Source organism: Pseudomonas sp. B22(2017), assembly GCF_002113105.1.
GTDB classification, from domain to species: domain Bacteria; phylum Pseudomonadota; class Gammaproteobacteria; order Pseudomonadales; family Pseudomonadaceae; genus Aquipseudomonas; species Aquipseudomonas asiatica.
In genome coordinates, this window is record NZ_NEJN01000012.1 from 1 (window position 1) to 57,671 (window position 57,671).

General features: G+C 62.2%; 44 protein-coding genes and 2 pseudogenes (1 of these 46 running past the window's edge). 31 read left to right on the forward strand and 15 right to left on the reverse strand.

Translation table 11 applies throughout. From position 1 onward, the window contains the following. Nucleotides 1-234 precede the first annotated feature (234 nt). The 4 genes from dgcB (at nucleotide 235) to CAG18_RS20875 (ending at nucleotide 5,636) form a co-directional block, all read left to right on the forward strand. Complete coding sequence (gene dgcB / locus CAG18_RS20860) at nucleotides 235-2,187, forward strand: dimethylglycine demethylation protein DgcB (protein ID WP_013970509.1); 1,953 nt, start codon at nucleotides 235-237, stop codon at nucleotides 2,185-2,187. Next, nucleotides 2,187-3,419: an electron transfer flavoprotein subunit alpha/FixB family protein gene (locus tag CAG18_RS20865; protein WP_039613190.1), complete on the forward strand. Its 1,233-nt coding sequence runs from the start codon at nucleotides 2,187-2,189 to the stop codon at nucleotides 3,417-3,419. The genes dgcB and CAG18_RS20865 overlap by 1 nt, the downstream gene beginning before the upstream one ends. Nucleotides 3,420-3,429: 10 nt before the next feature. Continuing rightward, nucleotides 3,430-4,200, forward strand: a complete 771-nt coding sequence (locus CAG18_RS20870) for an electron transfer flavoprotein subunit beta (protein WP_003257512.1) — start codon at nucleotides 3,430-3,432, stop codon at nucleotides 4,198-4,200. A 767-nt stretch (nucleotides 4,201-4,967) separates the two neighbouring features. Next, nucleotides 4,968-5,636 (forward strand): RHS repeat-associated core domain-containing protein, encoded by a 669-nt coding sequence (locus CAG18_RS20875; RefSeq protein ID WP_232873974.1) that lies wholly within the window; start codon nucleotides 4,968-4,970, stop codon nucleotides 5,634-5,636. Between the two features lie 33 nt (nucleotides 5,637-5,669). Here CAG18_RS20875 and gbcA read toward each other — a convergent pair whose 3' ends face one another. After that, nucleotides 5,670-6,962 (reverse strand): glycine-betaine demethylase subunit GbcA, encoded by a 1,293-nt coding sequence (gene gbcA / locus CAG18_RS20880; RefSeq protein ID WP_085721456.1) that lies wholly within the window; start codon nucleotides 6,960-6,962, stop codon nucleotides 5,670-5,672. Between the two features lie 294 nt (nucleotides 6,963-7,256). On the opposite strand from gbcA, the gene gbcB reads away from it, so the two are divergent. The 6 genes and pseudogenes from gbcB to CAG18_RS27565 all read left to right on the forward strand — a co-directional run bounded on the left by gbcB (nucleotide 7,257) and on the right by CAG18_RS27565 (nucleotide 12,172). After that, a complete protein-coding gene (gbcB, locus tag CAG18_RS20885; protein WP_015268654.1) occupies nucleotides 7,257-8,357 on the forward strand; it encodes a glycine-betaine demethylase subunit GbcB in 1,101 nt (366 codons plus the stop codon). A 148-nt stretch (nucleotides 8,358-8,505) separates the two neighbouring features. Further along, nucleotides 8,506-9,225: an RHS repeat-associated core domain-containing protein gene (locus CAG18_RS27555; RefSeq protein WP_082810507.1), complete on the forward strand. Its 720-nt coding sequence runs from the start codon at nucleotides 8,506-8,508 to the stop codon at nucleotides 9,223-9,225. Between the two features lie 301 nt (nucleotides 9,226-9,526). Beyond that, nucleotides 9,527-9,757, forward strand: a complete 231-nt coding sequence (locus CAG18_RS20895) for a hypothetical protein (RefSeq protein ID WP_085721457.1) — start codon at nucleotides 9,527-9,529, stop codon at nucleotides 9,755-9,757. Beyond that, nucleotides 9,754-10,056, forward strand: a complete 303-nt coding sequence (locus tag CAG18_RS20900; RefSeq protein ID WP_003257516.1) for a cell division protein ZapA — start codon at nucleotides 9,754-9,756, stop codon at nucleotides 10,054-10,056. Before CAG18_RS20895 ends, CAG18_RS20900 begins: the two co-directional genes overlap by 4 nt. A gap of 223 nt (nucleotides 10,057-10,279) precedes the next feature. Next, nucleotides 10,280-11,308, forward strand: a pseudogene (locus CAG18_RS27560) (cache domain-containing protein); the annotation flags it as partial. A gap of 135 nt (nucleotides 11,309-11,443) precedes the next feature. Then, nucleotides 11,444-12,172: a methyl-accepting chemotaxis protein gene (locus CAG18_RS27565; protein WP_371807318.1), complete on the forward strand. Its 729-nt coding sequence runs from the start codon at nucleotides 11,444-11,446 to the stop codon at nucleotides 12,170-12,172. A gap of 303 nt (nucleotides 12,173-12,475) precedes the next feature. On the opposite strand, the gene CAG18_RS20910 is transcribed toward CAG18_RS27565, so the two are convergent. Beyond that, entirely contained in the window at nucleotides 12,476-13,516 is a 1,041-nt protein-coding gene (locus tag CAG18_RS20910) for a low specificity L-threonine aldolase (RefSeq protein WP_015268657.1), read from the reverse strand. Between the two features lie 338 nt (nucleotides 13,517-13,854). Here CAG18_RS20910 and CAG18_RS20920 point away from each other — a divergent pair, with 338 nt between their 5' ends. The 6 genes from CAG18_RS20920 (at nucleotide 13,855) to purU (ending at nucleotide 21,420) form a co-directional block, all read left to right on the forward strand. Next, complete coding sequence (locus tag CAG18_RS20920) at nucleotides 13,855-15,108, forward strand: serine hydroxymethyltransferase (protein ID WP_013970518.1); 1,254 nt, start codon at nucleotides 13,855-13,857, stop codon at nucleotides 15,106-15,108. Between the two features lie 15 nt (nucleotides 15,109-15,123). Next, nucleotides 15,124-16,374 carry a sarcosine oxidase subunit beta family protein gene (locus CAG18_RS20925; protein WP_003255680.1) on the forward strand — a complete coding sequence of 417 codons (1,251 nt, stop codon included), beginning with the start codon at nucleotides 15,124-15,126 and terminating at the stop codon, nucleotides 16,372-16,374. A 14-nt stretch (nucleotides 16,375-16,388) separates the two neighbouring features. Beyond that, nucleotides 16,389-16,724 (forward strand): sarcosine oxidase subunit delta, encoded by a 336-nt coding sequence (locus tag CAG18_RS20930; RefSeq protein WP_013970519.1) that lies wholly within the window; start codon nucleotides 16,389-16,391, stop codon nucleotides 16,722-16,724. Next, on the forward strand, nucleotides 16,721-19,738 hold the full coding sequence (locus tag CAG18_RS20935) for a sarcosine oxidase subunit alpha (protein WP_085721459.1): 3,018 nt from the start codon (nucleotides 16,721-16,723) through the stop codon (nucleotides 19,736-19,738). The genes CAG18_RS20930 and CAG18_RS20935 overlap by 4 nt, the downstream gene beginning before the upstream one ends. A gap of 179 nt (nucleotides 19,739-19,917) precedes the next feature. Next, on the forward strand, nucleotides 19,918-20,550 hold the full coding sequence (locus CAG18_RS20940; protein WP_015268660.1) for a sarcosine oxidase subunit gamma: 633 nt from the start codon (nucleotides 19,918-19,920) through the stop codon (nucleotides 20,548-20,550). A 12-nt stretch (nucleotides 20,551-20,562) separates the two neighbouring features. Further along, a complete protein-coding gene (gene purU / locus CAG18_RS20945) occupies nucleotides 20,563-21,420 on the forward strand; it encodes a formyltetrahydrofolate deformylase (protein WP_085721460.1) in 858 nt (285 codons plus the stop codon). A 6-nt stretch (nucleotides 21,421-21,426) separates the two neighbouring features. Here the strand turns inward: purU and CAG18_RS20950 are convergent, their stop codons facing one another. Then, a complete protein-coding gene (locus tag CAG18_RS20950; protein ID WP_085721461.1) occupies nucleotides 21,427-21,765 on the reverse strand; it encodes a hypothetical protein in 339 nt (112 codons plus the stop codon). A 270-nt stretch (nucleotides 21,766-22,035) separates the two neighbouring features. On the opposite strand from CAG18_RS20950, the gene fdhA reads away from it, so the two are divergent. Then, a complete protein-coding gene (gene fdhA, locus CAG18_RS20955) occupies nucleotides 22,036-23,235 on the forward strand; it encodes a formaldehyde dehydrogenase, glutathione-independent (protein WP_015268662.1) in 1,200 nt (399 codons plus the stop codon). 230 nt (nucleotides 23,236-23,465) lie between these two features. Here the strand turns inward: fdhA and CAG18_RS26780 are convergent. Together CAG18_RS26780 and CAG18_RS20960 are read right to left on the reverse strand one after the other, a co-directional pair. Then, nucleotides 23,466-23,591, reverse strand: a pseudogene (locus tag CAG18_RS26780) (DUF3077 domain-containing protein); the annotation flags it as partial. Nucleotides 23,592-23,767: 176 nt separating this feature from the next. After that, nucleotides 23,768-24,751, reverse strand: a complete 984-nt coding sequence (locus CAG18_RS20960; RefSeq protein ID WP_085721462.1) for an RHS repeat-associated core domain-containing protein — start codon at nucleotides 24,749-24,751, stop codon at nucleotides 23,768-23,770. A gap of 262 nt (nucleotides 24,752-25,013) precedes the next feature. Between CAG18_RS20960 and CAG18_RS20965 the strand changes: the two genes are divergently transcribed. Beyond that, complete coding sequence (locus CAG18_RS20965) at nucleotides 25,014-25,994, forward strand: RHS repeat-associated core domain-containing protein (RefSeq protein WP_085721463.1); 981 nt, start codon at nucleotides 25,014-25,016, stop codon at nucleotides 25,992-25,994. A gap of 977 nt (nucleotides 25,995-26,971) precedes the next feature. Here the strand turns inward: CAG18_RS20965 and CAG18_RS27360 are convergent. Then, entirely contained in the window at nucleotides 26,972-27,403 is a 432-nt protein-coding gene (locus CAG18_RS27360) for a hypothetical protein (protein ID WP_235891282.1), read from the reverse strand. Nucleotides 27,404-27,575: 172 nt separating this feature from the next. On the opposite strand from CAG18_RS27360, the gene CAG18_RS20975 reads away from it, so the two are divergent. After that, nucleotides 27,576-28,157, forward strand: a complete 582-nt coding sequence (locus tag CAG18_RS20975) for a DUF2780 domain-containing protein (protein WP_013970525.1) — start codon at nucleotides 27,576-27,578, stop codon at nucleotides 28,155-28,157. Between the two features lie 214 nt (nucleotides 28,158-28,371). On the opposite strand, the gene CAG18_RS20980 is transcribed toward CAG18_RS20975, so the two are convergent. Together CAG18_RS20980 and CAG18_RS20985 are read right to left on the reverse strand one after the other, a co-directional pair. Next, the gene (locus CAG18_RS20980) at nucleotides 28,372-29,721 is read right to left on the reverse strand and encodes an APC family permease (protein WP_085721464.1); all 1,350 of its coding nucleotides are present in this window, start codon (nucleotides 29,719-29,721) and stop codon (nucleotides 28,372-28,374) included. 245 nt (nucleotides 29,722-29,966) lie between these two features. Next, nucleotides 29,967-30,854, reverse strand: coding sequence for an acyltransferase (locus CAG18_RS20985; protein WP_039613201.1), 888 nt, complete (start codon nucleotides 30,852-30,854; stop codon nucleotides 29,967-29,969). Between the two features lie 182 nt (nucleotides 30,855-31,036). On the opposite strand from CAG18_RS20985, the gene CAG18_RS20990 reads away from it, so the two are divergent. From CAG18_RS20990 to creD, 4 genes are all read left to right on the forward strand, one after another. Further along, nucleotides 31,037-31,537 (forward strand): ATP-dependent zinc protease, encoded by a 501-nt coding sequence (locus CAG18_RS20990; protein WP_015268670.1) that lies wholly within the window; start codon nucleotides 31,037-31,039, stop codon nucleotides 31,535-31,537. Between the two features lie 240 nt (nucleotides 31,538-31,777). Continuing rightward, nucleotides 31,778-32,458 carry a two-component system response regulator CreB gene (gene creB / locus CAG18_RS20995; RefSeq protein WP_085721465.1) on the forward strand — a complete coding sequence of 227 codons (681 nt, stop codon included), beginning with the start codon at nucleotides 31,778-31,780 and terminating at the stop codon, nucleotides 32,456-32,458. Continuing rightward, nucleotides 32,458-33,894, forward strand: coding sequence for a two-component system sensor histidine kinase CreC (gene creC / locus CAG18_RS21000; RefSeq protein ID WP_085721466.1), 1,437 nt, complete (start codon nucleotides 32,458-32,460; stop codon nucleotides 33,892-33,894). The genes creB and creC overlap by 1 nt, the downstream gene beginning before the upstream one ends. Before the next feature lie 190 nt (nucleotides 33,895-34,084). Beyond that, nucleotides 34,085-35,413, forward strand: a complete 1,329-nt coding sequence (creD, locus tag CAG18_RS21005; protein WP_085721467.1) for a cell envelope integrity protein CreD — start codon at nucleotides 34,085-34,087, stop codon at nucleotides 35,411-35,413. A gap of 131 nt (nucleotides 35,414-35,544) precedes the next feature. Here creD and CAG18_RS21010 read toward each other — a convergent pair whose 3' ends face one another. The 5 genes from CAG18_RS21010 to aceE all read right to left on the reverse strand — a co-directional run bounded on the left by CAG18_RS21010 (nucleotide 35,545) and on the right by aceE (nucleotide 44,281). Continuing rightward, nucleotides 35,545-36,168: a glutathione S-transferase gene (locus CAG18_RS21010; protein ID WP_061550870.1), complete on the reverse strand. Its 624-nt coding sequence runs from the start codon at nucleotides 36,166-36,168 to the stop codon at nucleotides 35,545-35,547. 3 nt (nucleotides 36,169-36,171) lie between these two features. After that, entirely contained in the window at nucleotides 36,172-36,840 is a 669-nt protein-coding gene (gene msrA / locus CAG18_RS21015) for a peptide-methionine (S)-S-oxide reductase MsrA (protein ID WP_003257532.1), read from the reverse strand. A gap of 168 nt (nucleotides 36,841-37,008) precedes the next feature. After that, nucleotides 37,009-39,699: a bifunctional diguanylate cyclase/phosphodiesterase gene (locus CAG18_RS21020; protein WP_085721468.1), complete on the reverse strand. Its 2,691-nt coding sequence runs from the start codon at nucleotides 39,697-39,699 to the stop codon at nucleotides 37,009-37,011. A 282-nt stretch (nucleotides 39,700-39,981) separates the two neighbouring features. Continuing rightward, nucleotides 39,982-41,622, reverse strand: a complete 1,641-nt coding sequence (gene aceF / locus CAG18_RS21025) for a dihydrolipoyllysine-residue acetyltransferase (protein ID WP_085721469.1) — start codon at nucleotides 41,620-41,622, stop codon at nucleotides 39,982-39,984. Between the two features lie 13 nt (nucleotides 41,623-41,635). After that, nucleotides 41,636-44,281, reverse strand: a complete 2,646-nt coding sequence (gene aceE, locus CAG18_RS21030) for a pyruvate dehydrogenase (acetyl-transferring), homodimeric type (RefSeq protein WP_003258640.1) — start codon at nucleotides 44,279-44,281, stop codon at nucleotides 41,636-41,638. A gap of 383 nt (nucleotides 44,282-44,664) precedes the next feature. Here aceE and glnE point away from each other — a divergent pair, with 383 nt between their 5' ends. The 8 genes from glnE to CAG18_RS21070 all read left to right on the forward strand — a co-directional run bounded on the left by glnE (nucleotide 44,665) and on the right by CAG18_RS21070 (nucleotide 54,783). After that, nucleotides 44,665-47,598, forward strand: coding sequence for a bifunctional [glutamate--ammonia ligase]-adenylyl-L-tyrosine phosphorylase/[glutamate--ammonia-ligase] adenylyltransferase (gene glnE, locus CAG18_RS21035; RefSeq protein ID WP_085721470.1), 2,934 nt, complete (start codon nucleotides 44,665-44,667; stop codon nucleotides 47,596-47,598). A 224-nt stretch (nucleotides 47,599-47,822) separates the two neighbouring features. Continuing rightward, the gene (waaF, locus tag CAG18_RS21040) at nucleotides 47,823-48,872 is read left to right on the forward strand and encodes a lipopolysaccharide heptosyltransferase II (RefSeq protein WP_013970536.1); all 1,050 of its coding nucleotides are present in this window, start codon (nucleotides 47,823-47,825) and stop codon (nucleotides 48,870-48,872) included. Continuing rightward, complete coding sequence (gene waaC, locus CAG18_RS21045) at nucleotides 48,873-49,931, forward strand: lipopolysaccharide heptosyltransferase I (protein WP_015268679.1); 1,059 nt, start codon at nucleotides 48,873-48,875, stop codon at nucleotides 49,929-49,931. Next, nucleotides 49,931-51,055, forward strand: a complete 1,125-nt coding sequence (locus CAG18_RS21050; protein ID WP_085721471.1) for a glycosyltransferase family 4 protein — start codon at nucleotides 49,931-49,933, stop codon at nucleotides 51,053-51,055. The genes waaC and CAG18_RS21050 overlap by 1 nt, the downstream gene beginning before the upstream one ends. Continuing rightward, a complete protein-coding gene (gene rfaP / locus CAG18_RS21055) occupies nucleotides 51,052-51,858 on the forward strand; it encodes a lipopolysaccharide core heptose(I) kinase RfaP (RefSeq protein ID WP_013970539.1) in 807 nt (268 codons plus the stop codon). The genes CAG18_RS21050 and rfaP overlap by 4 nt, the downstream gene beginning before the upstream one ends. Next, the gene (locus tag CAG18_RS21060) at nucleotides 51,858-52,592 is read left to right on the forward strand and encodes a lipopolysaccharide kinase InaA family protein (protein ID WP_015268681.1); all 735 of its coding nucleotides are present in this window, start codon (nucleotides 51,858-51,860) and stop codon (nucleotides 52,590-52,592) included. The genes rfaP and CAG18_RS21060 overlap by 1 nt, the downstream gene beginning before the upstream one ends. Further along, entirely contained in the window at nucleotides 52,589-53,341 is a 753-nt protein-coding gene (locus CAG18_RS21065) for a lipopolysaccharide kinase InaA family protein (RefSeq protein WP_015268682.1), read from the forward strand. The genes CAG18_RS21060 and CAG18_RS21065 overlap by 4 nt, the downstream gene beginning before the upstream one ends. Beyond that, complete coding sequence (locus CAG18_RS21070) at nucleotides 53,341-54,783, forward strand: lipopolysaccharide kinase InaA family protein (protein ID WP_085721472.1); 1,443 nt, start codon at nucleotides 53,341-53,343, stop codon at nucleotides 54,781-54,783. The genes CAG18_RS21065 and CAG18_RS21070 overlap by 1 nt, the downstream gene beginning before the upstream one ends. Here the strand turns inward: CAG18_RS21070 and CAG18_RS21075 are convergent. Both CAG18_RS21075 and CAG18_RS21080 read right to left on the reverse strand, forming a co-directional pair. Continuing rightward, entirely contained in the window at nucleotides 54,744-57,563 is a 2,820-nt protein-coding gene (locus CAG18_RS21075; RefSeq protein ID WP_085721473.1) for a dermonecrotic toxin domain-containing protein, read from the reverse strand. The genes CAG18_RS21070 and CAG18_RS21075 overlap by 40 nt on opposite strands. A 66-nt stretch (nucleotides 57,564-57,629) precedes the next feature. Beyond that, nucleotides 57,630-57,671, reverse strand: the 3' portion of a protein-coding gene (locus CAG18_RS21080; protein WP_085721474.1) for a hypothetical protein. It continues 144 nt past the right edge of the window; only the last 42 of its 186 coding nucleotides appear in the window; its start codon lies off the right edge, out of view; the stop codon is at nucleotides 57,630-57,632.

Here is a 57,671-nt window from a genome sequence, read left to right on the forward strand (position 1 = left end):
CAGCGCAACGTGCATGCGGCGATCTACGACGCCTTGCGCCTGTGCAAGGACTTCTGATCGAGAAAAATCGTCGCCACCGGGCGCGGTCCCTGTGGGAGCGGGTTCACCCGCGAAAGCGTCAGCACAAGCAACAGAGTTGTCTGATCTGACGCATTCGCGGGTAAACCCGCTCCCACAAGGGGCCAATCCCACCTTCAGAGTGGCGCAAGAATCCAGCTGTTGTGGGAGCCTCCCATGTTGAACACCCTTCTACCAATCCTGCTGTTCGCTGCCCTTGGCCTGGCAGTGCTCGGCGCCCTGCGCCGGGTGCGCATGTGGCGGCGTGGCCGGCCGTCCAAGGTCAACCTGATCGGCGGCCTGCTGGCCATGCCGCGCCGCTACCTGGTGGACCTGCACCATGTGGTCGAGCGCGACAAGTACATGTCCAAGACCCACGTGGCCACCGCTGGCGGCTTCGTGCTGTCGGCCGTGCTGGCGATCCTGGTGCACGGCTTCGGCCTGCAGAGCAAGATTCTCGGCTACGCGTTGCTGGTGGCCACGGTGATCATGTTCAGCGGCGCCATCTTCGTCTTCAAGCGCCGCCTCAACCCGCCTTCGCGCCTGTCCAAGGGCCCGTGGATGCGCCTGCCGAAGAGCCTGCTGGCGTTTGCCGTGAGCTTCTTCATCGCCACCTTGCCGGTCGCCGGCATCCTGCCGGCCAACACCGGTGGCTGGGTGATGGTGGGCATTCTCGGCCTGGGCGTGCTGTGGGGCGTGTCGGAGCTGTTCTTCGGCATGACCTGGGGCGGCCCGATGAAACACGCCTTCGCCGGTGCCCTGCACCTGGCCTGGCACCGCCGCGCCGAACGCTTCGGCGGCGGCCGTTCCACCGGCCTCAAGCCGCTGGACCTGGAAGACCCGAACGCGCCGCTGGGCGTGGAAAAGCCGGTGGACTTCACCTGGAACCAGCTGCTGGGCTTCGACGCCTGCGTGCAGTGCGGTAAATGCGAAGCCATGTGCCCGGCCTTTGCCGCCGGCCAGCCGCTGAACCCGAAAAAGCTCATCCAGGACATGGTCATCGGCCTGGCCGGTGGCACCGACGCGCAGTTCGCCGGCAGCCCATACCCGGGCAAACCGATCGGTGAGCATGGCGGCCACCCGCACCAGCCGATCGTCAATGGCCTGGTCGACGCCGAAACGCTGTGGTCGTGCACCACCTGCCGTGCCTGCGTTGAGGAATGCCCGATGATGATCGAGCACGTCGATGCCATCGTCGACATGCGCCGTCACCTCACCCTGGAAAAAGGCGCCACCCCGAACAAGGGCGCCGAAGTGCTGGACAACCTGATCGCTACCGACAACCCGGGCGGCTTCGCCCCTGGCGGGCGCATGAACTGGGCTGCCGACCTCAACCTGCAACTGCTGTCGGAGGTGAAAACCACCGAGGTGCTGTTCTGGGTCGGTGACGGCGCCTTCGACATGCGCAACCAGCGCACCCTGCGCTCGTTCGTCAAAGTGCTCAAGGCGTCGGGCGTGGACTTTGCCGTGCTCGGCCTGGAAGAGCGCGACAGCGGCGACGTGGCGCGTCGTCTGGGCGATGAAGCGACCTTCCAGCAACTGGCCAAACGCAATATCCAGACCCTGGCCAAGTACAAGTTCCAGCGCATCGTCACCTGCGACCCGCACAGCTTCCACGTGCTGAAGAACGAGTACGGCGCCCTGGGCGGCGACTACCAGGTGCAGCACCACAGCACCTACATCGCCGAACTGATTGCGGCCAACAAGCTCAACCTCGGCCAGCACAAGGGTGGCAGCGTCACTTACCACGACCCGTGCTACCTGGGTCGTTACAACGGTGAGTACGAAGCTCCGCGTGCCGTGCTCAAGGCCCTGGGTATCGAAGTGCGCGAGATGCAGCGCTCGGGCTTCCGTTCCCGTTGCTGCGGCGGTGGTGGCGGTGCGCCGATCACCGACATCCCTGGCAAGCAGCGTATCCCGGACATGCGCATGGACGACATCCGCGAGACCGAGGCCGAGCTGGTAGCTGTGGGTTGCCCACAGTGCACCGCCATGCTCGAAGGTGTGGTCGAACCGCGCCCGCAGATCAAGGACCTGGCCGAACTGGTGGCCGACGTGCTGATCGAAGAGGACGCGCCCTCTGCCCCAAAGCCGCAAACGGCCAAACGTGAACCTGCGGAGGTGCACTGATGAGCGACATTATCCGCCGCGACCCACGCGCCGAGTGGATCGCCCGTAACCGTCTGCACCCGCTGCATGCAGCGATGCAGACGCAGCAGACCAGCTGGATGGGGCCCAACGGCCTCATCCGCAAGAACCCCCACGCGATTGCCGCAGGCTTCATCGGCCCGGCCGGCATCAAGCGCATCGACCGCAGCGGCGCCCAGCAGGGCACCGCCGTGGGCGGGCGACGCACGGCGGCGGCCGAAGTCAAGCTGCCGCTGCACCAGGTGCCGGCGCCGGCGTTCTACATCGCCGTGGTGCCGGACATGGTCGGTGGCCGCCTGAGCAGCCACGACCGCGACCTGCTCGGCCTGGCCCACAGCCTGGCCGGCAGCGACGGTGCGGTGCTGGCAGTGGTGTTTGGCGAGCACAAGGAAAGCAACTTTTCCACAGCCGGGGTCGACCGCCTGCTGGTCATCGAAGGTGAGGCTTTCGAAGGTTATGCACCGGAGCAACTGGTACAAGGCCTGCGGGCTGTGGATAACCAGTTCACCCCGCGCCACTGGCTGCTGCCGGACAGCCGCACCGGTGGTGGCGAACTGGGCCGACGCCTGGGCGCGGCACTGGGCGAGCGCCCGGCAACGCGGGTATGGCAGGTCAAGGACGGCCAGTGCATCGGCCGTGCCGGTGCCGGCCAGCAAGACCTGCAGCGCGCCGTACCACGCTTGATCCTGGCGGCGGCCGAGTGCGCCGAGCCGGTCAGCGAAACCCGGCACGAAGCGCTGCCGGTGGAGTTGTCCACAAGCGTGGCGCGCAGCCTGTCGCGCATCGAAGACCTCGGCTCGGTGGCCGTGGACCCGGCCACCATTGCCATGGCTGAAGCCGAGTTCATCGTCTCGGGCGGCAACGGGGTCAAGGACTGGGACCTGTATCACAAGGCCACCGCGGCCCTTGGCGCCACCGAAGGCGCCTCGCGGGTGGCGGTCGACGACGGCTTCATGCCGCGCAACCGCCAGGTGGGTGCCACCGGTACCTGGGTTACCGCGCGGGTCTACGTGGCTGTGGGTATCTCGGGCGCGATCCAGCACCTGCAGGGCATCGGCGCCTGCGACAAGGTGGTGGCGATCAACATGGACCCGGGCTGCGACATGATCAAACGGGCCGACCTGTCGGTAATTGGCGACAGTTCGGCGATTCTCCAGGCACTGATCGAGGCTGTGGACAACTACCGCAGCGGCGGCCAGCGCGACGCGGCATAAGGGCACGAGCATGAGTACGAAAGTGATCAGCCTGGTTTCCATCGGTGCCCACCCCAGCTCCGGCCGCGCTCGCCGCGCCGAGCAGGATGCGCGCGCCGTGGAGCTGGGTTTGCAGCTGGCTGGGGATAACTTGCAGGTGGTGCATGCCGGCGACCCACGGGAAGAGGCGCTGCGCGCCTACCTGGGGATGGGCCTGGACCATCTGGATGTGCTGGAGCAGCCGGCCGGTGCCGACGTGCTGGGCGTGCTCGGGGATTACCTGCGCGATGCCGGGGCACAGCTGGTGCTGACCGGTAGCCAGGCCGAGACCGGCGAAGGGTCGGGCATGTTGCCGTTCCTGCTGGCCGAAAAGCTCGGCTGGCCGCTGATTGTGGGGTTGGCTGAAGTGGAGTCGATCGACAACGGCACCGCCCAGGTATTGCAGGCGCTGCCGCGCGGTCAGCGGCGTCGGCTGAAGGTGCGCCTGCCGTTGCTGGCGACTGTGGATAACGCTGCGCCCAAGCCGCGCCAGAGCGCTTTCGGGCCGGCGCGTCGGGGTGTGTTGGCGGCACGCAACGTGGCTATCGTCGAAGACGAACTGCTGGCCGAAGCCGAACTGCAGCCAGCCCGCCCACGGCCCAAGCGGCTTAAGGTGATCAAGGCCAAGAGCGGTGCCGACCGGATGAAGGCGGCGACGGCCAAGGCCAGTGGCGGCGGTGGCAAGGTGTTGAAGGACGTTTCTCCACAGGAAGGCGCCGAGGCCATCCTCAAGCTGCTGGTGGAAGAGGGCGTGCTGCGCTAGAGCCTCACGCGGTCCCGGTGTAGGAGCGGCCTTGCGTCGCGATGGGCTGCAGCAGCCCCAGCAATCTTGACCCGTAGTCGAGATCCTGGGGCCGCGCTGCGGCCCATCGCGACACAAGGCCGCTCCTACATTCAATACTCAGGATCCACCCGAGCGCTTTTGCCCACCGAATCTGTTCGCCAAGGTGTGGATAAAGTGTTGGCGCATGGCCGCAGCCCTTGTATGACGTGACCTCCAAGCTTTTGATCAAAAAACGATCAGTATTATCCCTGCCTTCGCATGCAAAGCACGGCAGCACCCTGCTGATTTTGCCCACAATCGCTGTTAGCCGGTCTGTGGATAATCTGTTCGGCATCACCTGTAAGCGGCGTAGTCAAAGGCTTTGGCAGATCTGTTCAAAAATTGAACAATCCCGCCCGGATGCTACGCGATGCCTGAAAATCAAGCCCTTGGGTCACTTATCAACAGGGCGATAGCAAAAAGCTCATTGGTTGCCCACAAAGTCTGTTGGTGTTTCTGTGGACAAGATGTATGAACTCCGCTGTAGCCCAGTTAATACGCGACCTTGGCTGATATGGTCAAATAATGATCAAGGTCCTACCTGACATTTTTGCCAGTACGCAAATGTTCAACCAACCATTACCGTATCCACAGGTCTTCGTATTTGTGAATAACTTATGGCGACATACCTGCTAAATGCCGATCGGCAGCACTCTGTACTGGGTACGTATCCCGGCGGCCCCCGTGCTTATGCGCCTTATGGAGTCATGAGCGCCGCCTGCGCACCAGGGCTGGCATTTTGTGGAGAGTATCGGGACCCAGTGACTGGGAATTACCCACTAGGAAATGGCCATCGTACCTACACACCCTCGCTCATGCGTTTCCAGTCACCCGACACGCAAAGCCCGTTCGGCGAGGGCGGGCTCAATGCTTATTTGTACTGCCTTGGTGACCCGGTCAACCACCGCGATCCCACAGGGCAGAAGGCAGAGGATTATGTACTGCCAGTGCTGAGTATCCTTACCAACGTGCTAGGTCTGTTTATCAGCGGGCTACGATTCAGAGCTTTCGTCAAGCAGGTGGGTGCTAGTCGAAGAATTGCCGTGGAAAGCCTTTCACCGTCGATTATGCCGCCAACAAGACAGGATTGGGCTTTGTCCAGCGTGAGTGCGGTCGCTGGCGTTGCGGGGTTGACCATTGGTGTTGTGAGAACGGCCGATCCTGAAAACAACTGGCAGACATGGGCCTTGGCTACGCTGACCGTTGTGTCGCTCGCAACGACGGGCTATGAGGCATGGGGGCTGGCTCAGGAGAAGCCATGGAAACCGGATACGCCTGTCGCTGTGAGGCGGCGAGAATCTCCGCCTACCGCAGATGATGTGAACACTTCAGCGGCCGAGATCAGAGGCATGACCCCATCCCAGAAATACGGATAGCGACATCTGTCGCTATCCGCTTATCCCGGGCAGTTACTGCGCCTGCACTTCTTTCAGGTAAGGCGCAGGTTCCGCGCCCAGATTGTTCAGCAAGCGCTGGCTATACCAGTCAATGAAGTTGACCACGCCAAACTCGTAGGTCTTCGAGTAAGGCCCAGGCTGATACGCAGTGGAGTTGATCCCACGCTGGTTCTCTTCAGCCAAACGACGGTCCTGATCGTTGGTTGCGTCCCAGACCTTGCGCATCTGCTCAGGGTCGTAGTCCACGCCTTCCACGGCATCCTTGTGCACCAGCCACTTGGTGGTGACCATGGTTTCCTGGGCGCTGATCGGCCACACGGTGAACACGATCATGTGGTCGCCCATGCAGTGGTTCCAGGAGTGTGGCAGGTGCAGGATGCGCATCGAGCCCAGGTCGGGGTTCTTGATGCGGCCCATCAGCTTCTTGCATGCCTGCTTGCCATCCATGGTCATCGACACGGTCCCCTTGAGCAGCGGCATGCGCACGATACGGTTACGCAGGCCATGGCTCTTGTGCAGGTACGGGATCTTCTCGGCTTCCCAGGCAGCGGCGGAGGCGGCTACGTGGTCCTTGAAGGCCTGGTCGGCGCGAGGGTCGTTGGTGTCGTCCCACTCCAGCAGGGTTTTCAGCAGTTCAGGGTGCGACCCATTGCAGTGGTAGCACTCGCGGTTGTTTTCCAGCACCAGTTTCCAGTTGGCCTTTTCCATCAAGGTGGTTTGTACCGCCACCTTGGTGTTTTCCATGTCGTACGGTTCCATGTAGTGGTCCAGGGTGGCCAGGAACTCGTCGATGGCGGGCGGGTTTTCCGCCAGGCTGATGAAGATGTAGCCGCCAGCGACCTTCACGTTCACCGGCTTCAGGCCATACTGGTTCATGTCGAAGTCGGCGCCCATTTCAGTGCCGGCGAACAGCAAGCGGCCGTCCAGCTCGTAGGTCCACTGGTGGTAAGGGCAGGCCAGCTTGGCCACCTTGCCTTTTTCGCTGGTGCACAGACGCGAGCCGCGGTGGCGGCAGACGTTATGGAAGGCATGCACCTTACCCTCGGCACCACGGATCACGATGATCGGGTTCTTGCCGATCTGCAGGGTCAGGAAGTTGCCCTTTGTCGGAATCTCGCTTACCAGCCCCGCGATCAGCCACTCCTTGTGGAAGATCTCCTGCATGTCGATCTGGAACAGACGCTCGTCGGTGTAAAAAGGCTGGGGCAGCGAGTAGGTGCGCTCGCGGGTCTGCAGCATCTCGGCGGTGGCCTTGCGTGCAGGTTCCAGTGGATCGCCCAGGCTCAGGGTTGCGGTGACGTCCATCGTGTATTCCTCGGGGCCGTGTGCGGCCGGCAAAAGGTGGCTAATCGTTGTTGTGGTGCCGCAAGGCTGCTCATCAGAAACAGCTAGTTGTTTTGCCGTGGAGTGTGCGTCCGAAGGCGTCATGAACCGTATCCATGGGCGACATGGCCGATTTGAATTACGACGCGCCAGCCCTTGCAGTGCGGGGCTGGTCGCGATAAGCACGCCGATGTCGCTGGCAGGAATGTACGTCGTCTTCAGCTTGCGCATTATCCAAGCCATAAAACGGCCAATAGTCGGCTGCTGGAGATGAACATGTCCGATACCTTCCTCAATCCGGTCACTACCCAGACCTGGGCCAACGGCCGCCACATCGTGCGCTGCGTCAAGGTCATCCAGGAGACCTGGGACGTGCGCACCTTCTGCTTCATGGCCGATCAACCGATCATGTTCTTCTTCAAGCCGGGGCAGTTCGTCACCCTGGAGCTGGAGATCGAAGGGAAGCCGGTGATGCGCTCCTACACCATCTCCAGTTCACCCTCGGTGCCGTACAGCTTCTCGATCACGGTCAAGCGCGTACCGGGCGGCCTGGTGTCCAACTTCCTCCACGACACCATGCACGAAGGCGCCGAGCTGCCGGTGCACGGCCCGGTGGGGCTGTTCAACGCCATCGATTTCCCGGCGCAGAAGGTGCTGTACCTCTCGGGCGGTGTCGGGATCACCCCGGTCATGTCGATGGCGCGCTGGTTCTACGACACCAACGGCAATGTCGACATGGTGTTCGTGCACAGCGCCCGTTCGCCGAAGGACATCATCTACCATCGTGAACTGGAGCAGATGGCCTCGCGCATCCCCAATTTCAGCCTGCACATCATTTGTGAAAAGCATGGCCTGGGTGAGCCGTGGGCGGGTTATCGCGGTTACCTCAACCAGCGCCTGATGGAGCTGATCGCGCCGGACTACATGGACCGTGTGGTGTTCTGCTGCGGCCCGACGCCATACATGACTGCGGTCAAGCGCATGCTCGAAGCGGTCGGCTTCGACATGAAGAACTATCACGAGGAATCGTTCGGTGCGACGCCGCCTGAGGCCAAGGCCGATGCGGTGGAGCATGCCGAGCAGGCTGCCGACGCGCCGGAACTGGATGCGGCCGACCTCAACCTGGTGGAGTTCATCGGCAGCGAGAAGAGCATCCGCATCGCCCCGGGCGAGACCGTGCACGCGGCGGCGGCCAAGGTTGGCCTGATGATCCCGAAAGCCTGCGGTATGGGCATTTGCGGCACCTGCAAGGTGCTCAAGCTGGGCGGCGAAGTGGAGATGGAGCACAACGGCGGCATTACCGAAGAGGACGAAGCCGAGGGCTACATCCTGTCGTGCTGCAGTGTGCCGAAAGGAGATGTGCGGATCGATTACTGATCCGGTGTTCCCAGGGCCGCAAAGCGGCCCTGTTGTGTTTCACAACTGGTATTTCCGACAGTTCCAGATTACCCGAGGTACCAAATAGAATTGCCTCAGTCCTCTTTGAGTATTGAGCATGAACCGTTGCCATTTGCTAGTTGTGGATATGAGCGGTTCAGTGTTTTACGGCAGCCACTGCAGAACACACGGCGCATATGACCCCTATGGTGCACATCCAGGCAATGCTGCTTGGGTACTCGCATTTAATGGCGAGCGCCGAGATAACCTCACAGGCTTTTATCTGCTCGGCAATGGCAGAAGAGCATATAGCTCCGCATCAAGGCGATTCTTGTCTGCAGACCAGCTAAGCCCATTTTCCAAGGGGGGTATCAATGCTTATGCCTATTGCTTGGGAGATCCGGTTAACAGGCAAGATCCGAGCGGAGCATTCAGCATTCTCTCGTTTCTCAAAAGCGCGATATGGCTAGGCTCGCGGATTAAAGCAGCTTGGGCTCGTCCAGCTAGATTGAAGGTGTTGGCTGAAGCGGCTAAGTGGACGGCCGGTATCGGAGGCAGCCTGGCTTTTTACGGAGTACCTGGTGGTAAAGAGTTGGCGACTGCTGGGAGTATTGTGAAGGTCGGGTTAAAAGGACTTTCGGTCGGCAGGTCGCTGAAGAAACAGGTTGAGAATAGTTCTGGGCCTCTCATGATGGATTTGGCTGGGGCTGATTTTTCGCCCTTCGTTGGCCCTACCACCGCCAGCGAGTCTCCAAGCCCCTTGGAGCTTGCTGAACAGATCAGGGCTGTATCTCGTCCAACCCATTCAAGTCCAAGGCAAGGCGTGACAATTCTGCAATCACCGCACGGGCCTGTCGCGCCCCGGTAGCACTCTGCACCGACAGGTCAATGATGTTCGCCAGGTTGCGTCCACTTTCCGCGCCACTTCTTCCACAGCGCTGATCATCTCTATGAGGGTGCTGGCCGCCTGTTCGATTTCGTTGTTCTGCTGCTGGCCGCGGGCGCTTTCGTCAGTCCTTTTCCTGACCGGCGGTTGACCCAGGTCGGAACAAGGGGCCGGCTACCCTGTCAATCTGCGGGTTAGACACTTTGTGAATCCGATATTTAATGGCGATGGGCCGCACTTTTCTTTATCGTGTGCGCCCCTCGCAACAACCTGAGATAGACCCATGCTGGAAGCTTCCCTGAATCAAATCGAGCAACTGGTCAGCGACCTGATGCAGAAGAACGCTCAACTCACCGAGCAGAACGCCGCCCTCGGTCAGGAACTGGCCCAGGCCAAGGAAGAGAACGAAACCCTGCAGCTGTCGCTGATGGAGCAGGAAGAGAAGAACGGCAGCACTGCCGCACGCCTGCAGGCCCTGCTCGAGCGCGCCAACACCGGCGTCGTAGGCGCATGACACTTCGAGCGCAGCCGATCAATGTCGTGTCGATCCTCGGCAACGACTATTCGATCAAGGCGCCTGAAGGCCAGGAAGCGACCCTGGCCCAGGCGGTGCAGATGCTCAACACCGCCCTGGCCCAGACCAAGCGTCAGTACCCGACCCTGATCGGCGACAAGCTGCTGGTGCTGGCCGCGCTGAACCTGTGTTCGCGGCAGATCGAGCTGCAGGATGAGCACCGCAAGACGCTGGAGCGTACACAGGCGCAGATCGATGCCACGGTGGACGCCATCGTGCGGACCATAGCCGAACAATAAGGTCTTACATTGACCTCTGTGGGAGCGGATTCACCCGTGAATGCGTCAGTGCATTCAGCATCGCATTCGCGGGTAAACCCGCTCCCACAGGGTATCTGATTGCTTCAGGTCACTGGATTAACTGGATACGCAAGTGTATACACTTTCCGCAAAACAATAATTATGCGGGGAGTAGGGCATGCGTATCTGGCGTAAAAGCATCCAGTGGCAGTTGATTTCCAGCATGGGCGCAGCCCTGCTGGCGAGCATCCTGGTGGTGGTCATCATTTTCACGGTGGCGCTCAACCGTCTCACCGAACGCTACCTGGTCGATACCGCGCTGCCCGCCAGCATCGAGGCCATCCGCAACGACATCGAGCGCATGCTCGGACAGCCGCTGGTGGCGGCGGCAGATATTGCCGGCAACACCCTGCTGCGCGACTGGCTTGCCGCCGGTGAAGACCCCGCCCATGCCGCTCCATTCATCGAATACCTGACCGCCGCCAAGCAGCGCAACCAGGCCTTCACCACTTTGTTCGTCTCGACCGACACCGGCCACTACTACAACGAGAATGGCCTGGACCGTACCCTCAGCCGCAGCAATCCCAAGGACAAATGGTTCTACGGCTACATCGACAGCGGTGCCGAACGCCTGATCAACATCGACATCGACGGTGCCACCGGCGAGCTCGCGCTGTTCATCGATTATCGCGTGGAAAAGAATGGCCAACTGGTCGGTGTGGCCGGTATGGGCCTGCGCATGACCGAACTGTCGAAGCTGATCCATGACTTCAAATTTGGCGAGCACGGGAAGGTGTTCCTGGTGCGTAACGATGGCCTGATCCAGGTTCATCCGGACGCTGCCTTCAGCGGCAAACGCCAGCTCACCGAACAGCTCGGCGCGGATGCCGCCAAGGTGCTGATGACTGGCGGCGAAGGCCTGCGCAGCAGCCGCTTCAGCCGTGACGGCGAAAGCTACCTGGCGCTCGGACTGCCCCTTCGCGACCTCAACTGGACCCTGGTGGCCGAGGTGCCCGAGGAGGAAATCTACGCGCCAATGCACCAGGCGGTATGGCTGACCAGCCTGATCGGTGGTGCCGTGGCCCTGGTGTCGCTGCTGCTGGTGGTGCTGCTGGCGCGTGGCCTGGTGCGGCCGATCCGCCGCGTGACAGCGGCGCTGGTGCAGATTGGCAGCGGCGCGGGTGACCTCAGCCACCGGCTGGACGATTCACGCCAGGACGAACTGGGCGACCTGGCGCGTGGTTTCAACCGCTTCCTCGACAGCCAGCGCCGGTTGATCGGCGAGGTATTGCACACTTCCGAGCGGCTGCACCTGGCGGTCGAGCAGGTGACACAGGTGGTGGACAACACCGCCGAGCGTTCCGGGCGCCAGCAGGAAATGACCGAAATGGTCGCTACCGCCGTGCACGAAATGGGTTTGACCGTGCAGGACATTGCCCGCAATGCCGGTGATGCGGCCCAGGCCTCGCAGTCGGCGAGGGACGAAGCCCTGCAGGCGCGTGAAGTGGTGCAACGCTCGATCCGTGGTATCGAGGGGATGTCGGGTGATATCGGCAAGGCGGCCGATGCAGTCAGCCAGCTGGCCGAGGAAGTAGCTTCGATCGACGAAGTTCTAGCGGTGATCCGTAGTATTTCCGAGCAAACCAACCTGCTGGCGCTGAATGCCGCCATCGAGGCGGCCAGGGCAGGGGAGATGGGCCGTGGGTTTGCCGTGGTGGCCGATGAGGTGCGTACCTTGGCCCGGCGCACGCAGCTGTCCACCGACGAAGTGCAGCAGATGATCCAGCGCTTGAAGCAGGGCGCGGGTTCGGCTGTGAGTTCGATGCAGGCTGGGCAGCAGGCGACGGGTAGCGGGGTGGAGTCGAGCCAGCGCACCGGAGCGTCATTGGGGGCGATCACTGACCAGGTCGAGCACATCAGCGACATGAACCATCAGGTAGCTACTGCGACCGAAGAGCAGTCGGCGGTGACCGAGGAGATCAATCGTACGGTGCAGGGGATTTCCGACCTGGCGCGGGAGACCGCGGCGGAGGTGCAGGGCTGTCGTGAAGAGTGCCAGGCGCTGCGTGGCTTGGCGGATGACCTGGCGCGGCAGATGGGTTGGTTCAGGCTTTAGATCAGGGCTTCTTCGCGGGCTTGCCCGCCCCCACAGGTACTGCACAGCTCTCGACGGCTGCGATGTTCCTGTGGGAGATTGCCCAGCCCTTTGGGCTGGGCTGTCGCGCAGAGAACCAATATCGCTCGTCTGACGCGTCCTTTGTAGGAGCAGCCTTGTGCTGCGAAGAGGCCGGTACAGCCAATAGACAGGCTTTGTCAGCCCCGGCCTCTTCGCAGCACAAGGCTGCTCCTACAGGGCCTCGCCGAACCAATGAGTCATGTGTTGCTCTATGAGAGCGGGCATGCCCGCGAATGCGGGCTGTCAGGCGCCGATGATGCTGCGGATATCCGCCGCCAGCTCGCGCACCCGCTCTTGCTCGGTATCCCACGAGCACATGAACCGCGCCCCGCCGCTACCAATGAAGGTATAGAACCGCCACCCCTTGGCGCGCAGTGCGTCGATCGCGTGCTCTGGCATCTGCAGAAACACCCCGTTGGCCTCGACCGGGAACATCAGCTCCACCCCCGGCAAGTCACTCACCAGCGAGGCGAGCAACTGCGCGCAATGGTTGGCATGCGTGCCATGGCGAAGCCAGGCGCCATCTTCCAGCAGGCCCACCCAAGGCGCCGACAGGAAGCGCATCTTCGATGCCAGTTGCCCGGCCTGCTTGCAGCGGTAGTCGAAGTCCTCGGCCAGTTGGCGGTTGAAGAACAGGATCGCCTCGCCCACCGCCATGCCGTTCTTGGTGCCGCCAAAGCACAGTACATCGACACCGGCCTTCCAGGTCAGCTCTGCCGGGCTGCAGCCCAGGAACGAGCAGGCATTGCTGAAGCGTGCGCCGTCCATGTGCAGGTTCAGCCCCAGCTCCTTGCAGGTGGCGCTGATCGCCTTCAGCTCGTCGGGGCGATAGACGGTGCCCACCTCGGTGGCCTGGGTAATGGTCACCACCCGTGGCTTGGGGTAGTGGATGTCCTGACGCTTCAGCGCCACTTCGCGGATCGACTGTGGTGTCAGCTTGCCGTTGACGCTGGGCGCGGTCAGCAGCTTGGAGCCGTTGGAGAAGAACTCCGGCGCACCGCACTCGTCGGTTTCGACGTGGGCGGTCTCGGAGCAGATCACGCTGTGGTAGCTCTGGCACAGCGAGGCCAGGGCCAGGGAGTTGGCGGCGGTGCCGTTGAAGGCGAAGAACACCTCGCAGTCGGTTTCGAACAGCTTGCGGAAGTATTCCGCGGCGCGTTCGGTCCACTGGTCGTCGCCGTAGGCGCGGTCGTGGCCATGGTTGGCCTTTTCCATCGCTGCCCAGGCTTCGGGGCAGATGCCGGAATAGTTGTCGCTGGCGAATTGTTGGCTCTTATCTGTCATGACACTGTCCTGTGAACGACGCAGAACAGCACTCTAAACCATCGATTCAGCAGTTGCCTATACAAGCGGTGCATCGGCAGATTTCAGCGGTGCCTGTACTGGGCCTATCGCCGGCAAGCTGGCTCCCACAGGTACTCCACAGGGCTTCAGAGCAATGTCATTCCTGTGGGAGCCGGCTTGCCGGCGATGAGGCCAGAGAGGCCAGTGCAAAACGAATGTCGTAAACGCGCCATTGCAAGGCGTGCGCAGGCATCTGACCCGCCCCGGCCAGTCATAACATCGCCACAAAGGGCCACAGTGCCCCACGACAAAAAACGATCGCTGCCGGGAGATACACGATGTTCAGCAAGCAAGACCAGATTCAGGGTTACGACGATGCACTGCTGGCGGCGATGAATGCCGAAGAACAGCGCCAGGAAGACCACATCGAGCTGATCGCCTCGGAAAACTACACCTCCAAGCGCGTGATGCAGGCCCAAGGCAGCGGCCTGACCAACAAGTACGCCGAAGGCTACCCGGGCAAGCGCTACTACGGCGGCTGCGAGCACGTGGACAAGGTAGAGGCCCTGGCCATCGAGCGCGCCAAGCAGCTGTTCGGTGCCGACTACGCCAACGTCCAGCCGCACTCCGGCTCCTCGGCCAACGCTGCGGTCTACCTGGCCCTGCTGCAGGCTGGTGACACCATCCTCGGCATGAGCCTGGCCCACGGCGGCCACCTTACCCACGGTGCCAAGGTGTCGTCTTCGGGCAAACTGTACAACGCTGTGCAATACGGCATCGACACCAACACCGGCCTGATCGACTACGACGAAGTCGAGCGTCTGGCTGTCGAGCACAAGCCGAAAATGATCGTTGCCGGCTTCTCGGCCTACTCCAAGACCCTCGATTTCCCACGCTTCCGCGCCATCGCCGACAAGGTCGGCGCACTGCTGTTCGTCGACATGGCCCACGTAGCCGGCCTGGTTGCCGCTGGCCTGTACCCGAACCCGATCCCGTTCGCCGATGTGGTTACCACCACCACTCACAAGACCCTGCGCGGCCCACGTGGCGGCCTGATCCTTGCCAAGTCGAACGAAGAGATCGAGAAGAAGCTGAACGCCGCGGTGTTCCCTGGCGCCCAGGGCGGCCCGCTGATGCACGTGATCGCCGCCAAGGCCGTTTGCTTCAAGGAAGCGCTGGAGCCTGAATTCAAGGCCTACCAGCAACAAGTGATCGAAAACGCCCAGGCCATGGCCCAGGTGTTCATCGACCGCGGCTACGACGTGGTTTCCGGCGGCACCGACAACCACCTGTTCCTGGTCAGCCTGATCCGCCAGGGCCTCACCGGCAAAGATGCCGACGCCGCCCTGGGCCGCGCGCACATCACCGTCAACAAGAACGCCGTGCCGAATGACCCGCAGTCGCCATTCGTCACCTCGGGCCTGCGCATCGGTACCCCGGCCGTTACCACCCGCGGCTTCAAGGTCGCTCAGTGCGTGGCCCTGGCCGGCTGGATCTGCGACATCCTCGACAACCTCGGTGACGCAGACGTCGAAGCCGATGTGGCGAAGAACGTCGCGGCCCTGTGCGCAGATTTCCCTGTTTACCGCTGAGTGGAGTCACACACCATGCAACGTTACTCGGGCTTCGGCCTTTTCAAGCACTCCCTCAGCCACCACGAGAACTGGCAGCGCATGTGGCGCACGCCAACCCCTAAAAAGGTCTACGACGTGGTTATCGTCGGCGGTGGCGGCCATGGCCTGGCCACGGCCTACTACCTGGCCAAAGAACACGGCATCACCAACGTTGCCGTGATCGAGAAGGGCTACCTGGGCGGCGGCAACACCGCCCGTAACACCACCATCGTGCGTTCCAACTACCTGTGGGACGAGTCGGCGCACCTGTACGAGCACGCCATGAAGCTGTGGGAGGGCCTGTCCCAGGACCTCAACTACAACGTGATGTTCTCCCAGCGCGGCGTGTACAACCTGTGCCACACCCTGCAGGACATGCGTGACTCCGAGCGCCGGGTCAGCGCCAACCGCCTGAACGGCGTGGATGGCGAACTGCTCAACACCGCCCAGGTCGCGGCCGAGATCCCGTACCTGGACTGCTCGAAGAACACCCGCTACCCGATCCTCGGTGCCACCGTGCAGCGCCGTGGCGGCGTGGCCCGTCACGACGCCGTGGCCTGGGGCTTCGCCCGTGCCGCCGACGCCCTGGGCGTGGACCTGATCCAGCAGACCGAAGTGATCGGCTTCCGCAAGGAAAACGGCGCGGTCATCGGTGTGGAAACCAACAAAGGCTTCATCGGCGCCAAGCGCGTCGGCGTGGTCACTGCCGGTAACTCCGGGCACATGGCCAAGCTGGCCGGCTTCCGCCTGCCGCTGGAATCTCACCCGCTGCAAGCACTGGTATCCGAGCCGATCAAGCCGATCATCGACAGCGTGATCATGTCCAACGCCGTGCACGGCTACATCAGCCAGTCCGACAAGGGCGACCTGGTGATCGGTGCCGGTATCGACGGCTGGGTCGGCTACGGCCAGCGCGGTTCGTACCCGGTGATCGAGCACACCCTGCAGGCCATCGTCGAGATGTTCCCCAACCTCTCGCGCGTGCGCATGAACCGCCAGTGGGGCGGCATCGTCGATACCTCGCCGGACGCTTGCCCGATCATCACCAAGACCCCGGTCAAGAACATGTTCTTCAACTGCGGTTGGGGTACTGGCGGCTTCAAGGCGACCCCGGGTTCGGGCAACGTCTTCGCCGCGAGCCTGGCCAAGGGCGAAATGCACCCACTGGCCGCGCCGTTCTCCATGGACCGTTTCTACAACGGCGCACTGATCGACGAACACGGCGCCGCCGCCGTCGCCCACTAACCGGAGACACCGTCATGTTGCATATTTTCTGTCCCCACTGCGGCGAGCTGCGCTCCGAAGAAGAGTTCCACGCCTCTGGCCAGGCGCACATCGCCCGCCCGCTGGACCCTAACGCCTGCTCCGACGAGGAGTGGGGTACCTACATGTTCTACCGTGACAACCCACGCGGTATTCACCACGAACTGTGGGACCACGTTGCCGGCTGCCGCCAGTATTTCAACGTCACCCGCGACACCGTGACCTACGAAATTCTGGAAACCTACAAGATTGGCGAGAAGCCGCAAGTGACCGCCAGCGGCAAGCAGAACAGCGCCGCGTCGACCGTCAAAGGCCAAGGGGAAAAAGTATGAGCCAGACCTATCGCCTCGCCAGCGGCGGCCGTATCGACCGCAGCAAGGTCCTGAACTTCACTTTCAACGGCAAGACCTACCAGGGTTATGCCGGTGACAGCCTGGCCGCCGCGTTGCTGGCCAACGGCGTCGACATCGTCGGCCGCAGCTTCAAGTATTCGCGCCCACGCGGCATCATCGCCGCCGGTACCGAAGAGCCGAACGCCATCCTGCAGATCGGCTCCAGCGAAGCCACCCAGATCCCCAACGTGCGTGCCACCCAGCAGGCGCTGTACGCAGGTCTGGTAGCCACCAGCACCAACGGCTGGCCGAACGTCAACAACGACGTCATGGGCATCCTTGGCAAGGTGGGCGGCAGCATGATGCCGCCGGGCTTCTACTACAAAACCTTCATGTACCCGAAATCGTTCTGGATGACTTACGAGAAGTACATCCGCAAAGCCGCCGGCCTTGGCCGCGCGCCGCTGCAGAACGACCCGGACAGCTACGACTACATGAACCAGCACTGCGACGTGCTGATCGTCGGCGCCGGCCCTGCTGGCCTGGCCGCCGCACTGGCCGCTGCCCGCAGCGGTGCCTGCGTGATCCTGGCTGACGAGCAGGAAGAGTTCGGCGGCAGCCTGCTCGACACCCGCGAAACCCTCGACGGCAAGCCTGCTACCGATTGGGTCAACGCCGTGGTCAAGGAGCTGGAAAGCCTGCCGGAAGTGACCCTGCTGCCACGTGCCACGGTCAACGGCTACCACGACCATAACTTCCTGACCATCCACGAGCGCCTCACCGACCACCTCGGCGACCGCGCCCCGATCGGCCAGGTTCGCCACCGCGTGCACCGCGTGCGTGCCAAGCGCGTAGTGCTGGCTGCCGGCGCCCACGAGCGCCCGCTGGTGTACGGCAACAACGACGTGCCGGGCAACATGCTGGCTGGTGCCGTTTCCACCTACGTACGCCGTTACGGCGTGGCCCCGGGCCGCAAGCTGGTGCTGTCGACCAACAACGACCACGCCTACCGCGCCGCGCTGGACTGGCACGACGCCGGCCTGCAAGTGGTCGCCATCGCCGACGCCCGTCACAACCCGCGTGGCTCGCTGGTCGAAGAAGCGCGTGCCAAAGGCATCCGCATCCTCACCTCCAGCGCCGTGATCGAGGCCAAGGGCAGCAAGCATGTTACCGGCGCCCGTGTGGCCGCCATCGACGTGCAGGCACACAAGGTCACCAGCCCTGGCGAAACCCTCGAGTGCGACCTGATCGCCACCTCCGGCGGTTACAGCCCGATCGTGCACCTGGCTTCGCACCTGGGCGGTCGCCCGGTATGGCGTGAAGACATCCTCGGCTTCGTGCCGGGCGATGCTCCGCAGAAACGCGAATGCGTGGGTGGCATCAACGGCGTCTACGCCCTGGGCGACGTGATCGCCGATGGCTTCGAGGGCGGCGTTCGCGCAGCCACCGAAGCGGGCTTCAAGGCCACCGTTGGCAGCCTGCCGAAAACCGTTGCACGCAAGGAAGAGGCCACTGTGGCGCTGTTCCAGGTGCCGCACGACAAAGGCACTGCCCGTGCACCCAAGCAGTTCGTTGACCAGCAGAACGACGTCACCGCAGCCGCCATCGAACTGGCCACCCGCGAAGGCTTCGAGTCGGTCGAGCACGTGAAACGCTACACCGCGCTGGGCTTCGGTACCGACCAGGGCAAACTGGGCAACATCAACGGCCTGGCCATTGCCGCCCGTTCGATCGGCATCACCATCCCGGAAATGGGCACCACCATGTTCCGTCCCAACTACACGCCGGTTACCTTCGGCGCGGTAGCGGGCCGTCACTGTGGTCACCTGTTCGAGCCCGTACGCTTCACCGCCCTGCATGCCTGGCACGTGAAGAACGGCGCCGAGTTCGAAGATGTCGGCCAGTGGAAGCGCCCATGGTACTTCCCGAAAGCCGGTGAAGACATCCACGCCGCCGTGGCCCGTGAATGCAAGGCCGTGCGCGACAGCGTGGGCCTGCTGGACGCCTCGACCCTGGGCAAGATCGACATCCAGGGCCCGGACGCGCGTGAGTTCCTCAACCGCATCTACACCAACGCCTGGACCAAGCTCGACGTGGGCAAGGCCCGCTATGGCCTGATGTGCAAGGAAGACGGCATGGTCTTCGACGACGGCGTAACCGCCTGCGTCGGCGACAACCACTTCATCATGACCACCACCACTGGTGGCGCCGCCCGCGTGCTGCAGTGGATGGAGCTGTACCACCAGACCGAATGGCCGGAACTGAAGGTGTACTTCACCTCGGTCACCGACCACTGGGCCACCATGACCCTGTCCGGCCCGAACAGCCGCAAGCTGCTCAGCGAGCTGACCGACATCGACATGGACAAGGAAGCCTTCCCGTTCATGACCTGGAAAGAAGGCAACGTCGGCGGCGTACCGGCCCGGGTGTTCCGTATCTCGTTCACCGGCGAGCTGTCGTACGAAGTCAACGTACAGGCCAACTACGCCATGGGCGTGCTGGAACAGATCATCGAGGCAGGCAAGAAGTACAACCTGACCCCGTACGGCACCGAGACCATGCACGTACTGCGTGCCGAGAAGGGCTTCATCATCGTTGGCCAGGACACTGACGGCTCGATGACCCCGGATGACCTGAACATGAGCTGGTGCGTGGGCCGCAACAAGCCGTATTCGTGGATCGGCCTGCGTGGCATGAACCGCGAAGACTGCGTGCGCGAAAACCGCAAGCAGCTGGTGGGCCTGAAGCCGGTCGACCCGACCAAGTGGCTGCCGGAAGGCGCCCAGCTGGTGTTCGACCCGAAACAGCCGATCCCGATGGACATGGTTGGCCACGTCACCTCCAGCTATGCGTCCAACTCCCTGGGCTATTCGTTCGCCATGGGTGTGGTCAAAGGCGGCCTTAAGCGCATGGGCGAGCGCGTCTACTCGCCGCAGGCGGATGGCAGCGTGATCGAGGCGGAGATCGTGTCTTCGGTGTTCTTCGATCCGAAGGGTGAGCGGCAGAACGTTTGACTCCGGGCCCTGTGGGGGCAGGCCAGGCCCAATCGCCGGCAAGCCAGCTCCCACAGGATCGATGCAGCTTTGAAGGTTGGCGAGCTCCCTGTGGGAGCTGGCTTGCCGGCGATGAGGCCGGTAGCCCCAACACACAAGCTGCGTCGCATCGACGAACAAGAATTCAAGGCAGGTAAGAAATGAGCGCTATCAACGTCTTCCAGCAAAACCCCGGCGCCGAGGCCAAGGCCCAGTCGCCACTTCACCACGCCGACCTGGCCAGCCTGGTTGGCAAAGGCCGCAAGAACGCAGGCGTGACCCTGCGTGAACGCAAGTTCCTCGGCCACCTGACCCTCCGTGGCGACGGCCACGACCCGGAATTTGCCGCCGGCGTGCACAAGGCCCTGGGCCTGGAGCTGCCAGTGGCCCTGACCGTGGTCGCCAACAACGAAATGTCGCTGCAATGGATGGGGCCGGACGAGTGGCTGCTGATCGTCCCGGGGGGCCAGGAGTTTGCCGTCGAGCAGAAGCTGCGCGCGGCCCTCGAAGGCCAGCACATCCAGGTGGTCAATGTCAGCGGCGGGCAGAGCCTGCTGGAACTGCGCGGCCCGAACGTGCGCGAAGTGCTGATGAAGTCCACCAGCTATGATGTTCATCCGAACAACTTCCCGGTGGGCAAGGCAGTCGGCACCGTCTTCGCCAAGTCGCAACTGGTGATCCGCCGCACCGCCGAAGATACCTGGGAGCTGGTGATTCGCCGCAGCTTCGCCGACTACTGGTGGCTGTGGCTGCAGGACGCTTCGGCCGAGTACGGCCTGAGCATCGAGGCTTAAGGAGAACAGAACATGAGTCGGGCACCGGATACCTGGATTCTCACCGCCGACTGCCCGAGCATGCTCGGCACCGTCGACGTGGTGACGCGTTACCTCTTCGAGCAGCGCTGCTACGTGACGGAGCACCACTCCTTCGATGACCGGCTGTCGGGGCGTTTCTTCATTCGCGTGGAGTTCCGCCAGCCGGATGATTTCGATGAAGCCGGCTTCCGGGCCGGCCTTGCCGAGCGCAGCGAGGCGTTCGGCATGACCTTCGAGCTGACCGCACCTAACCATCGCCCCAAGGTGGTGATCATGGTGTCCAAGGCCGACCACTGCCTTAACGACCTGCTGTATCGCCAGCGCATTGGTCAGCTGGCCATGGACGTAGTCGCGGTGGTTTCCAACCACCCCGATCTCGAACCCTTGGCGCAGTGGCACAAGATCCCTTACTACCACTTCCCTCTCGACCCCAAGGACAAGCCAGGGCAAGAGCGCAAGGTAATGCAGGTGATCGAGGAAACCGGTGCCGAGCTGGTGATTCTTGCGCGTTACATGCAGGTGCTTTCGCCGGAGCTGTGCCGGCGCCTGGATGGTTGGGCGATCAACATTCACCACTCGTTGCTGCCGGGGTTCAAGGGCGCCAAGCCTTATCACCAGGCGTACAACAAGGGGGTGAAGATGGTCGGCGCTACGGCGCACTACATCAACAACGACCTGGACGAAGGGCCGATCATCGCCCAGGGCGTCGAGGTGGTGGACCACAGCCATTACCCGGAAGATCTGATTGCCAAAGGGCGTGATATCGAGTGCCTGACCCTGGCGCGGGCGGTGGGGTATCACATCGAGCGACGAGTGTTCCTCAATGCGAACAGGACTGTGGTGCTCTGATCGCGTCTAGCTTTTGGCGCGGGCATGGGCGTTCAGGGTTTCACGGATGGCTGTGATGAACTTCCCGCGCATGTCCGCACCCAGGTTTTTGCCTCGGATTGGATCGCCGTCGTAGTCCAGCAAGCCTGCTTTGAACTCGTGAAGGTCCATGTTTTCGACTGCTTCTTCGAAGGCGTAGCTTGAACTATAGGCCGCGTAACGGAAGATCATATCGGTGTCCAGGAAGTAGTATTCCCCTGTATTACTGAAGAATGCTGCTTCGATCTCTGGTTTGAAGCCCTGCTGCCTGGCAGCTTCGACCCAGTAGGGCCAGAAGGCGTCTTCAGGGCGTTCAATATCTGTCATGGTGGTTCTCCGGTTTGATAGACGGTGGGTTACTGCCCCTCTATCGAAACACTCGGTTGCGGACGTATTGCGGTAGATATTGATCGTCCTGCGCATACGCGCGACCACCAGCTGGCCGATTGCCGTTCAGAGGCATTTGCCTGTCGTTTCCAGTCAGTGCATCCGGCCCCATCAGGCCCACAATTCCCCCATTCCAGAAACACATGCCGCCCAAGGATGGCGGCGCGTTCAACCACCGCTGCATAAATACAAATCAAGCGAGGTAAGAGCATGTCTGGCAATCGTGGAGTGGTATATCTCGGCGCCGGCAAGGTCGAGGTGCAGAAGATCGACTACCCGAAAATGCAGGACCCACGCGGCAAGAAGATCGAGCACGGCGTGATCCTGAAGGTGGTCTCCACCAACATCTGCGGCTCCGACCAGCACATGGTCCGCGGTCGCACCACTGCCCAGGTCGGCTTGGTCCTGGGCCACGAAATCACCGGCGAGATCGTCGAGAAGGGCCGTGACGTCGAGCGCATGCAGATTGGCGACCTGGTCTCGGTGCCATTCAACGTCGCCTGTGGCCGCTGCCGCTCCTGCAAGGAAATGCACACCGGTGTCTGCCTCACCGTCAACCCTGCCCGCGCTGGCGGTGCCTATGGTTACGTCGACATGGGCGACTGGACCGGCGGCCAGGCCGAGTACGTGCTGGTGCCGTACGCCGACTTCAACCTGCTGAAACTGCCCGAGCGCGACAAGGCCATGGAAAAGATCCGTGACCTGACCTGCCTGTCCGACATCCTGCCGACCGGCTACCACGGTGCCGTGACTGCCGGTGTTGGCCCAGGCAGCACCGTCTACGTTGCTGGCGCCGGCCCGGTCGGTCTGGCTGCCGCTGCCTCGGCACGCCTGCTGGGCGCTGCCTGCGTCATCGTCGGCGACCTCAACCCAGCCCGCCTGGCCCACGCCAAGTCCCAGGGTTTCGAAGTGGTCGACCTGTCCAAGGACACCCCGCTGCACGAGCAGATCGTCGATATCCTCGGCGAGCCTGAAGTGGACTGCGCCATCGACGCCGTTGGCTTCGAGGCCCGCGGCCATGGCCACGAAGGTGCCAAGCATGAAGCGCCAGCTACCGTGCTGAACTCGCTGATGCAGGTTACCCGCGTTGCCGGCAACATCGGTATCCCGGGCCTGTACGTGACCGAAGACCCGGGTGCGGTGGATGCTGCCGCCAAGATCGGCGCGCTGAGCATTCGCTTCGGCCTGGGCTGGGCAAAATCGCACAGCTTCCACACCGGCCAGACCCCGACCATGAAGTACAACCGCCAGCTGATGCAGGCGATCATGTGGGATCGAATCAACATCGCTGAAGTGGTTGGTGTGCAGGTGATCAACCTGGATCAGGCGCCGGAAGGTTATGGCGAGTTCGATGCGGGTGTGCCGAAGAAGTTCGTTATTGACCCGCACAAGATGTGGGGGGCGGCGTAATCAGCGCCGATTAACAAGAGTCCCTCGAATCGAGGGGCTTTTTTGTGGCTGTTGCACTGATCTCAAGCCTGCACTGCCCTGTAGGAGCGGCCTTGTGTCGCGAAAGGGCTGCCAGGCAGCCCCAGGGTTTTGGCGCAAATGCACAAATTGCCGGGGCTGCTGCGCAGCCCTTTCGCGACACAAGGCCGCTCCTACAGCTGACCGCGTTAACCGGCCAGGCTATACAAGGCTCAGCGCATCATCCCCAGCTCGGCATCATCCATCAGCGCCTTGGCCAACGCGCTCAGGTAATGTGAAGCCCAAAGCAACTGCGGCTTGTTGTCCATCAGTCCGTCAATGGTCATATCCCGCACATACCGCTACGGCTTTCTGACCGTGCAACCGAAGTCCACTTAAATTAGGTGGACAGCATGGCCTTCGGCGGTTGCGGCAGGAAGATCTATTGGCCGGACGAATACAATAAATATGAGAAATGTATTGAACATTCAAAGCCGCTTGTAGAGGGCGGCTTTGAAGTGTTCGCTCTCATAATTTAATCAGCATCGAAGATGAGGTTCTCAAGGCTACCAGGTCGCTCTCTCCGGGCGTCTCGACGAGCTTGCTGTCGGCCATATCTGATCTCTCTCAAATAAATTCTTGCACCACCAAGAGCTTCTATGCTGTTTATATCTTCTAATAGGTCAAGCCTTGCTACAGCGCTTCTGCTGAAATTACCCGGTACGCCGGAGAGTGTTCCCGCCCTCGCAGCGCTCATTGTTTGATCGCTTGTGGTTATTGCTTTTATGTATCTTTGAATGATTGGGGTGGTATAGCTATTAATGGATCTAGAAGTTTTTGAGAGTGCGGCTGCCTCTTGGGGGAGTAGATTGCTAATAATGGACTCGAATATATCGGGCTCCCTTATTTTATCAAAGTGATTAATGGGTTCAGGTGTGGCAGAGTAGCGTGGGGCGTTTGGACGCAATGCACTGGCATGCGAGGTGGTACGCTTGAGCGTGGAGGGCTTGAATCTATGAAACGCTACGGCAGCGTTCTTGCTCACCTTCATGACCTGGCCATTTTCCAAATGTACGAGTACATGACCTGTCGGGTCTGTATAGTTGACTGGATCTCCGCCGCAGTATGCGTAACAGTTCGTTCCACCCTTTCCAAAGGGGCTGAGGCTATCAGGTGATTGAAAACGCATTAGATCCGGGGAGTATGCTCTATACCCCAATCCAAGGTGATAGACTCCTAATAGTATATCTATGAATTCGCCATTGAATCCTTGCAACGTCCGTTTGGACGGTAGGTTTCTAGAATACCCAAAAGCGGCATATGCATACTCTTCTTTTTTTGCGCTGTCATGGGTGTACATTATTGAGTTTTTCGTATCTGTCGCTAACAGTTCAAGTTTTCGGGCGCTATCATTAGAGGATTCAGCGAAAATATGTTTGGTGGACCGGAAAGTCGAACGGTAATGATCGCCTATTTTTAAAGTGATGAGATTACCGCTTTGGTAGAAGAGGTGTGCCATGATAGTCCTCCAACAAATTGATTGAGCTAGCCTCGTGGCGCTTGGCGGTACGATGGCGGAGTCGCGGAAGTATAAATTAGACTAACTTCATCTATGTCGATTCTGCTACTGGCAAATTTGACAGTTGCTTTTTTGGAGCGACATGGCTCTCCGGCCCTTCTCTGAGGAAATGTCCGATTGCGCTGTGAGTAGCGCCATCAACTGATATTTTTGCTAGTAGACGGCATAACCTGATTGGGCGAGTGTATGGATAGAGGTGATCATGATGCTGGAGGTGATATCTATGCCTATTAAACCTGTACCTGAACAAGGAATGTCTGAGAAATATGATTCCAAGTTGGAACTGGCCTTCGCTCAGTATTTCTATCAAGGTGATAATCTACATGCAAAAGTTCAAAGCTATAAATGCCAATCGATTTATAGGTTCGAGCACGGCGTGCTTGCCCAGCGTGAAATTCATGACGGTCGATACGAGATAGGACTGCTTTATCATGATGAAAAACTATCTGTTTCGCGTGTGCCGAAATATGGAGCGAAATTTGGAGTCGCCTACGCGCCCTATGGTTGTGCATCCTTAGAAAATTTAAAGGATGCTTTGCTTGGGTTCAGTGGTGAGCGATTTGATGAAGTCGCAGTTCGTTACTTATTAGGTAATGGATATCGTGCGTATAGTCCCAGTCTGATGCGATTTACCAGTCCGGATAACTTGAGCCCATTTGGTAGAGGGGGAGCGAATTCGTACGTGTACTGCATTGGTGACCCTGTAAACTTTACCGATCCGACAGGTCATGGGCGGATTTTCAACTTTTTTAGGAGTCTTCTTTGGTCCTCTAAAAGCCCTGGCGGAAAGCAGGCAGACCAAGACGTCCGGATTGGTTATCATGGTACAAGTAAGGCCGCAGCAAAGAAAATTTTGAAGGAAGGTTTTAAAAGCCCAACTGGCACATTGTTTGTGACCGATACGTACGAGAATGCGCTCAACTATGCAGGTTTAAAGAAAAAAGGTGCTGTGTTAGCGGTAAGTACAGTTGATTTTGCAGTGGTTAAGAAAGAATCCTCACGGGGAGTGGTACGGAGCAAAGGTATAAATGAACTGAGGATTCCTGGGGCGGCGCACCACGTACTTACGTTCAAGCGAGTTTCAAGTCCAGGCGAACCCACAGATTTTAGCAGGTTTATAACTTTGGAAGAGCAAATGGCGCGCGATATCAAGGCGCTCCGGCAAAGGATGGGGGACATCTGACTGTGCGGTGTCATCTCTTCCTTCACTGTGGGCAAAGCCGGCGCCTTTGGTTCAGCCTTCAGTCTGAAATTTTTGGACGTGTAGTGCAGGCCCTATCACCAGCGGCCGGCAGTTTTATCAGGTAGCGGGTGATTAGGGGCCGAGTCCTTTGAGTATCTGGATATCTGCTTTAAAAGTGAAACCATCGGAGTTGATCAGTCCCGAGTTGTTGGCGGATCTCTTCTGCTCTCCTTCCAATACGCTCAAAATAATTGCTGTATTCCTGAAATATCTCGGTGCCCGTCGCGACGTAACGTCGGTGTCTGCTGAAGGTTTGAATATGCCCGTCGGCGATCATCACTAGGCGTACTCCATGGTCTGGAGGATGCCGCCTTCAAGGGAGTGGGGATTATGGGGCGGATCAGAAACAGTTTTCAGCATGGTGTAACCCTCAATTTGCGATGAAGCCGCCGCCATTTGCTGTCAAACAAAGGGCGGCAGTTGTGCAATGGGTTGACAGACCGGTCAAATTGAGGGGCCCGGCGCACCCGAAGGTGCCCCACGCACAGTCGCCATGAAAGGCAGGGCATAGCTGGTAAATTTTCAATTTTCTGTATGACACTATTATGAAGGGCGCACTTACGTTTTGTGTTAATTGGAAGAATTCCCTCAACTTTTCCTTGGATTGCCGCAGGTACTATGTTTGCATCTAGTTTTTTGACATTTTTTATGGATAATTCCCCAATCTCCAAGTGGAATGCCTTTGATGTGGAGGCAAGGTTCCCCAGGTCTTTTGCTGGAGGTTGACTGAATATTTTATCTCGTACATCTGGTTCATTGGTGATGCTTAAAGTACCCCCTGGGTTGGATGATGGCTTTCTCAATCCCGTAATATTACCGATCCACTTGGCAACGCTACGTAAATAATGGGGAATGTTCCCCGAGGGGGCTACTTTATTGATAGGGTCGTTCTGGCAGTAAGCGTAAGCATTCACACCTCATCTGTCGAAGGGGCTGAACGTGTCCGGACTGCCGAACCGCATCAGGCATGTGATGTATAGTCGGTGCCCATTGCCCAGTAGATATCCTTGAGTCAAAAGGTCTCGCCGCTGCCCATTAAATCCAAGCAGTGCTGCCGTTTTTTCAATATTTAGATAGCCATAGGGGGAGTACGACATTGTGTCACTCCGCATGCCAAGGACTGTATTGGCTTCATCGACTCTAAAAAAGTTAGGCTCCTGAGTCTGGTCAAACTGAGCCATATGGGTGGCTTGCGCCCCGGAAACATGACAATAGCCTTGCGCAGATATCTCGGTAGTAAGTTTGCCATTTTTATAGAAGGTCATGGCGCTTCTATCTGAGACCTTTTGGGAGTGCGGGCTGATTGATGTTGAAACCAATTCTCTTCTATTTCCGGTGTTGTCCATCATAAATTTCTTCCTGGGCGCTTGCGATTTTGCGATGGCGCTTTAAATTGCGCGCCATGTTTAGATGGTGACAACTAGCAATTCTGCTAGGTAACGAACGGCTGGAACAAACCCCAAAACCGTGAGTCAAACCCCTCGTTTCCCACGCCATCCCGGCCCACGAGGTCCCCCCCCGATGAAAGCATTCACCCTGGCAACCCTGATGACCCTGGCCGCGAGCCCGGTGTTCGCCTTCAACCTCAGCGACGCCGCCAACGCCGTGTCGGCCATGCAGAACCAGAATCAAAGCCAGCAAGGCCAGGTGCAGGCACCCGAGGCGCAGGCAAACCTGCTCAATACCTTGGGCAGCCAATTGAATATCACCCCGGAGCAAGCCGTGGGCGGGGCGGGGGCCATGCTTGGGCTGGCGCGCAACAACCTGAGCAGCGACGACTACGGCCAATTGACCAAGGCCGTGCCAGGGCTGGACCTGCTTGCCGGGGCCAATGCACTGGGTGGCTTGAGTGGCCTGGGTGAGCTGCTGGGCAAGAACAGCGAGAGCCAGTCGGCCTTGAGCAATGCGCTGGGCAACAATGTGGAAAACCGCAGCGACCTGGACAATGCGTTCAAGGCGCTGGGGATGGATACCGGGATGATCGGGCAGTTTGCGCCGTTGCTGCTGCAGTACCTGGGGCAGCAGGGGATTGCTGGGTCGTTGTTGCAGAACCTGGGGAGTTTGTGGACCACTCCTGCTCCATTGACTCGACCTTCGGTCTGAGGGTTTTGCCAGCATCACAGCCTTGAAGGCTTACGCTGTACCTGTAGGAGCGGCCTTGCGTCGCGAAAGAGGCGCGAAGCGGCCCCGGCAATCTGTGTGGTGACGCTGAAATCCTGGGGCCGCTTTGCGGCCCTTCGCGACACAAGGCCGCTCCTACAAAGGCCAGCGCAGGCCATGAGAATGGTGTATCCCGCAAACACGGAATCGCGTCCTGTCAGGTCGCTTCCGTAAAGTCTACCAGGCGTACCGGGCGGCGGAAGCCGGCGGTCAGTACTGCCAAGTACGCAAGACCCAGCGCAAACCAGCACAGGCCAATCACCAAGGTAAGCGCCGACAGGCTGGTCCACAGCCACAGTGTCAACCCCAACCCCACCAGCGGCACCAGGCCATAGCTCAGCAGCCCTTTGAGGCTGCGCTGCGAGGCATCGTCCACCAGGTGGGTCTTCACCACCGCCAGGTTCACCGCCGAAAACGCCACCAGCGCACCAAAGCTGATCAGCGAGGCAAGGGTCGCCAGGTCGATCACCAACGCCAGCAACGAGAACGCCGAAACCAGCAGAATGGCGAACACCGGCGTGCCAAAGCGCGGTGACAGGTAGCCGAACGTTCGCTGCGGCAGCACCTTGTCACGGCCCATGGTGAACAGAATGCGCGACACCGCCGCCTGCGAGGCCAGCGCCGAGCCAAGGCTGCCGGCCACATAGGCCGCAGTGAAGAAGTTGGCCAGGAACTGCCCGCCCGCCTTGAACATCACCTCGCTGGCCGCCGCATCGGCATTGGCAAAGGTGGTGCCCGGCACTACCAGTTGGCTTACATAAGCCAGCACGGTGAACAGTACCCCGGCGAACAGGGTGGTGAGGATGATTGCCCGTGGCACATCGCGGCGGGCATCGCGGCATTCTTCGGCCAAGGTTGAGACAGCGTCAAAGCCGAGGAACGACAGGCACAGCACCGCCGCACCAGCCATCAGCGCGCCGAAGCCTGGCTGCGAACCGTCGCCCAGCAGTGGCGAAAGCAGGTCGAGCGGTTGGCCGGCCAGGGACTGGCAGGACAGGGCGACGAACACCACGATGAAGACGATCTGTGCGCCGACGATCAGGTTGCTGGTCTTGGCCACAGAGTGAATGCCGACCACGTTGAGCACCGTGACCAGGGCAATCGAGGCCAGCGCGATCGACCACGCGGGGATGGCCGGAAAGGCGATGTTCAGGAACAGGCCGATCAGCAGGTAGTTGATCATCGGCAGGAACAGGTAGTCGAGCAGCAGCGACCAGCCGGCCAGGAAGCCTACGTTCGGGCCGAAGGCCATGTTGGTGTAGGAGTACGCCGAGCCCGCGACCGGGAAGCGTTTGACCATGAAGCTGTAGGAGGTGGCGGTGAACAGCATGGCCACCAGGGTGACGATATAGGCACCGGCCGTGCGGCCACCAGTAAGTTCGGTGACGATGCCGTAAGTGGTGAAAATGGTCAGCGGGACCATGTACACCAGGCCGAAGAACACCAGGGCGGGCAGGCCGAGGACACGGCGGAGCTGGACGGGGGTGGAGCTGGGTGGGTTGGCCATCGTTCGATCCAGAGCATTTTTGTAGTTGTGCTTTGGTCGATTTTTATCCACTTAGGTGGGGTGTGACAAAGAAGTAATCCTAATGCTGATTATTAGCCAGGTTTTTAATCGGATTCTTGTAATGCCTGTACCGGCCTTTTCGCGGGTAAACCCGCTCCCACAGGGGGCTTACAGGTCTTGAGTACTGCGCAGTACCTGTGGGAGCGGGTTTACCCGCGAAGAGGCCTGGTCAGGCAATGGAAATCTCAGCCCATCTCCACCCGCAGCTGCTCGATCCGCAAGTCCTTCTCCACCCACAACTGGTTCACCCAGCCCTGCACGGTCTGCCTGAACTCAGCATCATTCTCGTAATCCCCCGCCCACAGCATCGGGTCCAGTTCACGCACACGAATGTCGATAATCACCCGGCTGATGCTGCCATTGAGCAAATCCCAGAAACCAGGCGCCTTGTTGCCGGGGTAGACGATGGTCACATCCAGCAAGGCATCCAGTTGCTCGCCCAATGCCGCCAGCACGAACGCCACGCCACCAGCCTTGGGCTTGAGCAGGTAGCGGTACGGCGATTGCTGCTGCTGACGCTTGGCTTCGGTGAAGCGTGTGCCTTCCAGGTAGTTCACCACGGTCACCGGCTGGCGCTTGAACAGTTCACAAGCAGCCTTGGTGATTTCCAGGTCCTTGCCCTTCAGCTCGGGGTGCTTTTCCAGAAACGCCTTGCTGTAGCGCTTCATGAACGGGTAATCCAGCCCCCACCAGGCCAGGCCCAGCAGTGGTACCCAGATCAGCTCCTTCTTCAGGAAGAACTTGAAGAACGGTGTACGGCGGTTGAGGCTCTCGATCAGCGCTGGAATATCGACCCAGGTCTGGTGGTTGCTGACGGCCAGGTACGAAGTGTCCTTGCGCAGGTTCTCGACGCCGCGGATATCCCACTGGGTAGGAATGCACAGGGCAAAGATGGCCTTGTCGATCTCCGACCAGGTCTCGGCCACCCACATCACCGCCCACGAGGCATAGTCACGCCCACGCCCCGGAAGCACCAGTTTGAGCAGGGCGAAGACCAGCAGCGGGCAGATCAACACCAGGGTGTTGAGCAGCAGCAGGGTGGTAGTGAGGATGCCGGTCAGCAGGCGACGCATAAAGAGACTCTTGTTGTAGGAGATAAACGGTTGGCAATGATAAGCAGGGCCGTGCCCTACGCCAAATTTCCAGTGCCCTGCGGCGAGGACAAATGTTTCACATTATGTTGGATAGGCTTGTGACAGCGAACCTATCCTGCCAGTGCAGTCTAAGCACTGACCCTCCTCAAGGAAGCTTGCCTGTGAAACCTCTGCTTGCCCTGTTGTCGTTGTTGGCGCTGCCGGTCATGGCCGCCGAGCCCACAATCTATGGCCGTTACGAGAACATAGCCCTGCCCGAACTGGGCGAAACCCTGAAAGCCAAGATGGATACCGGTGCCTTCACCGCGTCGCTGTCGGCCAAGGATATCGAACTGTTCACCCGTGATGGCGACGAGTGGGTGCGCTTCCGCCTGGCCACCAAGGACTCGGACGGCAAGGTGTACGAGCACAAGGTCTCGCGCATCAGCAAGATCAAGGGCCGTGCCGATGAAGAGGAGGAAGGCGATGCGCCGGAAATCTCCAAGCGCCCGGTGGTTGACCTGGAGCTGTGCCTGGGGGACGTGAAGCGCACCGTCGAGGTCAACCTGGTGGACCGCAGCAGCTTCAACTACCCGCTGCTGGTGGGTTCCAAGGCTTTGCGCGAGTTCAAGGCGGCGGTCAACCCGGCCAAGAAGTTCACTGCTGGCAAGCCAGGCTGCTGATCGCAAGCCACCTGTACCGGCCTCTTCGCGGGCACGCCCGCTCCCACAGGGATGGCGCGTGTCCTTGTGGGCTGCGCGGTACCTGTGGGAGCTGGCTTGCCTGCGATGGGGCGCATAGCGGCCCCACGATCTCAGCGCTGATGCAGAAATCGCCGGGGCCGCTCTGCGGCCCTTTCGCGACACAAGGCCGCTCCTACACAATAGTGCGTCGCCATAGATATCTGCACAGGCCCGGACGCCATGCCCCACATCCTCATCGTCGAAGACGAAGCCGCCATCGCCGACACCTTGGTCTATGCCCTGCAGGCCGACGGCCATAGCACCGAATGGGTAACCCTGGGCAGCGCCGCCCTCGACCAGCAGCGCCAGCGCCCGGCCGACCTGGTCATCCTCGATATCGGCCTGCCCGATATCAGTGGCTTCGAAACCTGCCGTCAGCTGCGCCGCTTCAGCGAAGTACCGGTAATGTTCCTCAGCGCCCGCGACGGCGAAATCGACCGGGTGGTGGGACTGGAAATCGGCGCAGATGACTATGTGGTCAAACCCTTCAGCCCGCGTGAAGTGGCGGCGCGAGTACGGGCGATCCTCAAGCGCATGGGCCCCAGGGTCGAGCCAGCTGTCGAGACCACGCTGTTCCAGCTCGATACCTTGCGCATGCAGATCACCTACCGCGGCCAGCCTCTTCCCCTTACCCGCCACGAATTCCGCCTGTTGCAATCCCTGCTCGAGCAACCGCACCGGGTATTTAGCCGCGAACAGCTGCTGGACGCCGTGGGCGTGGCCTCTGACGTGGGCTACGAGCGCACCATCGACAGCCATATCAAGAGCCTGCGCGCCAAGCTGCGCCAGGTGGCCAGCGACGCCGAACCGATCCAGACCCACCGTGGCCTCGGCTACAGCTACAGCCCGGACCATGCCTGATGCGCCTGGGCATCCGGATCTTCCTGGTGTACTTCCTGTTCGTCGGGCTGGCGGGCTACTTTCTGCTCAACACGGTGCGTGAACAGATCCGTCCGGTAGTGCGACAGTCCTCGGAAGAAACGCTGGTGGACACCGCCAACCTGCTGGCCGAGATCCTGCACGATGACGTCAAGGCCGGCACCCTGAACCAGAGCCGCTTGCCCGAAGTGCTCAAGGCCTACGGCTCGCGCAGCCCGGGTGCGCAGATCTGGGGGCTGGCCAAGAACCAGGTCAGCCACCGCATCTACGTCACCGATGCCAAGGGCACCGTACTGCTGGACTCCAGCGGCGAGGACCTGGGCAAGGACTACTCGAAGTGGAATGACGTGTACCTGACCCTACGTGGCCAGTATGGCGCCCGTTCCACCCGCAGCGACCCCGAAGATGAAAGCACCTCGGTGATGCATGTAGGCGCGCCGATCATCGACGATGGCAAGATCATCGGCGTGGTCACCGTGGCCAAGCCCAACAGCTCGCTGCAACCGTACATCGACCGCTCAGAACGGCGCTTGCTCACCTTGGGGCTGGGGCTGATCGGCCTGGGCCTGCTGATCGGTGCCGCGTTGTCGTGGTGGCTGGCGCGCTCGCTGCGCCGGCTGGCCCGCTACGCTCAGGCGGTCAGCGAGGGCGAGCGCGCCGCCCTGCCGCATTACAAGGGTGGTGAACTGGCTCACCTGGCCCAGGCGGTCGAGCGCATGCGCACCCAACTGGAAGGCAAGGCTTATGTCGAGCGGTATGTGCATACCCTGACACACGAGCTGAAAAGCCCGCTGGCGGCCATTCGTGGCGCTTCCGAGCTGTTGCAGGGCGATGACATGCCGGCTGACCAGCGGGCGCGCTTTGCCGGCAACATCGAGCGCGAGAGCGAGCGTTTGCAGCAGATGATCGAACGCCTGCTCAACCTGGCCCGGGTCGAGCAGATGCAGGCGCTGGAGGATGAGCAGCAGGTGGCGCTGGCGGCATTGGTGGACGAGTTGCTGTTGGCCCATGCGGCGCGTATCGAAGGTGCCGATCTGCAGGTGCGTCAGCGGGTGCCGGCTGGTTTGCGCCTGTTGTGTGACCCGTTTCTGATGCGCCAGGCGCTGGCCAACCTGCTCGACAACGCGTTGGACTTCACCCCGGAGGGCGGCGCGCTGCTGTTCGACCTGGAGCTCGATGGCGAGCGGGTGGCGCTGAGTGTGTTCAACCAGGGGCAGGCGATACCTGCCTATGCCATTGGGCGGGTGAGCGAGCGGTTCTACTCGCTGCCGCGGCCGGGGAGTGGGCGCAAGAGTACCGGGCTGGGGCTGAATTTCGTGGCCGAGGTGATGCAGCTGCATGGCGGGGCGTTGGCGGTGGATAACGTCGATGGTGGGGTGCGGGTGAGGTTGTGGCTGCCGGTGCGGCGTATCAGCTGACATTGCCGGGGCTGCTGCGCAGCCCATCGCGACACAAGGCCGCTCCTACAAGAGCGCGCGTCCTCCTGTAGGAGCGGCCTTGTGTCGCGATGGGCCGCAAAGCGGCCCCAAAAACACACAATCTCCACACCATCTCCCCGAGGCCTCCACGCAAGGCGCAGACACTGCGCCCACTGCCACAGGAGGCCCCATGAACAAGACCCTCGGTTTCAAACTCGGCATGATCGCCGTATTGATGTTGCTGCTGCTCGTCCCGCTACTGCTGATCAGCGGCCTGATCGGTGAACGCCAGGCCCTGCGCGACACTGTGCTGCGCGATATCGCCCAGAGCGCCAGCTTCGATCAGCAACTCAGCGGCCCGCTGCTGGTGGTGCCCTACCGCAAGTACCAGCGCCGCTGGATCGAAAAGGACGGCGAGCGCACGCAAGAAACCAGCACCATTGCCGGTCACCTGTACTTCCTGCCGGAAACCTTCGACGCCGATCTGGGCGTGGACACCGAACTGCGCGCCCGTGGCATCTACCAGGCCCGGCTGTTCCACGCCAAGGGCCGTATCAGTGGCCGCTTCAAGCTCCCGGAACGCTGGGGCATCGACAAGGATTTCGACGACTACCGCTTCGACAAGCCGTTCCTGGTGGTGGGTATCAGCGATATCCGCGGCATCGAGAACGGCCTTGAGCTGAGCATCGGCGAGCAGAAAGTACCGTTCGAAGCCGGTACCCGGCTCGACTGGATGCGCGGCGGCGTGCACGCCAGCCTGCCGGGGCTGGACGGCCTGCAGGCGCGTGAATTCAGCTACGGTTTCGATCTCGCACTGCAAGGCACCGGCCAGCTGCACGTGGTGCCGGTGGGCCGCACCAGCGCCGTGGACCTGCGCGCCAACTGGCCGCACCCAAGCTTCGTCGGCAACTACCTGCCCAGTCGCCGCGATATCGACGCCCACGGCTTCAGTGCCCACTGGCAGACCTCGTTCTTTGCCACCAACCTCGAAGACGCCCTGCGCCAGTGCGCCACCGCCGGGCAGTGTGCGGACTTCAGCGAGCGCAGCTTCGGTGTCACCTTCGTCGACCCGGTGGACCAGTACCTGAAGAGCGAGCGGGCGATCAAGTACGCCTTGCTGTTCATCGCCCTGACCTTCGCCGGCTTCTTCCTGTTCGAAGTACTGAAGAACCTCAGCGTACACCCGGTGCAGTACATCCTGGTGGGGGTGGCGCTGGCTTTCTTCTACCTGCTGTTGCTGTCGTTGTCCGAGCACATCGGCTTTGGTTTGGCGTATGGGTTGTCAGCTTCGGCGTGTGTGCTGCTGATCGGCTTCTACCTGAGCCATGTGCTGCGCAGCCTGGGGCGTGGGGTGGGCTTTGCGGTGGGGTTGGCGGCGTTGTATGCGCTGCTGTACGGGCTGCTGAGTGCCGAGGACTATGCGCTGTTGATGGGCTCGTTGCTGTGCTTTGGCCTGCTGGGGGTATTCATGGTGCTGACCCGGCGGCTGGATTGGGCCCGGGTGGGGAGGGTGGCATGAGGGAGGACAGAGAGATCGGGCGGTGGTTGGCCCTCAGGATCGGGCAGTTGTTTCCTGTGATACCGAGGTGAGGCATTCGCAGCACAAGGCTGCTCCTACAGGGGAGCAGCCTTGTGCTGCGAATGGGCCTGTCAGGCTGCCGGTGCTGTTGCCACCATCGACGGCCGCTTGGCCACCTCGGCATACCACGCAGCCAAGCCAGGCTGGTGCTCACGCCAGCCAAACTCGGGCTGGCGCAAATCCAGATACCCCAGCGCACAGGCCACGCCAATCGCTGCCAGGTCGAACCCGGACATCAACTCGGGCAAATGCTCCTGCTCCAGATTGGCCAGGCTACGGCGGATCTTGTCGCCCTGTGCCTGCAGCCAACCATCCCAGCGCTTGTCTACAGGGCGCAGGAAACTCTCGTAGCGGCTCGACACCGCCGCATCCATGATGGCATCGGCCTGCGACACCAGCGTCATGCGCCGCCAGCGTGCCGAGCCTTCGCGCGGCAGCAGCGGCAGGCCGACGTGCTGCAGGTCGAGGTACTCGCAGATCACCCGGCTGTCATGCAGCACGGTGCCGTCTTCCAGGCGCAGGGCCGGGATCTTGCCGATCGGGTTGTCCTGGTTGAGCTGTGGGTCGCCGCTGACCGGGCTGATGTTCACCGGCTGCAGCTGCACGCGTTCAAGTTGGCCGGTCTCGTGCAACACCACCATGACCTTGCGCACGAAAGGCGACAACGGCGAGTGGAACAGAGTCATCGTGCTCATACTTCAGTTACCCTGCAGGCTCGGTGGCAGGCACACGCCGGTACCGCCGATACCGCAGTAGCCGTCCGGGTTCTTGGCCAGGTACTGCTGGTGGTAGGCCTCGGCGAAGTACACGGTCGGTGCCTGGTCGATTTCGGTGGTGATCTCACCGAAGCCGGCCTTGCTCAGTTCGGCCTGGAAGGCGTCGCGGCTGGCCTTGGCCTGTTCCAGCTGTTCAGGGCTGGTGCAGTAGATGGCCGAGCGGTACTGGGTGCCGATGTCGTTGCCCTGGCGCATGCCCTGGGTCGGGTTGTGCAGCTCCCAGAACATCGCCAGCAGCTCGCGGTAGCTGACTCTGTCCTTGTCGAACACCACCAGCACCACTTCGGTGTGGCCGGTCAGGCCCGAGCACACTTCCTCGTAGGTGGGGTGGGGGGTGAAGCCGCCTGCGTAGCCGACCACGGTGCTGACTACGCCTTCACGTTGCCAGAAGCGACGCTCGGCGCCCCAGAAGCAACCGAGGCCGAAGATGGCGAAGTCGATGGCGCCTTCGAAGAAAGGGCCGAGCAGCGGCGTGTCTTTGAACACGTAGTGGAACTCGGGCAGGCTCATTGGCGTTTCACGGCCAGGCAGGGCCTGTTCCGCGGTTGGCATGACGTTTTTGTTCACCAGGATTTCCGAACGCAGGACCATGGCCGTTCCTCTGTGTTTATTCAGTTGGATAGGTGGTGGGGCCATCGCCGGCAAGCCAGCTCCCACAGGGATATCACAGATTTTGAGATATGAGCGGTCCCTGTGGGAGCTGGCTTGCCGGCGATAGGGCCCGTATGGGCTCTATAGTGCCCGAGGTTTGCGCGGCTGTCAGGCCACTGGGCCACGCGGATAGCGCTTCAGCCGTTCAGCCAGCTCGCGCCCCGGAATCGGCCGGTCGAACAGGTAGCCCTGGCCCACGTCGCAGCGGTGCCGGCGCAGGAACGCCAGCTGCTCCGGCGTCTCGATACCCTCGGCCACCACCTTCAGCTTGAGGTTGTGAGCCATGGCTACCACCGCCGAGGTGATTTCCATGTCGTCCTGGTTGTCCGGGATCTCGTTGATGAAGCTGCGGTCGATCTTGAGGATGTCGATCGGAAACTTCTTCAGGTAGCTCAGCGACGAATAACCGGTGCCGAAATCGTCCATGGCCAGGGTCAGGCCCAGGGCCTTCAGTTCATCCAGCTGGCGGTGGGTATCTTCGGTGGCTTCCAGCAGCAGGCCTTCGGTCAGCTCCAGCTCCAGCAGGTGCGGGGGCAGGGCTTCTTCCTCGAGGATCGTGCTGATCGATGCCACCAGGTCCGGGTCGGAGAACTGCTTGGGGGACAGGTTGATGGCCACATGCAGGTTGCCCATGCCGGCTTCGCGCAGTTGCTGGCTCATGCGGCACGACTGGCGCACCACCCATTTGCCGATGGGGATGATCAGGCCGGTTTCTTCCGCCACGCTGATGAACTGGTCCGGGCGGATCATCCCGCGCTCAGGGTGGTTCCAGCGCAGCAGCGCTTCCAGCCCCAACAGGCGGCCGCTGCGCAGGCACAGCTTGGGCTGGTAGAACACCTCCAGCTCGTTCTGGGTCAGGGCACGACGGAGGTTGTTCTCGACGAACAGCTTGTAGCTGGCTTCGGCATTGAGCACTTCGGTAAACACCTGCACCTGATGCTTGCCGTTGGCCTTGGCCTTGTGCAGCGCCAGGCCGGCGTTCTTCATCAGGCTGGCCGGGTCGGCGCCATGCAGTGGCGCGCAGGCCAGGCCCACCGAGGCGGTGACGTTGATCAGCTGGTTGTCGACGAACATCGGTTTGTCGAGGGTGCGCAGCAATTGCTGGGCGACCCCCTGGCCATCTTCAAGGCTTGTATCGTCGAGCAGTACCGCGAACTCGTTACTGGCAAAGCGCGCCAGGATACCGCCCGAGTGCAGGCTGTTGCGCAGGCGCCGGGCCAGGCTGATCAGCAGCTTGTCGCCGGTCTGGTGGCCGAGGCTGTCGTTGATGCGCTTGAAGTTGTCGATGTCCACCAGCAGCAGGCACATCGAGTATTCGCCATCACGGGCAAAGCGCTCGTCCAGGCTGCGAATGAACGCCGGGCGGTTGCCCAGGTTGGTCAGGTTGTCGGTGTAGGCCAGGCGCTCGATGCGCTGCTGGGCCAGCTTGGTCTGGGTGACGTCTTCGTAGATGCCGATGTAGTGGGTCAGCTCACGGTTGTCGCCATATACCTTGGAAATCGAAAGCTGGCCCCAGTAGGGTTCGAGGTTCTTGCGCCGGCTCTTGAACTCGCCCTGCCAGCTGTTGCCCATGGCCAGGCTCGACGGCGAGTCGAACAGCAGCTCGCTCAGGTTCTCCAGCGCTGGCAGCTCGGCCAGGTGGCGGCCTTGCACTTCTTCGGTGCTGTACTGGGTGATGGCAGTAAAGCTGGGGTTGACGTATTCCACCACACCGTCGCGGTTGACCAGCAGGAAGGCGCTGGCGCTTTGCTCGACTGCGCGCTGGAACAGGTGCAGGGCGCTGGCGGCGGTGCGCCGGTTGTGGTTGGTGATGACCTGGGCGAACTGGTCGGCCAGTTCGCCGGCAAAAGCGATTTCGTCCGACTGCCAGGCCCGTGTCTGGCCGGTCTGTTCCAGGCACAGCACGCCGACGACCTGGCCATCGACACGGATACTGGCATCGAGCATGGCCTTGTTATCCGGGCACAGGCTTTGCGTCAGGGCGCGGGTCCGCGGGTCGTGGCTGGCATTGTGGGCGTCGATGGCGCGGCTGGCGTGCAACGCGTCAAGGTAGTCGGGGAAGCGGCTGGCATCGATGGCATTGGGCTGGCGGTGTTCTTGCGTGTCCCGGTACCAGGCGATGATCGGCTCCAGGCGCTGGTCTTCAAGGTGCCAGATACTCGCAATATCGACCTTGTAGATTTCGCAGGCGCTCTGGGTAATCAGCTGGGCGGCTTCCCGCAGAGAGTTGCCTGCGCTGTAGCGCTGGCGGGCCAGGCGCAGGATCAGGTCTTGCTGGCCACGTACCCGCTCCAGGTGCTCGAGTTGTTCCTGCTGCGCGCGCTGGTTCAGTTGCAGTGCCAGTTGCAGGCGGTTGTTGCGCGATTCCAGGTCGCTGGCACCGGCCTCGCTGGTATCTTCGGCGAGGTCGTCGAGCACGCTCAGGTAGCCGCGCAACAGATGGCGGTTGTGCTGCTTGTAGGCTTCCCCAGCCTCCAGCAGGCGTAGCGAAGCAGTTGGCGTGTGCAAGGTGTAGCGCACGCGGTAGTACCCGCGCTGGGCCAGTTGCAGCTGGATCTCGTCGTGTAGCCGGTAGCGGGCCTCGGGTTCCATCAGGCTGGCATAGGGTGCGTCTACCAGGGCGCAGAGGTCGCCAGCGTGCAGGCCGAACTGGCGCTCGCAGGCCGGGTCGAGGTAGAGCATGGCCCAAGTGGCTTCGTTGAGCCTTTCGAAGCGCAGCATGCCGAGCCGCGAGGGCACGGGTAACTGCGTGACGACCTCGGCCGCCACACGGCTGGCGGCATCGGGTTGGCTTTTCATCGAAGACTCGCTTGAAGAGGAAACGCGGCCTTTGGGGGCGGCAGGTCTGGCAAGGTTGCATCATGTCCCGGGGGCTGGCAAGCAGCCATGCGTGATGCTGTGGACGGGTTATCGGCTGGTGGGTGGGAATCTGTAGTCTGGCTGATATTTCCGGGGCCGCTTTGCGGCCCCAATGTGCCTTATGCGAGGCAAAAAAAAGCCCCGCCAATCGACGGGGTTGAGGTACGAGCGTGGCAGCTCGAAAAGCATACTGCCCCTCGCAGGGAGGGGCAGCGGGCTGCCTTACAGCAGCATGGTGCGGATATCGCCCAGCACGTCGCCCAGGCGCTTGGTGAAGCGCGCGGCGGCAGCGCCGTTGATCACACGGTGATCGTAGGACAGCGACAGCGGCAGCATCAGCTTCGGCTGGAAGGCCTTGCCATCCCAGACTGGCTGCATGGTCGCCTTGGAGACGCCCAGGATCGCCACTTCCGGCGCGTTGACGATCGGCGTGAAGCCGGTGCCGCCAATGTGGCCGAGGCTGGAGATGGTGAAGCAGGCGCCTTGCATCTCGTCGGCCGACAGCTTCTTGGTGCGGGCTTTCTCGGCCAGCGCAGCCGCTTCGGCAGCCAGTTGCAGCAGGCTCTTCTGGTCGACGTTCTTGATCACAGGGACCAGCAGGCCGTCCGGGGTGTCCACGGCAAAGCCGATGTGCACGTACTTCTTGCGGATGATGGCCTTGCCGCTTGGCGCCAGCGAGCTGTTGAAGTCTGGCAGTTCCTTGAGCAGGAAGGCGCAGGCCTTGAGCAGCAGGGGCAGCACGGTCAGCTTAACGCCAGCCTTCTCGGCCACGGCCTTCTGCGCAACGCGGAAGGCTTCCAGCTCGGTGATGTCGGCGGAGTCGAACTGGGTCACGTGCGGCACGTTCAGCCAGCTGCGGTGCAGGTTGGCAGCACCGACCTGCATCAGGCGGGTCAGGGCCACTTCTTCCACTTCACCGAACTTGCTGAAGTCCACGGCAGGGATTGGCGGGATGCCGGCGCCACCGGTTGCGCCGGCGGCTGCCGGTGCCTCCTTGGCCTTCTGCATCATCGCCTTGACGTAGACCTGCACGTCTTCTTTCAGGATGCGGCCGTGCGGACCGGTCGCGGCAACCGCGCCCAGGTCGACGCCGAATTCACGGGCCAGCTGACGAACCGCCGGGCCTGCGTGAACCTTGGCGTTGCTACCGGCAGCCGGTGCGGTAGCAACCGGTGCAGGGGCAGCAGCCGGGGCTGCAGCGGCAGGTGCGGCGGCCGGAGCCGCTTCAGCCTTGACCGGGGCAGCAGCGGCAGGTGCCGGAGCAGCAGCCGGGGCAGCGCCCGCGACTTTCAGCTTGAAGATCAGGTCGCCAGTGCCGACTTCGTCTTCCAGCTTGCACAGGACTTCTTCGACCACGCCGGCAGCCGGCGACGGGATTTCCATGGAGGCCTTGTCGGACTCCAGGGTAATCAGCGACTGGTCGGCTTCGACGGTGTCGCCGACCTTGACCAGCACTTCGATGATCTTGGCCTTGCCCGACGAACCGATGTCCGGCACGTGGATGTCCTGCAAGCTGGCGGCAGCCGGGGCTGCTGCCGGAGCTGGGGCAGGGGCGGCTTCGGCGGCCGGAGCCGGCGCAGCAGCCTGGGCCGGAGCGGCGGCCGGAGCCTCAGGGGCCGCTGCAGCGGCGCCCTCGGCTTCCAGGACCAGCAGCTCGTCGCCTTCTTTCAGGCGGTCGCCCAGCTTGACCTTCAGTTCCTTGATGACGCCGGCTTTCGGGGCCGGGATCTCCATGGAGGCCTTGTCGGACTCCAGGGTCAGCAGGCTCTGGTCAGCCTCGATACGATCACCGACCTTGACGAACAGCTCGATGATTTCACCTTCACCGCTGCCGATGTCAGGTACGCGAATGAGTTCGCTCACTTAAAAATACTCCTCAGCAGTCCAGTGGGTTGCGCTTGTCCGGGTCGATACCGAACTTGACGATAGCGTCTGCAACAACCTTTGGTTCGATCTCGCCGCGGTCAGCCAGGGCTTCCAGGGCAGCCAGCACCACGAAGTGGCGGTCGACTTCGAAGAAGTGACGCAGCTTCTTGCGGCTGTCGCTGCGACCGTAACCGTCGGTACCCAGGACCTTGAACTCTTTGCTCGGTACCCACTGGCGAATCTGCTCGGCGAACAGCTTCATGTAGTCGGTGGAGGCGATGACCGGGCCCTTGCGACCGTTCAGGCACTGCTCGACATAGGTCTGCTGTGGCTTCTGGCCAGGCTTCAGGCGGTTGGCGCGTTCCACGGCCAGGCCGTCGCGACGCAGTTCGTTGAAGCTGGTGACGCTCCACACGTCGGCACCGACGTTGAACTCTTCACGCAGGATCTTCGCTGCTTCGCGGACTTCGCGCAGGATGGTGCCGGAGCCCATCAGCTGCACGTGGTGCGCGGCTTCGCGGGTGTCTTCTTCCAGCAGGTACATGCCCTTGATGATGCCTTCCTCGACACCGGCCGGCATGGCTGGCTGCTGGTAGGATTCGTTCATCACGGTGATGTAGTAGAAGATGTCCTGTTGCTCTTCGGTCATCTTCTTCATGCCGTCCTGGATGATCACCGCCAGCTCGTAGCCGTAGGTTGGATCATAGGTGCGGCAGTTCGGGATGGTGCCCGCCATCATGTGGCTGTGACCGTCTTCGTGCTGCAGGCCTTCACCGTTGAGGGTGGTACGGCCGGCAGTACCGCCGATCAGGAAGCCACGGGTGCGGCTGTCGCCAGCGGCCCAGGCCAGGTCGCCAATACGCTGGAAGCCGAACATCGAGTAGAAGATGTAGAACGGCAGCATCGGCTGGTTGTGGCAGCTGTACGAGGTACCGGCAGCGATGAACGACGACATGGCGCCGGCTTCGTTGATGCCTTCCTCGAGGATCTGGCCCTTCTTGTCTTCGCGGTAGAACATCACCTGGTCTTTATCGACTGGCTCGTAGAGCTGGCCGACCGACGAGTAGATGCCCAGCTGGCGGAACATGCCTTCCATACCAAAGGTACGGGCTTCGTCCGGGATGATCGGGACGATGCGCTGGCCGATTTCCTTGTCCTTGACCAGCTGCGCCAGAATACGCACGAAGGCCATGGTGGTGGAGATTTCGCGGTCACCCGAGCCGTCCAGGATCGCTTTCAGCGTTTCCAGTGGCGGGGTCGGTACGCTGAAGCTCTTGGCGCGGCGCTGTGGCACGAAACCGCCCAGGGCAGCACGGCGCTCGGCCAGGTACTTGGCTTCGGCAGAACCTTCTTCCGGCTTGAAGAACGGCAGGTTCTCCAGGTCGGCATCCTTGACCGGGATGTCGAAGCGGTCACGGAAGTGACGCAGGCTGTCGACGTCGACCTTCTTGGTGTTGTGCGCGGTGTTCTTGGCTTCGCCGGCACCGGTACCGTAACCCTTGATGGTCTTGGCCAGGATGACGGTAGGCTGGTCCTTGTGGTTGACCGCCTGGTGGTACGCCGCGTAGACCTTGTACGGGTCGTGGCCGCCACGGTTGAGCTTCCAGATCTCTTCGTCGGACAGGTCTTCGACCATGGCCTTGAGCTCTGGGGTGTTGAAGAAGTTCTCACGAACGTACGCGCCGTCTTTGGCTTTGTAGTTCTGGTACTCGCCGTCGATGACTTCGTCCATGCGGCGCTGCAGGGCACCGTTGGTGTCCTTGGCGAACAGTGGGTCCCAGAAGCGGCCCCACACGACCTTGTTGACGTTCCAGCCACCGCCACGGAACACGCCTTCGAGTTCCTGGATGATCTTGCCGTTGCCGCGAACCGGGCCGTCGAGGCGCTGCAGGTTGCAGTTGATGACGAAGATCAGGTTGTCCAGCTTCTCGCGGCCGGCCAGGGCGATTGCGCCCAGGGATTCCGGCTCGTCGCACTCGCCATCGCCCATGAAGCACCAGACCTTCTGCTTGCCGGCCGGGATGAAGCCACGGGCTTCCAGGTACTTCATGAAACGTGCCTGGTAGATGGCCTGGATCGGGCCCAGACCCATCGAAACGGTCGGGAACTGCCAGAAGTCAGGCATCAGCCATGGGTGCGGGTACGAAGACAGGCCGTTGCCGTCCACTTCCTGACGGAAGTTGTTCATCTGGTCTTCGCTGATGCGGCCTTCCATGAACGCACGGGCGTAGATGCCTGGCGAAGCATGGCCCTGGAAGAAGATCAGGTCGCCGCCGTGTTCTTCGGTCGGGGCCTGGAAGAAGTAGTTGAAGCCGATGTCGTACAGGGTGGCGCTGGAGGCGAAGCTGGAGATGTGTCCGCCCAGGTCCGAGTCTTTCAGGTTGGTACGCATGACCATGGCCAGGGCGTTCCAACGCACCATCGAGCGAATGCGGCGTTCCATGAACAGGTCGCCAGGCATGCGTGCTTCGTGGGTGACAGGGATGGTGTTGCGGTATGGCGTGGTGATCGCATACGGCAGCTGGGAGCCACTACGGGTGGCCAGCTCTCCCATACGGGTCATCAGGTAATGAGCGCGGTCTTCGCCTTCTTTGTCGAGGACCGACTCCAGGGCATCCAGCCATTCCTGGGTTTCGATTGGATCGAGGTCTTGCATGGCTTGCTCCAGGGCGGAAAGGCAACCAGAATCGATTGCCTGAGATTGCGACTGGCCTTATGGGCAGACGTCGTGAATTCTTGGATTACCGGGGTGTCCTCCGGCGCCGTGTAGTTTTACTACATTTGCTTTCGCATTTCATGCTTTTACACGACACGAGTAGTAGTAAAACTACATTTGTGCGACGTTTCGTCGCATGTTGGCTTGTGAGGAAAAACGTTCATGTTGGTTGGCATTGTGTCGCGAACGGGTAATTCTTGATGTTTGTTGCCATTTTTTCGCTTCTTTCAGCTATTTCCAACTTTTGTACGACAGTCCAACCGTGGTCCGGCTTCCCCTTTGCCGCTTCTTCCCCTCTATTTCACGCCGATCAAGGATAGACCATGCGCCTACCTTTGCCGTCCGATCTGCCCGCTACCCTGCAGCCGCTGGTCGCGCGCAACCAGCAATTCATCAGCGATGCGGTGGCTACCCACCCGGAACTCGACCTCCAGGCCTGGAGCCCGCTGCACCGGCAACAGTTCGACCAGGTAGCCGCCGCCAGCGACTTCGTGCTCGGCCTGGTCCGGCGCGAGCCGGCCATGCTGTTCGGCCTGCTGGCCAGTGGCGAGCTGGATCGGCGTTACGCCGCGGGTGAACTGCGCGGGCACATCGCTGCAGCCGCCCAGGCGGCGCAGAGCGAGGACGAGCTGGCGCGCAACCTGCGCCGCGAGCGCAACCGCCAACAGCTGCGCATCATCTGGCGCGACATCACCCGCCAGGCCGCGCTGGGCGAAACCTGCCGCGACCTGTCCGACCTGGCCGACGCCGCCATCGACGAAGCCTACCAATGGCTGTACCCGCGCCACTGCCAGCAGTTCGGCACGCCTGTCGGCAACCGCAGCGGCCAGCCGCAGCACATGGTGGTGCTGGGCATGGGCAAGCTGGGTGCAGTGGAGCTGAACCTGTCGTCGGACATCGACCTTATCTTCGCCTTCCCCGAAGGCGGTGAAACCGAGGGGGTGAAGCGCTCGCTGGACAACCAGGAGTTCTTCACCCGCCTGGGCCAGCGCCTGATCAAGGCGCTGGACCCGGTCACCGTCGACGGTTTCGTGTTCCGCGTCGACATGCGCCTGCGCCCGTATGGTTCGGCCGGCGCGCTGGTGCTCAGCTTCAATGCCCTGGAGCAGTACTACCAGGACCAGGGCCGTGACTGGGAACGCTACGCGATGATCAAGGCGCGGGTTGTGGCCGGCGACCAGGCGACCGGGGCACAGTTGCAGGAGATGCTGCGGCCGTTCGTGTACCGCCGCTACCTGGACTTTTCCGCGATCGAAGCGCTGCGCACCATGAAGCAGCTGATCCAGCAGGAAGTGCGGCGCAAGGGCATGGCCGACAACATCAAGCTGGGTGCCGGTGGCATTCGCGAGGTGGAATTCATCGCCCAGGCCTTCCAGCTGATCCACGGCGGGCGCGACCTCAGCCTGCAACAGCGGCCACTGCTGAAAGTGCTGGCCACCCTCGAGGGCCAGGGCTACCTGCCGCCAGCCGTGGTCGCCGAGTTGCGCGAGGGTTATGAGTTCCTGCGCTATACCGAACACGCCATCCAGGCCATCGCCGACCGCCAGACGCAGATGCTGCCGGACAGCGAGACCGATAAGGCGCGGGTGGCCTACATGCTTGGCTATGCCGACTGGCAAAGCTTCCATGACCAGCTGACGCACTGGCGTAGCCGTATTGACTGGCACTTCCGCCAAGTGATCGCCGACCCGGATGATGAAGACGGCGAGGGCGAGCTGGTGGTGGGGGGGGAATGGTCACCGCTGTGGGAGCAGGCACAGGATGAAGATGCGGCTGGCCGTCAGCTGCAAGAGGCCGGTTTCCAGCAGCCTGCCGAAGCCCTGCGGCGCCTGGCCGCGCTGCGCTCCAGCCCGCAGTTGCGTTCGATGCAGCGGATTGGCCGTGAGCGCCTGGACGCCTTTATCCCACGGTTGCTGGCCCAGGCTGTGGAACATGACAACCCCGACCTGGTGCTCGAGCGCGTGCTGCCGCTGGTCGAGGCCGTGGCACGCCGTTCTGCCTACCTGGTGCTGCTCACCGAAAACCCCGGGGCCTTGCGCCGCTTGCTGACACTGTGCGCCGCCAGCCCGTGGATTGCCGAGCAGATTGCCCGCTACCCGCTGCTGCTCGACGAGCTACTTAACGAAGGCCGCCTGTTCAGCCCGCCACTGGCGCCGGAGCTGGCCAGCGAACTGCGCGAACGCCTGACACGCATTCCCGAGGACGACCTGGAACAGCAAATGGAGGCGCTGCGCCACTTCAAGCTGGCCCACAGCCTGCGCGTGGCCGCTTCGGAAATCAGCGGCAACCTGCCGCTGATGAAAGTCAGCGACTACCTGACCTGGCTGGCCGAGGCCATCCTCGACCAGGTACTGGCCCTGGCCTGGCGCCAGACCGTGGCCCGCCACGGCCAGCCCAAGCGCAGCGACGGCAGCCTGTGCGACCCGGGCTTCATCATCATCGGCTACGGCAAGGTAGGTGGCCTGGAGCTGGGTCACGGATCGGACCTGGACCTGGTATTCATCCATGACGGCGACCCGCAGGCGGAAACCGACGGCGCCAAGCCGATTGACAGTGCGCAGTTCTTCACGCGCCTCGGCCAGCGCATCATTCACCTGCTGACCACCCAGACCAACTCGGGCCAGCTGTATGACGTGGACATGCGCCTGCGCCCGTCGGGTGCCTCGGGCCTGCTGGTGAGCTCGCTGGGAGCGTTCGAGCGCTACCAGCAGAACGAGGCCTGGACCTGGGAGCACCAGGCCCTGGTGCGGGCCCGGGTGCTGGTGGGCTGCAAGCAGGTGGGCACGGCGTTCGAAGGCGTGCGCGCCAAGGTGTTGGGCCAGGCCCGCGACCTGGAAAAACTGCGCAGCGAAGTGAGCGAAATGCGCGCCAAGATGCGCGACAACCTCGGCACCAAGGCCACCGCTGCCGGTACCGCGGCCAACGCCTTCGAGGCCGGTGTGCCGTTCGATATCAAGCAGGATGCCGGCGGTATCGTCGATATCGAATTTATGGTGCAATACGCCGCTTTGGCCTGGTCCCACGACCACCCGGCCATACTCCGATGGACCGATAACATCCGCATTCTGGAAGAGCTGGAGCAGGCGGGTTTGATGCCGGCCAGTGACGCGGTGCTGTTGCGTGAAGTGTACAAGGCGTTCCGCTCGGCCTCGCACCGCCAGGCCCTGCAGAAGCAGGCCGGGGTTATCGATGCGGCGCAGTTTGCCGATGAACGCCGTGAGGTGCGGCGGATCTGGGGTGAATTGGGTTTGACTTGAGATTGCTGGGGCCGCTTTGCGGCCCATCGCGACACAAGGCCGCTCCTACAGGAGATCGCATTCCCTTGTAGGAGCGGCCTTGTGTCGCGATGGGCTGCAAAGCAGCCCCAAAGGCTCATGCCTCACCACCGGTGGTACACTGTTCGCCACATAGCCTGAATATAAAGAGGGGAGGCCAGGCTGTACCGCAGCCTGTAGCCTCCCCGAGCGTTTCTGGACTAAGCATGAGAATACTGATCATTGGCCCCAGCTGGGTCGGCGACATGGTGATGGCGCAGACCCTGTTCCAGTGCCTGAAACAGCAGCATCCCGACTGCGTGATCGATGTGCTGGCCCCCGAGTGGAGCCGGCCGATCCTCGAACGCATGCCCGAGGTCCGTCAGGCCCTGAGCTTCCCGCTCGGCCACGGCGCACTGGAACTGGCCACGCGGCGACGCATCGGCAAGTCCTTGGCCGGCCAGTACGACCAGGCCATCCTGCTGCCCAACTCGCTGAAGTCGGCGCTGGTGCCGTTCTTTGCCGGTATCCCCAAGCGCACCGGCTGGCGCGGCGAAATGCGCTTCGGCCTGCTCAACGACGTGCGCAAGCTGGACAAGGCCCGTTACCCGCTGATGATCGAGCGCTTCATGGCCCTGGCTTACGCACCCGGCGCCGAGCTGCCGCAGCCGTACCCGCGCCCCAGCCTGCAGATCGAAGCGCAAAGCCGCGACGCCGCCCTGGCCAAGTTCGGCCTGGAGCTGGACCGCCCGGTGCTGGCGCTGTGCCCCGGTGCCGAGTTCGGCGAGGCCAAGCGCTGGCCGGCCGAGCACTACGCCACCGTGGCCGATGCGATGATCCGCCAGGGCTGGCAGGTGTGGCTGTTCGGCTCGAAGAACGATCACCCGGTCGGTGAGCAGATTCGCGATCGGCTGATCCCGGGCTTGCGTGAAGAGTCGTCCAACCTGGCCGGCGAAACCTCGCTGGCCGAGGCCATCGACCTGATGTCCTGCGCCCATGCCGTGGTGTCCAACGACTCGGGCCTGATGCACGTGGCCGCCGCGCTGAACCGCCCGCTGGTGGCGGTGTACGGCTCGACCTCGCCGGGCTTTACCCCGCCGCTGGCCGAGCACGTGGAAGTGGTGCGCACCGGCATCGAGTGCAGCCCGTGCTTCGACCGCACCTGCCGCTTCGGCCACTACAACTGCCTGCGCTTGCTGGAACCGGGCAAAGTCATTGCTGCCCTGCACAGCCTGACCGGGCCGGACCTGATCGATACCGTGGCCGAGGTCGACTAAGTGCGGGTACTGATCATCAAGACTTCGTCGCTGGGTGATGTGATCCACACCTTGCCGGCGCTTACCGATGCCGCCCACGCCATCCCGGGCATCCGCTTCGACTGGGTGGTGGAAGAAGGCTTCGCCGAAATCCCCAGCTGGCACCCGGCGGTCGACCAGGTGATCCCGGTGGCCATTCGCCGCTGGCGCAAGAACCTCTGGCAAACCATCAAGAGCGGCGAGTGGAAGGCGTTCAAGCAACGTGTACGCGAGCGCAAGTACGACCTGGTGATCGACGCCCAGGGCCTGGTCAAATCGGCCTGGCTGACCCGCTACGTGAAGGCGCCGGTGGCTGGCCTGGACCGCTACTCGGCCCGCGAAGGCTGGGCCAGCCGCTTCTATGACCGGCGCCTGTCGGTTGCCACCGGCCAGCACGCGGTGGAGCGGGTGCGCCAGCTGTTCGCCATGGCCCTGGCCTACGACCTGCCGGAAGGCATCGGCAACTACGGCCTCGACCTCGAGCGCCTGCAACTGCCGCCGGCCGCCCCCTATGTGGTGTTCCTGCATGGCACCACCTGGGCGACCAAGCACTGGCCCGAAGCCTACTGGCGCGAACTGGCCGAGCGCATGGGCCGGCGCAAGCTGGAGGTGCGCCTGCCGTGGGGCAACCCGGCCGAGAAGGCGCGGGCCGAGCGCATCGCCCAGGGCTTGAACAACTGCCAGGTACTCCCCAAATTGAACCTTGCCGGCGTCGCACGCGTGTTGGCGGCGGCAAAAGCCTGCGTGGCGGTCGATACCGGCCTCGGCCACCTGGCGGCGGCACTCGATGTGCCCACCATTTCGCTGTTCGGCCCGACCAACCCGGGCCTGACCGGCGCCTACGGACGGACCCAGATTCACCAGGCCAGTGACTGGCCCTGCGCGCCCTGCCTGCAGAAGAAGTGCACCTACAAACCGAGCGCCGACGACCTGCGCCGGTTCGATCTGAAACGCGAGTGGCCATTGTGCTTCACTCGCCTGAATCCCGAGCATGTGGCGAGCCGCTTGAGCGCGTTGCTGCTGGCTGAGGATGTCCGTTGATGCAACTGGCTTTCGTGCTTTACAAATATTTCCCCTTCGGCGGGCTGCAGCGCGACTTCATGCGCATTGCCCTGGAATGCCAGAAGCGGGGCCACCAGATCCGTGTGTACACGTTGATCTGGGAGGGTGACATTCCGCCGGGCTTCGAAGTGCTGGTGGCGCCGGTGAAGGCGATTTTCAATCACCGCCGCAACGAGAAGCTCAGCGCCTGGATGGCCGCCGACCTGGCCAAACGCCCGGTCGACCGCCTGATCGGCTTCAACAAGATGCCTGGGCTGGATGTGTACTACGCCGCCGACGGCTGCTTCGAGGACAAGGCGCAGACCCTGCGTGGCGGCCTGTACCGCCGCTGGGGGCGTTACCGGCACTTTGCCGAATACGAACGCGCGGTGTTCGCCAAGGACGCCCGTACCGAAGTGCTGATGATTTCCGAAGTGCAGCAGCCGCTGTTCATCAAGCACTACGGCACCCCGGTGGAGCGTTTCCACCTGCTGCCGCCGGGCATTTCCCAGGACCGCCGCGCGCCGGCCAATGCCGGCGAAATCCGCGCCGAGTTCCGCAAGGAATTCAACCTGGGCAATGACGACCTGCTGCTGGTGCAGATTGGCTCGGGCTTCAAGACCAAGGGTGTTGACCGCAGCCTCAAGGCCCTGGCCGCGCTGCCATCGGCCTTGCGCAAACGCACCAGGCTGATGGTGATCGGCCAGGATGACCCCAAGGTGTTCCAGCTGCAAAGCGCTACCTTGGGCCTGGGCGAGCAGGTGCAGTTCCTCAAGGGCCGCAGCGACATCCCGCGTTTCCTGCTGGGCGCCGACCTGCTGATCCACCCGGCGTACAACGAGAACACCGGCACGGTGCTGCTCGAGGCACTGGTGGCCGGCCTGCCGGTGCTGGTCTCCAAAGTATGCGGCTACGCCCACTATATCGCTGAGGCCGACAGTGGCCTGGTGCTGGACGAGCCGTTCGAGCAGGAACAGCTCAATGGCTACCTGCAGCGCATGCTCGAAGACCAGCAGGCCCGCGCCAGCTGGTCGCGCAACGGCCTGGCGTTTGCTGAAACCGCCGATCTGTACAGCATGCCGCAGCATGCCGCCGACGTGATCCTGGGGCAGGAGTCCGCATGAAGCTGATACTGGCCGAACCGTTCAAGCGCCTGTGGGCCGGGCGTGATGCCTTCGATGCCGTGGAGGCGCTGCAAGGCGAGGTCTATCGCGAACTGGAAGGGCGCCGCACGCTGCGCACCGAAGTCGCTGGCGAGGGCTTTTTCGTCAAGATCCACCGCGGCATCGGCTGGGGCGAGATCTTCAAGAACCTGCTTACCGCCAAGCTGCCGGTACTCGGCGCCGGCCAGGAATGGCAGGCCATCCAGCGCCTGCACCAGGTTGGCGTGCCGACCATGACAGCCGTCGCCTATGGCGAGCGTGGCAGCAACCCGGCCGCGCAGCACTCGTTCATCATCACCGAAGAGCTGGCGCCGACCATCAGCCTGGAAGACTTCAGCATCGACTGGGTCAGGCAGCCGCCCGAGCCGCGCCTGAAGCGCGCGCTGATCGCCGAAGTGGCGAAGATGACCGGCGGCATGCACCGCGCCGGGGTCAACCACCGCGACTGCTACATCTGCCACTTCCTGCTGCACACCGACCGCCCGGTGACGGCGGAAGACTTCAAACTGTCGGTAATCGACCTGCACCGCGCGCAGACCCGGGCGAAAATCAGCCGCCGCTGGCGCGACAAGGACCTGGCCGCGCTGTACTTCTCGGCGCTGGACATCGGCCTGACCCAGCGCGACAAGCTGCGCTTCCTGCGCGGTTACTTCCAGCGCCCGCTGCGGCAAGTCCTGAAGGATGAAGCCGCGCTGCTCGCCTGGCTGGAGCGCAAGGCGCAGAAACTCTACGATCGCAAGCAACGCTATGGGGATGCACTCTGATGGCGGGGTGGACACTGGCGCCGGGCTACGAACACCTGGCGGCGGACTTCGGCAGCCTCGATGCTGTATTTGCCCTGCAAGGCGAGCGCCTGACCCGCGACCCGCTCAGTGAGGTGGTGCGTATCACGCGTGACGGGGTCAATTATTACGTCAAGCGCTACACCGGGGCCGGCAAGCACATGCGCCGTTACCTGGGCCGGCCGCGGATCAAGGCCGAATGGCAGAACCTCAAGCAGTTCGCCAAGTGGGACATCCCCACTGCCGAAGTGGTGGCCTGGGGCCTGGAGCGCAATGGCCTGGCCTTTGGCCGGGGGGCCATGATCACCCGCGAACTGCCGCATACCGAAGACTTGTCGGCGCTGGCCGAGCGCAACGATGCACGCCTGGCCGATCGCGCCTGGGTCGGGCATGTCAGCAGCCAGCTGGCGCGCCACACCCGGGTCATGCACCAGCACCACTTCGCCCATAACGACCTGAAATGGCGCAACTTGCTGGTCGACGACCAGGGCACGCTATTCTTCATCGACTGCCCCACCGGCGACTTCTGGCGCGGCTTCATGTGGCGGCACCGGATGATCAAGGACCTTGCATGCCTGGACAAAGTGGCCAAATACCATCTGTCGGCGACCCAGCGCCTGCGTTTCTACCTGCAATATCGTGGCCGCGATCGGCTGAATGTGCGTGACAAGAAGCGCATTCGCCAGGTGGTGAGCTTTTTCGAGGGAAGGGAATGACCGATTACCTGGCCAGCGCGGACCTCGCGCTGCTCAAGCGCCATGGCCTGGACGACTTCGAGGCGCTGTGGGCGCTGCAACTGGATGCCGTGGACGAACCGAACACCGGCCGCGGTGGCTGGAGCAGCGTGTACCGCCTGGAACTCGAGGGCAAGGGCTACTACCTCAAGCGCCAGAGCGACTACCTGACCCGTACCCTGCACCGGCCATTCGGCGAGCCGACCTTCGCCCGCGAATTCCGCAACATCAGCCGTTACCAGAAACTGCAGATTCCGGCCTTGCAGGCGGTGTTCTACGGCGAGCGCAAGAAAGGCGGCACGCACCGGGCGATCCTGATGACTCGTGCTCTGGACGAATGGGCCGACCTCGACAGCTTGTTGGCCCGGTGGCCACAACTGAGCGATGCCGAACGCAATGGTGTCCTGCAGGCCTGCGGCCAGCTGGCGCGCACCCTGCACCGTGCCGGCCAGGTGCATGGTTGCTTCTACCCCAAGCACATCTTCCTGCGTCAGCGCCGCGAAGGCTGGGACGCGCAACTGATCGACCTGGAGAAGACCCGACCCCTGCTCTTCGGCATGCGTGACCGCCTCAAGGACCTGGAGCCGTTGCTGCGCCGCGCACCGGTCTGGGGCGAGCGCGATGTACGTACCTTGCTGGCCAGCTACCTGGCGCAGCCTGCCGATGGCACGCTGGTCGATACCTGGCTGCAACGCCTGACGCAACGCCGTCGTGAAAAAGAGGCCCGCTGATGCGTTTGTCTGAATTGAAAGAGGCCGGGCGCAGCCCCTCGTTGCCCCTGAGCATCACCCTGGCCGATGCCGCCGGCACGGCCGATCTGCAATTGCTCAGCCTGCTGCGCGTGCTGCCGGGCCAGCGCTATGTGGGTGCCGGCGTGTGGCGCGGTACCCCGGTGCTGGCCAAGCTGCTGGTCGGTGGTAACGCTGCACGGCATTTCCAGCGCGAATTGCAAGGCGTGAAACTGCTGGCCGAGCAGGGCCTGACCACGCCGAAGCTGCTGGCCGACGGCCTCAAGGAAGGCGAGGGCGGCTGGCTGCTGTTCGAATTCCTCGACGGCGCCGAGAGCCTGGCCGATGCCTGGGCGGCAGTGGAGAGCTTGCCGGTGTTGGCAGACGAGCAGCATCTGGTGCTGGGCGAGGCGCTCACTGCAGTGGCGCACATGCACGCCCGGGGCCTGTGGCAGGAAGACCTGCACCTGGACAACCTGCTGCGCCACGGCGGCAAGCTGTACCTGATCGACGGCGCCGGCATCAAGGCCGAAACGCCTGGCCAGCAGCTGTCACGCCCGCGTGTGCTGGAAAACCTGGGGGTGTTCTTCGCTCAGCTCCCCAAGCGCCTGGAGCCTTTCATCGAAGAACTGCTGGTGCACTACCTGCTGGCCAACGCCGAGCATGCGCTGCTGCTGGAAGCCTTGCAGAAGCAGGTGGACAAGGTGCGCAGCTGGCGCCAGAAGGATTACCTGGAAAAGGCTGGTCGTGAATGCAGCCTGTTCAGTGTCGAGCGCAGCCTTTCGGGCTTGCGGGCAGTCCGCCGCGACGAGGTCGAAGCCATGCTGCCGGTACTGGAGCAGGCCGACGCGTTGATCGACCAGGGTCACCTGTACAAGACCGGTGGTGCGGCCAGTGTGGCGCGCATCGAGGTTGGCGGCCGCACGCTGGTGCTCAAGCGCTACAACATCAAAAACACCGCGCACTGGTTCAAGCGCTTCTGGCGCCCGAGCCGGGCCTGGCATTCCTGGATCGAAGGCCATCGCCTGGAATTCCTCGACATTGCCACGCCGCGTCCACTCGCGGTGCTGGAGCAACGGGTGATGGGGCTGCGAAGCCGTGCCTACCTGGTCACCGAGTATATCGATGGCCCAGACCTGGCCGAATGCTTCGCGCCCTACGTGGATAACGGCGATGCGCCTGAGGAGCAGGTGGATGCCCTGGTGCATGTGATGCAGCAACTGATTCGCGAGCGTATCAGCCACGGCGACTTCAAGGGCCACAACCTGTTCTGGCACAACGGCCAATGGTCGCTGATCGACCTCGACGCCATGTGCCAGCACGCCACCCAGCTCAGCTTCGCCCCGGCCTACGCCCGTGATCGGGCGCGGCTGCTGCGCAACTGGCCGAGTGGCAGTGCCTTGCATCAGCGGCTGGACCGGCTGTTGCCCAAGCTGGCCGAGTAATCCGCCGGCAGTGCCAGCCAGTCGCTGCTGCGGCCTGGCTGGCGCACGCGAATGCGCCATTGGCCGCCCTGTTGGCGCAATACTGCCCAGGCGTGGACTGCGCCCAGTGCCTTCTCGGGCAGCAGCAAATGGTATTGCCCGGCAAGCAGGTGCCGTCGAACCGGCAACTGATGGTTACCCAACTGCAAATAGAGTTGCCCCCCAGCGTCGTGCAGGTCGGCGTCCCCTGCCACCGGTTCGCCCGCTAATGGTTGTTGCAGGCGTACCTCTTCCAACAGGTGGGCTATGTCAGGCAACCCGTCATGCCAAAGCACGATGGAATCGACCACCCAATTGCCGTTGCGCAGCCGTTTGATCGGCAGTTGCGCATAGGCATCCGGCTGCCTGGGGTCGAGTACCCGCCACCGATAGCCGTCGAAGTGGACGTTGTACAACCTCCCCTGGCTGTCCTTGACGAAGTACCGGTCCGGGCCTGGCACGCTGTTGATCTGTTCGTACACTTCCTCGCCATGAACGCCGTCGATCCGGTAGCGCAGCTTGCTCACATCCACGGCCGCTTCGTGGGTATTCGGCAGTGGGCGCGGAGGTTGCGGCGGCAGGCCGCGCATCGCCCGGCGCATGAGGGGCGAACCAGCGAAACTGGACAACCCGTCGGCGCTGTGGCTCAAAGCAGCCATGGCGTGGTGGAAGGTTGCTGCATAATCCTCTTTTTCCAGGGCTTCGAAGCCGTCCCACAGCGAAATCGACATGCGGCCGAAGGCCAGGGCTGACATTGTCGGGGCCGGTAGCACGAGGCTGATCATGTCGAGAACCAGGCGCAGCGTCGACAGCCCGTACTCGCCGAGCAGCTCGCGGTTGCTGCGGCTGTTGGTATCGGCCTCGGCGATCATGGCGTGGACCTGGGCCTTGTAAAGGGCATTGAAGAGGTTGCCGTTGATCATTGGCCTTTGCACATATGGCCCGAGGCGGCCCTTGCGCACCAACTTGTCGAGCCGCTTGCCATCAGCCAGAGGCGCGCGCTGGATCAGGTACTTTCGCAAGGACGGCGTGCTGCGAAGGGTTCTGAGCAGCGCCCGGGTATCGGGGTATTCACGCCATGCGCGCCGGTCGGGAGCGTCCGGCGTATACAGCACCAGCGACGGCTGGTTGTCGCTCTCGGCATTGAGCAGCAGTACCCCTTGCAGCGTGTGCCCGTCGATGATCAGTTGGCGCACCGCGATACGATGCTCGTCGATGGTAGGGCGCCAATTGTTGTCGGGGTGGTCGGTGACGGCCTTGACCCAGCGATAGCCCCGCTCGTGGGTATCGTTCAGAAAGTGCCTGGCATAGCGGGCCTTGGCCGCCTCGGCGCGCATGCGGGCGCGGTTCATGTTGCCGTGGCATTGCATGCGCCAGCGCGCACCTGGAGACTCCAGCAGGTGGGTTCGCAGGTAGCGGATGTAGCCACTGCCGGCGTCTAGCTCACGCACCAGGCGCTTTACCCCTTCCGCGGATATTGATTCCAGCGTGGAGCCGTCTTCGTGGTGTATTCGGGCAGTCAGCCAGTAATCGACGTCGAACCAGCCGATGTTCAACAGGGCCAGCTCGTCCAGGCGGTAGGTGGTGGTTACCAGCTCGATGGTGTCACCGACATGGCGACGGTTGGCAACGGCCACGTAACCCGAAGGTGCCAGCGGGTTGATCAGCGGGCCGGTGCGGTGTGCAAGCGTGACGGTTATGCAGATTTTTTCGGCAGGCAATTCGATGGAGAATTCGCGCCGCAGCGCCTTGCCGAGGCGTTCGCGCACCCATGCCAGCAGGTGGTGGCGACTGCCGAACGCCTCAAGGGTCAAAAGGCCGGGTGCAGCGGCCTGTGTGATGGCCCCGGCGAGCTCCTGGATCGTTTGCATGATGTGCGTCAGGCTTTGCGTGGAGCTCTGGCGCAGCCAGGCGGGCAGGTGTTTTTCCAGCAGCAGCGCATAACGGGTGGACAACGCATATTGGCTGCCCATGAGATCGGTCAGTGACTGCTGTTTGGCCAGGGTGCTTTTCAGTGCCGGTAGATTCGGGTTCTGGTCAAGCGCCCAGGCGGCGTGCCAGGCGATGGTAAGCCGTTGATGCTGCGCGTCGATCACGTCAGTGGCCTGTTGTTCGACCAGGTCGCCGGTAAACCACTCGTAGCGCAGCCGGTCGGCACACCGGACCAGTTGCTGGTCCTGCAGGCGGGGTAGCAGTTGCAGCATTGGCCGGCTTTGCATGGGGTCGTCCAGGCGCTCGCACAGCTCCCTATGCAGTTCGGCCAGGTTGGCGAAGCCTTCAACGCCATGAGAAACGCTGCACAGCAGTGCCTGGCCCGTGGCTGTTGCAGGCTCGGCAACGGCCCCTTCCGGTGCGTCTGCCACCAATACCAGCACGCCGGGTAACGGCAACCGGCCATGGGGGCTTGAACGGTTGAATACCGGCCGATAAACCTGGGCCCGGTGGGTGTCTGGCAGGTGGTTGCGCTGCCAGGGTAGCGGCAGCTCCAGTGAGGTGCGCAGCAGGCTGATGTGGCTGTAGTCCAGGGTCTGGTCGGCAAGGCGCAGTTCCAGCTCGGCCAGAAGTTGCTCATGACGCAGTTCGCGCAGTTGTCGGGCGCGGCTGTGGCCTGCTTCGACAGGGTCGTTCCAGAACGCTGCCAGGTCACCGAAAAAACGCTGACGTATGGCGGCCGGTTCCGTTTCACCCGCCAGTTCGGGCTTGCCTTGCTCAAGGGCGATTAGTTGTCGATCGAGCGCTTCGAGGCGCTGCAAAGGTGTCATGGTAAAGCTCCAGGGAAGATGGCAGCCAACCATGTCGCAGCAGAAGAGGGGGCGTGTATTACCCGATTACTGCCGTGAACGAGGGTAGAAACCTTGCAGGCCCAGAGC

Bases quoted from the DNA above. Each gene is read 5' to 3' on its own strand.
- dgcB (WP_013970509.1), top strand. From the start codon at position 235: ATGTTGAACACCCTTCTACCAATCCTGCTGTTCGCTGCCCTTGGCCTG.
- CAG18_RS20865 (WP_039613190.1), top strand. From the start codon at position 2,187: ATGAGCGACATTATCCGCCGCGACCCACGCGCCGAGTGGATCGCCCGT.
- CAG18_RS20870 (WP_003257512.1), top strand. From the start codon at position 3,430: ATGAGTACGAAAGTGATCAGCCTGGTTTCCATCGGTGCCCACCCCAGC.
- CAG18_RS20875 (WP_232873974.1), top strand. From the start codon at position 4,968: ATGAGCGCCGCCTGCGCACCAGGGCTGGCATTTTGTGGAGAGTATCGG.
- gbcA (WP_085721456.1), bottom strand. From the start codon at position 6,962: ATGGACGTCACCGCAACCCTGAGCCTGGGCGATCCACTGGAACCTGCA.
- gbcB (WP_015268654.1), top strand. From the start codon at position 7,257: ATGTCCGATACCTTCCTCAATCCGGTCACTACCCAGACCTGGGCCAAC.
- CAG18_RS27555 (WP_082810507.1), top strand. From the start codon at position 8,506: ATGAGCGGTTCAGTGTTTTACGGCAGCCACTGCAGAACACACGGCGCA.
- CAG18_RS20895 (WP_085721457.1), top strand. From the start codon at position 9,527: ATGCTGGAAGCTTCCCTGAATCAAATCGAGCAACTGGTCAGCGACCTG.
- CAG18_RS20900 (WP_003257516.1), top strand. From the start codon at position 9,754: ATGACACTTCGAGCGCAGCCGATCAATGTCGTGTCGATCCTCGGCAAC.
- CAG18_RS27565 (WP_371807318.1), top strand. From the start codon at position 11,444: ATGGTCGCTACCGCCGTGCACGAAATGGGTTTGACCGTGCAGGACATT.
- CAG18_RS20910 (WP_015268657.1), bottom strand. From the start codon at position 13,516: ATGACAGATAAGAGCCAACAATTCGCCAGCGACAACTATTCCGGCATC.
- CAG18_RS20920 (WP_013970518.1), top strand. From the start codon at position 13,855: ATGTTCAGCAAGCAAGACCAGATTCAGGGTTACGACGATGCACTGCTG.
- CAG18_RS20925 (WP_003255680.1), top strand. From the start codon at position 15,124: ATGCAACGTTACTCGGGCTTCGGCCTTTTCAAGCACTCCCTCAGCCAC.
- CAG18_RS20930 (WP_013970519.1), top strand. From the start codon at position 16,389: ATGTTGCATATTTTCTGTCCCCACTGCGGCGAGCTGCGCTCCGAAGAA.
- CAG18_RS20935 (WP_085721459.1), top strand. From the start codon at position 16,721: ATGAGCCAGACCTATCGCCTCGCCAGCGGCGGCCGTATCGACCGCAGC.
- CAG18_RS20940 (WP_015268660.1), top strand. From the start codon at position 19,918: ATGAGCGCTATCAACGTCTTCCAGCAAAACCCCGGCGCCGAGGCCAAG.
- purU (WP_085721460.1), top strand. From the start codon at position 20,563: ATGAGTCGGGCACCGGATACCTGGATTCTCACCGCCGACTGCCCGAGC.
- CAG18_RS20950 (WP_085721461.1), bottom strand. From the start codon at position 21,765: ATGACAGATATTGAACGCCCTGAAGACGCCTTCTGGCCCTACTGGGTC.
- fdhA (WP_015268662.1), top strand. From the start codon at position 22,036: ATGTCTGGCAATCGTGGAGTGGTATATCTCGGCGCCGGCAAGGTCGAG.
- CAG18_RS20960 (WP_085721462.1), bottom strand. From the start codon at position 24,751: ATGGCACACCTCTTCTACCAAAGCGGTAATCTCATCACTTTAAAAATA.
- CAG18_RS20965 (WP_085721463.1), top strand. From the start codon at position 25,014: ATGATGCTGGAGGTGATATCTATGCCTATTAAACCTGTACCTGAACAA.
- CAG18_RS27360 (WP_235891282.1), bottom strand. From the start codon at position 27,403: ATGATGGACAACACCGGAAATAGAAGAGAATTGGTTTCAACATCAATC.
- CAG18_RS20975 (WP_013970525.1), top strand. From the start codon at position 27,576: ATGAAAGCATTCACCCTGGCAACCCTGATGACCCTGGCCGCGAGCCCG.
- CAG18_RS20980 (WP_085721464.1), bottom strand. From the start codon at position 29,721: ATGGCCAACCCACCCAGCTCCACCCCCGTCCAGCTCCGCCGTGTCCTC.
- CAG18_RS20985 (WP_039613201.1), bottom strand. From the start codon at position 30,854: ATGCGTCGCCTGCTGACCGGCATCCTCACTACCACCCTGCTGCTGCTC.
- creB (WP_085721465.1), top strand. From the start codon at position 31,778: ATGCCCCACATCCTCATCGTCGAAGACGAAGCCGCCATCGCCGACACC.
- creC (WP_085721466.1), top strand. From the start codon at position 32,458: ATGCGCCTGGGCATCCGGATCTTCCTGGTGTACTTCCTGTTCGTCGGG.
- creD (WP_085721467.1), top strand. From the start codon at position 34,085: ATGAACAAGACCCTCGGTTTCAAACTCGGCATGATCGCCGTATTGATG.
- CAG18_RS21010 (WP_061550870.1), bottom strand. From the start codon at position 36,168: ATGAGCACGATGACTCTGTTCCACTCGCCGTTGTCGCCTTTCGTGCGC.
- msrA (WP_003257532.1), bottom strand. From the start codon at position 36,840: ATGGTCCTGCGTTCGGAAATCCTGGTGAACAAAAACGTCATGCCAACC.
- CAG18_RS21020 (WP_085721468.1), bottom strand. From the start codon at position 39,699: ATGAAAAGCCAACCCGATGCCGCCAGCCGTGTGGCGGCCGAGGTCGTC.
- aceE (WP_003258640.1), bottom strand. From the start codon at position 44,281: ATGCAAGACCTCGATCCAATCGAAACCCAGGAATGGCTGGATGCCCTG.
- glnE (WP_085721470.1), top strand. From the start codon at position 44,665: ATGCGCCTACCTTTGCCGTCCGATCTGCCCGCTACCCTGCAGCCGCTG.
- waaF (WP_013970536.1), top strand. From the start codon at position 47,823: ATGAGAATACTGATCATTGGCCCCAGCTGGGTCGGCGACATGGTGATG.
- CAG18_RS21050 (WP_085721471.1), top strand. From the start codon at position 49,931: ATGCAACTGGCTTTCGTGCTTTACAAATATTTCCCCTTCGGCGGGCTG.
- rfaP (WP_013970539.1), top strand. From the start codon at position 51,052: ATGAAGCTGATACTGGCCGAACCGTTCAAGCGCCTGTGGGCCGGGCGT.
- CAG18_RS21060 (WP_015268681.1), top strand. From the start codon at position 51,858: ATGGCGGGGTGGACACTGGCGCCGGGCTACGAACACCTGGCGGCGGAC.
- CAG18_RS21065 (WP_015268682.1), top strand. From the start codon at position 52,589: ATGACCGATTACCTGGCCAGCGCGGACCTCGCGCTGCTCAAGCGCCAT.
- CAG18_RS21070 (WP_085721472.1), top strand. From the start codon at position 53,341: ATGCGTTTGTCTGAATTGAAAGAGGCCGGGCGCAGCCCCTCGTTGCCC.
- CAG18_RS21075 (WP_085721473.1), bottom strand. From the start codon at position 57,563: ATGACACCTTTGCAGCGCCTCGAAGCGCTCGATCGACAACTAATCGCC.